Source organism: Roseateles aquae (genome assembly GCF_032337115.1).
Taxonomy (GTDB): domain Bacteria; phylum Pseudomonadota; class Gammaproteobacteria; order Burkholderiales; family Burkholderiaceae_C; genus Roseateles_C; species Roseateles_C aquae.
The window spans coordinates 167,327-224,997 of the sequence record NZ_JAVXZY010000007.1 but is presented as its reverse complement, the minus strand read 5'-3'; the positions used below and the strand labels follow the sequence as shown (position 1 = coordinate 224,997).

Annotated in this window: 48 protein-coding genes (2 of these 48 running past the window's edge); 38 read left to right on the top strand and 10 right to left on the bottom strand. The window is 64.2% G+C overall.

Going from position 1 to position 57,671, the window contains the following annotated elements:
* The 3 genes in view from RQP53_RS17345 to RQP53_RS17335 are tightly spaced (at most 11 nt apart) and all read left to right on the top strand, a layout consistent with a single transcriptional unit that may run on beyond the window.
* Positions 1 to 682: the 3' portion of a branched-chain amino acid ABC transporter permease gene (locus tag RQP53_RS17345; RefSeq protein ID WP_315651935.1), read on the top strand. It extends 194 nt beyond the left edge of the window; the window shows 682 of its 876 coding nt (coding positions 195–876); the start codon falls outside the window, past its left edge; it ends in the stop codon at positions 680 to 682.
* A 3-nt stretch (positions 683 to 685) separates the two neighbouring features.
* Positions 686 to 2,629 carry a branched-chain amino acid ABC transporter ATP-binding protein/permease gene (locus RQP53_RS17340; protein ID WP_315651934.1) on the top strand — a complete coding sequence of 648 codons (1,944 nt, stop codon included), beginning with the start codon at positions 686 to 688 and terminating at the stop codon, positions 2,627 to 2,629.
* Between the two features lie 11 nt (positions 2,630 to 2,640).
* Positions 2,641 to 3,360, top strand: coding sequence for an ABC transporter ATP-binding protein (locus RQP53_RS17335; protein ID WP_315651933.1), 720 nt, complete (start codon positions 2,641 to 2,643; stop codon positions 3,358 to 3,360).
* Between the two features lie 72 nt (positions 3,361 to 3,432).
* On the opposite strand, the gene RQP53_RS17330 is transcribed toward RQP53_RS17335, so the two are convergent.
* A complete protein-coding gene (locus tag RQP53_RS17330; protein WP_315651932.1) occupies positions 3,433 to 5,004 on the bottom strand; it encodes a peptide MFS transporter in 1,572 nt (523 codons plus the stop codon).
* A 191-nt stretch (positions 5,005 to 5,195) separates the two neighbouring features.
* Positions 5,196 to 7,472, bottom strand: a complete 2,277-nt coding sequence (locus RQP53_RS17325) for a heavy metal translocating P-type ATPase (protein WP_315651931.1) — start codon at positions 7,470 to 7,472, stop codon at positions 5,196 to 5,198.
* Positions 7,473 to 7,547: 75 nt separating this feature from the next.
* Here RQP53_RS17325 and RQP53_RS17320 point away from each other — a divergent pair, with 75 nt between their 5' ends.
* From RQP53_RS17320 to RQP53_RS17290, 7 genes are all read left to right on the top strand, one after another.
* Positions 7,548 to 7,988 (top strand): Cd(II)/Pb(II)-responsive transcriptional regulator, encoded by a 441-nt coding sequence (locus RQP53_RS17320; protein WP_315651930.1) that lies wholly within the window; start codon positions 7,548 to 7,550, stop codon positions 7,986 to 7,988.
* 54 nt (positions 7,989 to 8,042) lie between these two features.
* Positions 8,043 to 9,848: an adenylate/guanylate cyclase domain-containing protein gene (locus RQP53_RS17315; protein WP_315651929.1), complete on the top strand. Its 1,806-nt coding sequence runs from the start codon at positions 8,043 to 8,045 to the stop codon at positions 9,846 to 9,848.
* A gap of 219 nt (positions 9,849 to 10,067) precedes the next feature.
* A complete protein-coding gene (locus RQP53_RS17310; RefSeq protein WP_315651928.1) occupies positions 10,068 to 11,171 on the top strand; it encodes a phosphatase PAP2 family protein in 1,104 nt (367 codons plus the stop codon).
* Between the two features lie 14 nt (positions 11,172 to 11,185).
* Positions 11,186 to 13,225: a S8 family serine peptidase gene (locus RQP53_RS17305; RefSeq protein WP_315651927.1), complete on the top strand. Its 2,040-nt coding sequence runs from the start codon at positions 11,186 to 11,188 to the stop codon at positions 13,223 to 13,225.
* A 117-nt stretch (positions 13,226 to 13,342) separates the two neighbouring features.
* Positions 13,343 to 14,551, top strand: a complete 1,209-nt coding sequence (locus tag RQP53_RS17300; RefSeq protein WP_315651926.1) for an efflux RND transporter periplasmic adaptor subunit — start codon at positions 13,343 to 13,345, stop codon at positions 14,549 to 14,551.
* A 6-nt stretch (positions 14,552 to 14,557) separates the two neighbouring features.
* Positions 14,558 to 16,588, top strand: a complete 2,031-nt coding sequence (locus tag RQP53_RS17295; RefSeq protein WP_315651925.1) for an ATP-binding cassette domain-containing protein — start codon at positions 14,558 to 14,560, stop codon at positions 16,586 to 16,588.
* A 7-nt stretch (positions 16,589 to 16,595) separates the two neighbouring features.
* Positions 16,596 to 18,017, top strand: coding sequence for a TolC family protein (locus tag RQP53_RS17290; RefSeq protein WP_315651924.1), 1,422 nt, complete (start codon positions 16,596 to 16,598; stop codon positions 18,015 to 18,017).
* A 15-nt stretch (positions 18,018 to 18,032) separates the two neighbouring features.
* Here RQP53_RS17290 and RQP53_RS17285 read toward each other — a convergent pair whose 3' ends face one another.
* Positions 18,033 to 19,109: a helix-turn-helix domain-containing protein gene (locus RQP53_RS17285; protein WP_315651923.1), complete on the bottom strand. Its 1,077-nt coding sequence runs from the start codon at positions 19,107 to 19,109 to the stop codon at positions 18,033 to 18,035.
* The gene (locus RQP53_RS17280) at positions 19,106 to 20,032 is read right to left on the bottom strand and encodes a diguanylate cyclase domain-containing protein (protein WP_315651922.1); all 927 of its coding nucleotides are present in this window, start codon (positions 20,030 to 20,032) and stop codon (positions 19,106 to 19,108) included. The genes RQP53_RS17285 and RQP53_RS17280 overlap by 4 nt, the downstream gene beginning before the upstream one ends.
* Positions 20,033 to 20,218: 186 nt before the next feature.
* Here RQP53_RS17280 and RQP53_RS17275 point away from each other — a divergent pair, with 186 nt between their 5' ends.
* On the top strand, positions 20,219 to 22,753 hold the full coding sequence (locus RQP53_RS17275) for a TonB-dependent receptor (protein ID WP_315651921.1): 2,535 nt from the start codon (positions 20,219 to 20,221) through the stop codon (positions 22,751 to 22,753).
* Positions 22,753 to 24,348, top strand: a complete 1,596-nt coding sequence (locus tag RQP53_RS17270; RefSeq protein ID WP_315651920.1) for a histidine-type phosphatase — start codon at positions 22,753 to 22,755, stop codon at positions 24,346 to 24,348. Before RQP53_RS17275 ends, RQP53_RS17270 begins: the two co-directional genes overlap by 1 nt.
* Positions 24,349 to 24,389: 41 nt before the next feature.
* Here RQP53_RS17270 and RQP53_RS17265 read toward each other — a convergent pair whose 3' ends face one another.
* The gene (locus RQP53_RS17265; RefSeq protein WP_315651919.1) at positions 24,390 to 25,190 is read right to left on the bottom strand and encodes an exodeoxyribonuclease III; all 801 of its coding nucleotides are present in this window, start codon (positions 25,188 to 25,190) and stop codon (positions 24,390 to 24,392) included.
* 241 nt (positions 25,191 to 25,431) lie between these two features.
* Here RQP53_RS17265 and RQP53_RS17260 point away from each other — a divergent pair, with 241 nt between their 5' ends.
* The 3 genes from RQP53_RS17260 to RQP53_RS17250 all read left to right on the top strand — a co-directional run bounded on the left by RQP53_RS17260 (position 25,432) and on the right by RQP53_RS17250 (position 29,209).
* Positions 25,432 to 27,720: a TonB-dependent receptor gene (locus RQP53_RS17260; protein WP_315651918.1), complete on the top strand. Its 2,289-nt coding sequence runs from the start codon at positions 25,432 to 25,434 to the stop codon at positions 27,718 to 27,720.
* 128 nt (positions 27,721 to 27,848) lie between these two features.
* On the top strand, positions 27,849 to 28,526 hold the full coding sequence (pyrE, locus tag RQP53_RS17255; RefSeq protein ID WP_315651917.1) for an orotate phosphoribosyltransferase: 678 nt from the start codon (positions 27,849 to 27,851) through the stop codon (positions 28,524 to 28,526).
* Positions 28,526 to 29,209 carry a hypothetical protein gene (locus RQP53_RS17250; protein ID WP_315651916.1) on the top strand — a complete coding sequence of 228 codons (684 nt, stop codon included), beginning with the start codon at positions 28,526 to 28,528 and terminating at the stop codon, positions 29,207 to 29,209. Before pyrE ends, RQP53_RS17250 begins: the two co-directional genes overlap by 1 nt.
* 69 nt (positions 29,210 to 29,278) lie before the next feature.
* Here the strand turns inward: RQP53_RS17250 and gatB are convergent, their stop codons facing one another.
* From gatB to gatC, 3 genes are read right to left on the bottom strand one after another with little or no spacing between them, the layout of a single operon-like run.
* Positions 29,279 to 30,733, bottom strand: a complete 1,455-nt coding sequence (gene gatB, locus RQP53_RS17245; protein ID WP_315651915.1) for an Asp-tRNA(Asn)/Glu-tRNA(Gln) amidotransferase subunit GatB — start codon at positions 30,731 to 30,733, stop codon at positions 29,279 to 29,281.
* Between the two features lies 1 nt (position 30,734).
* A complete protein-coding gene (gatA, locus tag RQP53_RS17240; RefSeq protein ID WP_315651914.1) occupies positions 30,735 to 32,222 on the bottom strand; it encodes an Asp-tRNA(Asn)/Glu-tRNA(Gln) amidotransferase subunit GatA in 1,488 nt (495 codons plus the stop codon).
* Positions 32,219 to 32,518, bottom strand: coding sequence for an Asp-tRNA(Asn)/Glu-tRNA(Gln) amidotransferase subunit GatC (gene gatC / locus RQP53_RS17235; protein ID WP_315651913.1), 300 nt, complete (start codon positions 32,516 to 32,518; stop codon positions 32,219 to 32,221). Before gatC ends, gatA begins: the two co-directional genes overlap by 4 nt.
* Positions 32,519 to 32,842: 324 nt before the next feature.
* Here gatC and RQP53_RS17230 point away from each other — a divergent pair, with 324 nt between their 5' ends.
* The 8 genes from RQP53_RS17230 to RQP53_RS17195 all read left to right on the top strand — a co-directional run bounded on the left by RQP53_RS17230 (position 32,843) and on the right by RQP53_RS17195 (position 40,664).
* Positions 32,843 to 33,886 (top strand): rod shape-determining protein, encoded by a 1,044-nt coding sequence (locus tag RQP53_RS17230; RefSeq protein WP_315651912.1) that lies wholly within the window; start codon positions 32,843 to 32,845, stop codon positions 33,884 to 33,886.
* A 161-nt stretch (positions 33,887 to 34,047) separates the two neighbouring features.
* Positions 34,048 to 35,073, top strand: a complete 1,026-nt coding sequence (gene mreC, locus RQP53_RS17225; protein WP_315651911.1) for a rod shape-determining protein MreC — start codon at positions 34,048 to 34,050, stop codon at positions 35,071 to 35,073.
* Entirely contained in the window at positions 35,070 to 35,591 is a 522-nt protein-coding gene (gene mreD / locus RQP53_RS17220; protein WP_315651910.1) for a rod shape-determining protein MreD, read from the top strand. The genes mreC and mreD overlap by 4 nt, the downstream gene beginning before the upstream one ends.
* A gap of 25 nt (positions 35,592 to 35,616) precedes the next feature.
* Complete coding sequence (gene mrdA, locus RQP53_RS17215) at positions 35,617 to 37,692, top strand: penicillin-binding protein 2 (RefSeq protein WP_315651909.1); 2,076 nt, start codon at positions 35,617 to 35,619, stop codon at positions 37,690 to 37,692.
* Positions 37,689 to 38,846 carry a rod shape-determining protein RodA gene (gene rodA / locus RQP53_RS17210; RefSeq protein WP_315651908.1) on the top strand — a complete coding sequence of 386 codons (1,158 nt, stop codon included), beginning with the start codon at positions 37,689 to 37,691 and terminating at the stop codon, positions 38,844 to 38,846. The genes mrdA and rodA overlap by 4 nt, the downstream gene beginning before the upstream one ends.
* A gap of 60 nt (positions 38,847 to 38,906) precedes the next feature.
* Positions 38,907 to 39,911 (top strand): acyltransferase family protein, encoded by a 1,005-nt coding sequence (locus RQP53_RS17205; RefSeq protein ID WP_315651907.1) that lies wholly within the window; start codon positions 38,907 to 38,909, stop codon positions 39,909 to 39,911.
* Positions 39,908 to 40,207, top strand: a complete 300-nt coding sequence (locus tag RQP53_RS17200; protein WP_315651906.1) for a hypothetical protein — start codon at positions 39,908 to 39,910, stop codon at positions 40,205 to 40,207. Before RQP53_RS17205 ends, RQP53_RS17200 begins: the two co-directional genes overlap by 4 nt.
* A complete protein-coding gene (locus RQP53_RS17195; protein ID WP_315651905.1) occupies positions 40,167 to 40,664 on the top strand; it encodes a transposase in 498 nt (165 codons plus the stop codon). The genes RQP53_RS17200 and RQP53_RS17195 overlap by 41 nt, the downstream gene beginning before the upstream one ends.
* A 302-nt stretch (positions 40,665 to 40,966) precedes the next feature.
* Here the strand turns inward: RQP53_RS17195 and RQP53_RS17190 are convergent, their stop codons facing one another.
* Both RQP53_RS17190 and RQP53_RS17185 read right to left on the bottom strand, forming a co-directional pair.
* A complete protein-coding gene (locus RQP53_RS17190) occupies positions 40,967 to 42,427 on the bottom strand; it encodes a sensor histidine kinase (RefSeq protein ID WP_315651904.1) in 1,461 nt (486 codons plus the stop codon).
* A 63-nt stretch (positions 42,428 to 42,490) separates the two neighbouring features.
* The gene (locus RQP53_RS17185) at positions 42,491 to 43,171 is read right to left on the bottom strand and encodes a response regulator (protein ID WP_315651903.1); all 681 of its coding nucleotides are present in this window, start codon (positions 43,169 to 43,171) and stop codon (positions 42,491 to 42,493) included.
* A 308-nt stretch (positions 43,172 to 43,479) separates the two neighbouring features.
* Here RQP53_RS17185 and recA point away from each other — a divergent pair, with 308 nt between their 5' ends.
* The 15 genes from recA to RQP53_RS17110 form a co-directional block, all read left to right on the top strand.
* On the top strand, positions 43,480 to 44,520 hold the full coding sequence (gene recA / locus RQP53_RS17180; protein ID WP_315651902.1) for a recombinase RecA: 1,041 nt from the start codon (positions 43,480 to 43,482) through the stop codon (positions 44,518 to 44,520).
* Positions 44,517 to 44,957, top strand: a complete 441-nt coding sequence (locus tag RQP53_RS17175) for a nuclear transport factor 2 family protein (RefSeq protein ID WP_315651901.1) — start codon at positions 44,517 to 44,519, stop codon at positions 44,955 to 44,957. Before recA ends, RQP53_RS17175 begins: the two co-directional genes overlap by 4 nt.
* Positions 44,958 to 44,990: 33 nt before the next feature.
* A complete protein-coding gene (locus RQP53_RS17170; protein WP_315651900.1) occupies positions 44,991 to 45,635 on the top strand; it encodes a regulatory protein RecX in 645 nt (214 codons plus the stop codon).
* Positions 45,636 to 45,808: 173 nt separating this feature from the next.
* A complete protein-coding gene (locus RQP53_RS17165) occupies positions 45,809 to 46,450 on the top strand; it encodes a DUF2889 domain-containing protein (protein ID WP_315651899.1) in 642 nt (213 codons plus the stop codon).
* Positions 46,451 to 46,472: 22 nt separating this feature from the next.
* The gene (gene sucC / locus RQP53_RS17160) at positions 46,473 to 47,633 is read left to right on the top strand and encodes an ADP-forming succinate--CoA ligase subunit beta (protein ID WP_315651898.1); all 1,161 of its coding nucleotides are present in this window, start codon (positions 46,473 to 46,475) and stop codon (positions 47,631 to 47,633) included.
* A gap of 31 nt (positions 47,634 to 47,664) precedes the next feature.
* The gene (gene sucD / locus RQP53_RS17155; protein ID WP_315651897.1) at positions 47,665 to 48,558 is read left to right on the top strand and encodes a succinate--CoA ligase subunit alpha; all 894 of its coding nucleotides are present in this window, start codon (positions 47,665 to 47,667) and stop codon (positions 48,556 to 48,558) included.
* A gap of 174 nt (positions 48,559 to 48,732) precedes the next feature.
* On the top strand, positions 48,733 to 49,482 hold the full coding sequence (locus RQP53_RS17150; protein WP_315651998.1) for a TerC family protein: 750 nt from the start codon (positions 48,733 to 48,735) through the stop codon (positions 49,480 to 49,482).
* A 9-nt stretch (positions 49,483 to 49,491) separates the two neighbouring features.
* Positions 49,492 to 50,499, top strand: coding sequence for a serine/threonine-protein kinase (locus tag RQP53_RS17145; RefSeq protein WP_315651896.1), 1,008 nt, complete (start codon positions 49,492 to 49,494; stop codon positions 50,497 to 50,499).
* 23 nt (positions 50,500 to 50,522) lie between these two features.
* Entirely contained in the window at positions 50,523 to 51,317 is a 795-nt protein-coding gene (locus tag RQP53_RS17140) for a Stp1/IreP family PP2C-type Ser/Thr phosphatase (protein WP_315651895.1), read from the top strand.
* Positions 51,318 to 51,400: 83 nt separating this feature from the next.
* A complete protein-coding gene (locus RQP53_RS17135; protein WP_315651894.1) occupies positions 51,401 to 52,057 on the top strand; it encodes an FHA domain-containing protein in 657 nt (218 codons plus the stop codon).
* Positions 52,058 to 52,244: 187 nt separating this feature from the next.
* A complete protein-coding gene (locus RQP53_RS17130) occupies positions 52,245 to 53,021 on the top strand; it encodes a 3',5'-cyclic-nucleotide phosphodiesterase (RefSeq protein ID WP_315651893.1) in 777 nt (258 codons plus the stop codon).
* Positions 53,022 to 53,242: 221 nt separating this feature from the next.
* Positions 53,243 to 53,686, top strand: a complete 444-nt coding sequence (locus tag RQP53_RS17125) for a pilin (protein ID WP_315651892.1) — start codon at positions 53,243 to 53,245, stop codon at positions 53,684 to 53,686.
* A 252-nt stretch (positions 53,687 to 53,938) separates the two neighbouring features.
* Positions 53,939 to 55,891, top strand: coding sequence for a hypothetical protein (locus RQP53_RS17120; protein ID WP_315651891.1), 1,953 nt, complete (start codon positions 53,939 to 53,941; stop codon positions 55,889 to 55,891).
* Positions 55,839 to 56,270, top strand: a complete 432-nt coding sequence (locus RQP53_RS17115; RefSeq protein ID WP_315651890.1) for a GtrA family protein — start codon at positions 55,839 to 55,841, stop codon at positions 56,268 to 56,270. The genes RQP53_RS17120 and RQP53_RS17115 overlap by 53 nt, the downstream gene beginning before the upstream one ends.
* An 8-nt stretch (positions 56,271 to 56,278) precedes the next feature.
* Positions 56,279 to 57,671, top strand: the 5' portion of a protein-coding gene (locus RQP53_RS17110; RefSeq protein ID WP_315651889.1) for an NAD(P)/FAD-dependent oxidoreductase. 185 nt of this gene lie beyond the right edge of the window; 1,393 of the gene's 1,578 nt are visible here — the first part of the coding sequence; it begins with the start codon at positions 56,279 to 56,281; its stop codon lies off the right edge, out of view.

Sequence of the window (57,671 nt, the reverse complement as noted above, 5' to 3'; positions counted from 1 at the left end):
GCTGGTCTGTCTGTTTGGCGCGCTGCAGGGGGCGGTGGTCGAGCGCATCGGCGTGCGGCCGGCGATCAAGATGAAGTCGGAGTTCGGCTGGATCATGTCGACGATCGCGCTGGGCATCATCTTCAAGAACGTGGCCGAGAACCTCTGGGGCCGCGACGACCTGAAGTTCCCCTCGCCGCTGCCCGAGGCGCCGATCCACGTGCTGGGCGCCAATGTGCTGCCGATGGAGCTGCTGGTCATCGTCGGCGCGCTGCTGATGATGCTGGCGGTGGAGTTGTTCAACCGCAAGTCCATCTACGGCAAGGCGGTGGTCGCGACCTTCAATGACCGTGACGCGGCCAAGCTGATGGGCATCAACACCGGGATGGTGATCACCTTCAGCTACGCCTTGTCCTCGCTGACCGCCGCCTTTGCCGGCGTGCTGATCGCGCCGCTGACTTTGACCGGCGCGACCATGGGCGCGGTGCTCGGGCTGAAGGCCTTCGCCGTGGCCATCATCGGCGGGCTGACCAGCGGCATGGGCATCGTCGTCGGCGGCATCATCCTCGGCGTGGCCGAGACGACCACCGGCTTCTACCTGTCCACCGGCTACAAGGATGTGCCCGGGCTGGTGCTGCTGCTGATTGTGCTGGCGGTCAAGCCGGCCGGGCTCTTCGGTAAATCTGCCATCAAGAAAGTCTGAGCGATGAAAGCCAAGCAACTTCTTGCGGCGCTGATCGCCATCGCGCTGGTCGGCGGCTTTCCGCTGGTCTCGGGCAATCCGTACTACATCCACCTGGTCGAGACCATCATGATCTATGCGATCGTGCTGTTCGGCCTGGACATCGTTGTTGGCTACACCGGGCAGGTCTCGCTGGGCCATGCGGGGCTGTTCGGCATCGGCGCCTACACCGCCGGCGTGCTGGTGCTCAAGCTCGCTGCGCCGGTGTGGCTGACGCTGCCGGCGGCCGTCGTCGTCACCGCCGGCTTCGGCGCGCTGCTGGCCCTGCCGGCGCTGCGCGTCAGTGGGCCCTATCTGGCGATGGTGACGCTGGCCTTCGGCACCATCATCCAGATCCTGATCAACGAGATGAGCTTTCTCACCGAGGGGCCGATGGGCATCACGCTGAGCAAGCCCTCGCTGTTTGGTCATCAGCTGGACGAGACCGAGTACTACTGGCTGGTTGTCGTGCTGCTGCTGGGCGCGCTGATCTTTGTGCACCGGGTGCTGCGCTCGCACCTGGGCCGGGCCTTCGAGGCGCTGCGCGGCAGCCCGGTGGCCTCGGATTGCATGGGCGTGTCGGTCTACCAGTACAAGGTCTACGCCTTCGTCATCAGTGCCGGCCTGGCCGGGCTGGCCGGCGCGCTCTATGCGTATTCGGAGCAGTACATCTCGCCGAACACCTATAACTTCGAGCTGACGGTGCTGTTCCTGCTGGCCATCATCATGGGCGGCCGCAAGACGCGCAGCGGCGCCTTGCTCGGCGCCGCCATCATCGTGATGCTGCCCAAGCTGCTCGATGATCTGGAGCTGTTCCGCATGGTCTCGGTGCCGCTGGCGGTGCTGATGACCTTGGGCGCGGGCTGGTTGGTCGCGCGTGGCAAGCGCCGCCTCGGCCAGGTCGCGATTCCGGTGCTGGGCAGCATCGCGCTGGCCGGCGTGTCCTTCGTGCTGACGACGATGACCGATTGGCGGCTCTCGGTGTTCGGCGTGATCACGCTCTTCGTGGTCTATTTCCTGCAGGACGGCATCATCGGCTTTGTGCGCAATGCGCTGAACCTGCAAGGCCATGCCAGCAGCGATGCCGAGGCGACCCGCGCGCTGGCACAGACCCAATCGGCGCTGCAGCACCCGGCCGGCTCGGGCAGCGAGCAGCTGCTGGAGGCCGGCGGCGTGCTGATGCAATTCGGCGGATTGAAGGCGCTGAACAACGTCGATCTGCGCGTGCGCCGCGGCAGCATCCATGGCCTGATCGGCCCCAATGGTTCGGGCAAGAGCACGATGATGAATGTGCTGACCGGCATCTATGTGCCGACCGCCGGCAGCATCGCCTTTGAGGGCCGTTCGGTGGTTGGCCGCACCTCGTCAGACATCGCCTTGTCCGGCATCGCGCGGACCTTCCAGAACGTGCAGCTGTTCGGCGAGATGACGGCGCAGCAGAACGTGCTGGTCGGCCTGCATCACAGCTTCAAGAGCCGGCTGCTCGATGTGGCGCTCGATGCGCCGCGCTACCGGCGCGAGCGTGACGCCGGCGCGGCGCGGGCCCATGCGCTGTTGAGCTTTGTCGGCCTTTCCGATCTGGCCGGCGAGGAGGCGCGCAATCTGCCCTATGGCAAGCAGCGCCTGCTGGAGATCGCCCGTGCGCTGGCGCTGAACCCGCAGCTGCTCTTGCTTGACGAACCGGCCGCCGGCCTGACCGCGCCGGACATCAAGGAGCTGGTCGCCATCATCGAGAAGATCCGCCAGCACGGCATCACGGTGATCCTGATCGAACACCATATGGACGTGGTGATGGGCATCTGCGACACCGTCTCGGTGCTGGACTTCGGGCAGAAGATCGCCGAGGGCACGCCGGCCCAGGTGCAGTCCGATCCCAAGGTGGTCGAGGCCTACCTCGGCGGTGACGCGGCCAGCCTGCATCCGGCTTGAGGAGCCACACCATGCTCAGCATCAGCAATCTGCACGCCGGCTACGGCAAGGTCGAGGTGCTCCACGGCATCAGCCTGGAGGTGCCCAAGGGTCAGGTCGTGACCTTGATCGGCAGCAACGGCGCCGGCAAGACGACGACGATGCGCGCCATCTCCGGCATGATCGCGCCACGCGAAGGCCGCATCAGCCTCGGTGGCCACGACATCACCGGTGAGGAATCGCACCGCATCGCCCGCCGTGGCCTGGCCCATTCGCCCGAAGGCCGGCGCGTGTTCGCGACGATGACGGTGACCGACAACCTGCTGCTCGGCGCCTTCCCGCGGCTGACCGGCGCGCGTGTGCGTGGCGATGTCAATGCCGATCTGGAGCGCGCCTTCGTCTACTTCCCGCGCCTGAAGGAGCGCCGCCAGCAGCTGGCCGGCACGCTCTCAGGCGGCGAACAGCAGATGCTGGCCATGGCCCGGGCGATGATGATGAACCCCGAGGTCGTGCTGCTCGACGAGCCCTCGATGGGCCTGGCGCCGATTCTGGTCGACGAGGTCTTTCGCATCATTGCGCTCCTGCGTCAGGAGGGCGTGACCATGCTGCTGGTCGAGCAATTCGCCGCCGCCGCGCTGAATGTGGCCGACTACGGCTATGTGCTGGAGAACGGCCGCATCGCGGTGCACGGCCCGGCCGCCAAGCTGAAGAACGATCCGGCGGTGAAGGCGGCGTATCTGGGCGGGCATTGAGCCACGATCGGCGCTGAAATGAAAAAGGCCACGCATGCGTGGCCTTTCTTGTTCTGAGCGAAGGATCGGCGCTCAGTGCACGCCGTGCATCTTCTTGGTGACCCACTTGCTCATCAGCATCAGCACCACGCCGGCGCCGACCGGGATGATGGTGAAGATCAGGAAGAAGCCGCTCATCGAGTAGGTGGCGGAGATGTGGTCGATGTAGGAACCGGTGGAGCCGGCGATCTTGTTGGCGATCGCGGTGTTCAGGAACCAGAAGCCGAACATCAGGCCCAGCAGGCGGGCCGGAGCCAGCTTGGAGATGTAGGACAGGCCGACCGGCGACACGCACAGCTCACCCATGGTGTGCAGCAGATAGGCCAGCGTCAGGTAGATCATGCTGACCTGGGCGGTCTTGGCACCGGCGGGGATGCCGGAGGCGCCATAGGCCAGCGCGGCAAAGCCCAGGCCCAGCAGCACCAGGCCGACGCCGAACTTCACCGGGCCGCTCGGGTTCCAGTACTTGTCCCACATCTTGGAGAACAGCGGTGCCAGGATGACCAGGAAGAAGGAGTTCAGCACGCCGAACCAGGTGGCCGGCACTTCGGACTGGTCCATCGCGAATTCGCGACCCAGCATCCAGATCACCAGACCCCAGATGACGGCCAGCGCACCGACCAGCAGCAGATTGCCCAGCGGGTAGCGCTTGCCCGTACCGGCGGCCAGCTTGACCAGCAGCAGGGTCAGGATGGCCGTCGGAATCACCGTCATCAGGCTGTTGATGACCTTGAAGGTGAAGCCGCTGGTGCCGACCAGCGTGCGGTCGGTGTAGTCGGCGGCAAAGATGGTCATCGAGCCACCGGCCTGCTCGAAGGCGAACCAGAAGAAGATGGTGAAGAAGGAGAACACGCCGATGGCGATCAGGCGATCACGCACGATGTGCGCCGGGGTGTCGTCGGCAGCGGCCGCAGCCTTGTTCTCGGCAGCGGTCTTGGGCGTGCCGCCGATGTCGCCAAAAATGCCCTGGCTGAAGAAGAACTGCAGCGCGCCCAGAATCATGAACACGCCGGCCAGACCGAAGCCGAGGTTCCAGGAAATCTTCTCGCCGATATAGCCGCACAGCGAGATGCCGAAGAAGGCACCGGCGTTGACGCCCATATAGAACAGCGTGTAGCCGCCGTCGCGCTTGGACTCGTTGTCCTTGTTGTACAGCTGGCCGACGATGGCCGAAATGTTCGGCTTGAACAGGCCGGTGCCCAGAATCACCAGGCCCAGGCCGATGAAGAAGGACATCCGCGTGTCAAGGAACAGCGAGGCGTGACCGGCGGCAATCACAAAGGCGCCCAGCAGCACCGAGCGGCGCGTGCCCAGCATGCGGTCGGCGATATAGCCGCCGAGGATGGGCGTGAAATACACCAGCATGGTGTACCAGCCGTACAGCGAGGTGGCCTCTTCGCGGGTCCAGCCCCAGCCGCCCTTGGCCGCAGTGGAGACCAGGAACAGCACCAGCAGGGCGCGCATCCCGTAGTAGGAGAAGCGTTCCCACATCTCGGTGAAGAACAGGACAAACAGGCTGGCCGGGTGGCCGAGGATGCTGTTGGCATCCACGGCGGCGGCGCGCGGCGCCAGACCCGGTGCGGTCAAGGTGGTGGGATTGCTCACGGTGTGTTCGCTTGTCTTGTGGAGGGGGCTCGCCGGCACCCCGGGGTGCCAGGGCGGCAGGCCCGGCATTGTCGCCGCCTTGTAACCGCCTGCGACTGCGGGTTCCCCCCGAGGCCCGCAGGGCTCAGGGGGTGTCGTAGGTCATGGTTGAGACCGGACTTTGTCGGCCGCTCCGTACTTGGCCGACAAGCTCAGCGCCGCAGCAGGCGCAGGCCGTTGAGCACCACCAGCAGCGCCGCACCGGCATCGGCGAACACCGCCAGCCACAGCGAGGCGATGCCGGCCAGCGTCAGCGCCAGCACGCCGGCCTTCAGGCCCAGCGCGATGGTGATGTTCTGCACCAGCACCTGATGGGTGCGGCGCGACAGCGCAATCAGCTCCGGCAGCCGGCGCAGATCGTCCTGCATCAGCGCGATATCGGCCGTCTCCAGCGCGGCGGCGGTGCCGGCGGCGCCCATCGCGATGCCGATATCGGCGCGGGCCAGCGCCGGCGCGTCGTTCACGCCATCGCCGACCATGGCCACCAGGCCCTGCTCGCGCAACCGCGCAATCGCCGCCAGCTTGGCCTCGGGTAGCAGCGGCGCCTGCACCGCCTGTTCGGCCAGGCCCAGCTGGCTGGCCACGTGCAGCGCACTGCCGCGGTTATCGCCGCTGAGCATGACCACGCTCAGGCCCTGCGCCTGCAGCGCCTCGATGACCTCGCGGCTTTGTGCGCGCAGCGGATCGCTGACTGCCAACAGCCCCTGCGCCACGCCCTCGCGGCACAGCCAGGCGATGGTGTGGCCGGCTCGCTGCAAGGCCTCGGCGGCCTGCAGCTGCGCGACCGTGGGCGGCGTGCCGGCCAGCGCGGCCGTGCCCAGCTGCCAGCGCTCGCCGGCCATCCGCCCTTGCACACCCCGGCCGGGCAAGGCCTCGAAATCCTGTACCGCGCTGAGCGGCGCGGCCGATGCCGCGGCCTGGGCGTCCAGCAAGGCGCTGGCAATCGGGTGACTGGACAGCGCGTTCAGGCTGGCGCCCCGCTGCAGCACCTCGGCCTCGCTGAGCTCGCCCAAGGCCTGCACCTTGACCAGACGCGGCCGGCCTTCGGTCAGCGTGCCGGTCTTGTCCATCGCCACCGTCTTCAGCTGCCGGGCCTGTTCCAGATAGAGCCCGCCCTTGATCAGCATGCCGCGCCGCGCCGCGGCCGTCAGCGCGCTGACCACGGTCACCGGCGTCGAGATCACCAGCGCACAGGGGCAGGCGATCACCAGCAGCACCAGCGCCTTGTAGGCCCAGGGGGTCAGGTCTTGCCCCAGCAGCAGCGGGGGCAGCAGCGCCAGCGCAATAGCCAGCAGCACCACGGCCGGGGTGTAGACGCGGGCAAAGCGGTCGATGAAGCGCTGCGTCGGCGCGCGTTGCGATTGCGCCTGCTGCACCGCCTGTGCCATGCGGTCCAGCAGCGTGTGGCCGCGCGTGGCGGTCACGCGTAATTCCAGCGCGCCCAGGCCGTTGACCGAGCCGGCCAACACGGTGTCGCCCACGGCCTTGGCCACCGGCATCGCCTCGCCGGTGAGTGCCGCTTCATTGACGGCCGATTGTCCGCTTTCAACCACCGCGTCCAGCGGGATGCGCTCGCCCGGCGGCACGCGCAGCCGGGCGTCGATGGCGATGCCGGCCGTGGGCCGTTCACGCCACTGGTCGTCGGCCTCGCGCACCCAGGCCGTCTCGGGCGCCAGCGCGCCCAGCGCCCGCACCGCATGGCGGGCCCGCTCCAGGCTCAGCGCTTCGATCGCCTCGGCCAGGCCGAACAGCCAGACCACCATGGCCGCCTCGGGCCACTGGCCCAGCAGCACAGCGCCGGTGACGGCCAGCGTCATCAGCAGGTGGATATTGATGGTCAGGCTGCGCAGCGCGATCCAGCCCTTGCGCAGCGTCGTCAGGCCGCCCAGCAGCACGGTGGCGGTGGCCAGCCCCCCGGTGACCCAGCCATGATCGCTGCCGCTGGCATAGGCCCAGGCCTCGGCGGCGATCGCACACACGCCGGCCAGCGCCAGTTGCCGACGCTGGTTCTGGCTCAGCGCTGGGGCTTCGGGCAGGGTGGCGGCGCCGTCCGGCAGCGGCTCGGCCTGCATGCCGGCACGGCCGACGGCGGCCAGCAGCGGCGCGGTGTCGGGCTGGCTGTGGTCAACGGTCAGCACACGGTTGATCAGGTCGAAATGCAGCGCGGCCACGCCGGGCAGCGGCGTCAGCAGTTTGCGCAGCAGCGCCTCTTCGGTCGGGCAGTCCATCGCCGCGATGCGCAAGCGGGTACGGTGGAACCCTGCAGCGGCGCCGGGCAGCGGCGCGGCGGCGGGCGGGCGGGCGTGCGCGTGATCAGGGTCGTGCCGGTGGCCGTGATCGTGGCCGCAGCAGGGGGATGCCGGGGCGTGGCCATGATGGCCGTGGTGATGTTCGTGCTCGTGCTCGGCGTGGGCGTGCTGCTGTGTCATGGGCTCGATTGCACAGCCTGTAGCCACTCCAGAGTCAAGCGCTTATGCTCGATGGCCAAGCTTCAGGGGACAGCCATGCGCATCGGGGCGTTGAGTCAGGCCACCGGGGTCGATGTCGAGACCATCCGTTTCTACGAAAAGAGCGGGCTGCTGCCCGGCCCGGCACGCAGCGCGAACGGCTATCGCGACTACAGCCAGGCCCATCTGGAGCGCCTGGCCTTCATCCGCCACTGCCGCGCGCTGGACATGTCGCTGGCCGATGTGGCGCTCCTGCTGGGCAGCCTGCAGACCCAGGACGCGCAGGCTCTGGCCGAGGTCGACCGGCTGGTCGATGCCCAGCTCGCCCGCGTGCGCGCCCGCCTGGCCAGCATGCGCGCGCTCGAAGCCCAGTTGGTCGCGCTGAAGGCCCGCTGCGACGCAGACCACAGCGGGCATCACTGCGGCATCCTCGAAGAGCTGGTGGCTGCTGCGCATGGCGAGGCCTGTGCCTGTCATGGTGATCACGCCGAGGGCTGAGCCGCTTGCGCGCAAATACCGAGTGCGCTGTTAAGGTCATCCCACAGAATAGGGATGAGCAGAAATTGGAAAGCGGGCAGCATGACCTCAGCCGGAATCGCCGACTTCGGATTTCCGCTTTTCAAGCGGGAGACCAAGACTATTGCCGTTGTTGACATGGTCGAGTCGGTACGCCTGATGCAGCGTAACGAAGACGATGTGATTGAGCGTTGGCGCTGGCTCGTTCATCAGGTGCGTAGCACGGTGCTGCCCGCCTTTCAGGGGCGCATGGTGAAGAGCCTGGGCGACGGCATGCTGCTGGAATTCGAGCGCCCGCATGAAGCGGTGGCTGCGGTCCAGGAGGTGCTGAAGCAGTTGAGTGTCTGCAATCTACATTGTGACGAGGCGCTGTCCATTGGCTTGCGCGTTGGAATTCATGTCTCCGAGATGGTCGTCGACGAGCTAGACGTTTATGGAGCCGGGGTCAACTTGGCGGCGCGGCTGGCTGGCTTGGCTGAGCCGGGTGATGTGATCGTTTCTGCAGAGGTTCAAAGCCAACTGCGTGATGGCCTGAATATGCATCTGCAGGATCTTGGCCTCTGCTATTTAAAACATATCGATCAGCCCGTTCGCGCTTTTCGAGTCAGCGCCGGCGCGTCAGGCCATAACCGGTGGGCCCCGGATCAAAGCGCAGATCTCCGGCCAGGCCTCGCTGTCATCCCGTTCAGCGGACAGGGGAACGATCTTGCATTGGGTTGTGCAATGGCAGATGACATGATCGCAGCGCTGTCAATGCACCCCGGTTTGCGACTGATCTCGCGGCTTTCAACTGCACCACTGACCGAGCAATCGTGGAATCCCCTGCAATTGCATCGGTTGCTGGGGGTGACATACATCCTTTCTGGGAGTTATGTATGCAATGGAGATCGGGTGCGACTTCGCGTCGAACTGTGTGATGCACGCGATGAAACTGTGATTTGGGCGGGGGGCTCGGTTGCCAAGGTGAGCGACCTTTTTGAAGGTCAGGACGAACTGATCCCATACGTAGTTCGCCAGGTGAGCCAGCGCGTTCTCGCTCAGGAGTTGGAGCGTGTGCGTAGTTTGCCGATGAACAGCCTGAATGCCTACTCGCTGTACCTCGGCGCGGGGGAGTTGATGAACAGTCTGGTGCGCAATGAGTTCGTCAAAGCAAAGGACCTGTTGGATCATTTGGCGAATCGCTACCCTCGCCAAGCTGCCAGTTACGCCATGCAAGCGAAATGGCATGTATTCAAGATTGTTCAGGGCTGGTCCGACGACGGTGATGCAGAGGCTGTGCAGGCGCGCTTCTGTGCTCGGCGAGCGATCGATTTGAACCCTCAGCAGGTCGACGCACTGACAGCCGAAGGGCTCACGCGCGTGATTTTCGACAATGACCTCGCTGCGGCGCGTTTGTCATATGGCCAGGCGCTTTCCGCCGATCCCCAAAATGCCTATGCGTGGGCACTTTCGTCCGGGCTGCACAGCCTCTTGGGAGAGCGCGAACAGGCATTGCATGCTGCTGCGCAATCAATTGATCTATCACCGCTGGATCCAAACCGGTTCTTGTTTGAGTCCTACAGTGCACTGGCGAACTTTTGCAGTGGACGATTCGACTGCGCTGCGAATTGGGCCAGGGACTCTGTGCGGCACAACGCGCTGCATGCGCCATCGCACCGTCTTTTGGTGGCAGCGCTGTGGCATGACGAGAGAGTTGACGAGGCCCAATCTGCCCTCAGCCGCTATCTCCAGCTGGAGCCGCAAGCCCGCGTGGGCAGGCCTTTGCAGCATGCGCAGGGGAGGAATGCCGACGCGGGTGTGATGCTAGGCCAAGCCCTGAGGGCTATGGGTCTTCCCCCGTAATCCGAAGACCAAAGGAATCTCCACAATGAAGGGAACGCATTGATGAGCAGCTATTCATTGCCGCCAGGCGCATGGCTCAATAACGTCGCTGCGCCACTGCGCGCCGCCATGAATGCACCTGCACCGGAGCGAGCCGCAACTCATCCGCCCGTGGCACCTCGAGCCGCGGCGCATCCGCCCGTGGCACCACGGGCGGCAGCGCACCCTCCGGTGGCGCCTATGGCCGCAGTTCACCCACCTGTTGCACCTCTTGGAAAGCTGCTTGCTGCGGGAGATCAGCCCCAGGACTGGGTGGGCATAGACCCTGGCTGGGTCTACGAAGGTGGCAGTGAAGCATTGCTGGCCACAGCGCTGCGCAAGGTTCAAGCGCGTATCGCGCGACCGGCCGATCCGCGATATCCCTTGCCGGCACAAGGTGGGGCAGCGCTGCATGCTGCGCAAGCTGACCCATTGTGGCGCTGGGCCAGTCAATTTCGCATACAGGCGGTCGTTGCGGCACTGTGCGGACGAAGCGTGGTCAACGGCCATGCAATCTGGCACATCGGCAACAGTCCCCAGGGTCAAGCAGGCACGACTCTGGCATTGCCAATCATGCCTGTGATCCAACTCATCGCACCGAGACCAGGTCAGTTCAACTACGACGTTCAGATTGACAAGGTACTGCGTGCCGCGGTTGAGCGTGAAGATCGATTGCCAGAGATCTTGAGTCAGGCTGATGACTTCTTTCCTTTCTTTGAGTCGATCACGGGCATCCCAGCGGAGGCGGCACCGCACACGATGGAGCTAATGACGGTGGCGTGGCAATGGGGCGGCTTGCTGTTGATGCAACTGAAGCACGAGATCGCTGAGCAGCGGCCTTGCGTGCGTAGCGCTGTACTGCATCCGGTGATCGCGACGCCAGGCCATGGTTCATTGCCAAGCGGGCATGCCACGATCGCGTCGCTCTATGCAGCGCTTCTGACGGAGCTGCTATCTGCCAGAGGTCAATGCCGAGCAGAAGCGCTTGACAGGCTTGCGCGTCGGATTGCTTTCAACCGTGTGGTTGCAGGGGTGCACTTCCCGATGGACAGCTTGGCAGGCTATGAACTCGGGCGAAGTCTGGCAGCTTTGATTGTGGCACTGGCACAGGGGGGGGATGTTCAGCCGCGCAGCCTGGTCATCCATGCTGAGTCAGTACTTGATGAGGTGCCCGATAAGAGGCCTAACGCGCAAGGGACCGATGGGGCCTTGCCTGTCGGGAGTTCGTTTGCTGTTGCACCGCTGGAAGTCTTGGCCAAACTGTGGCGGGCAGCGAGTGTCGAACTTGACCAATTGCGCGTCTGAGCGAGGAGCAGGCCATGTATCAGCAGTGGGGGCGCGCTTTGCAAGCGCCGACTGGACCGAAAGACGGCAAAGGAACTTCGGCGCTGAACCTTAAGGCGCTACCGGACCTGTACGCCCGCTGGGCCGAACTGAGCGGCTGGCGTAGCTTCGTCCGTGAAGAACGGGATCGCGATTGGCTGCAAGGAGAAGCAAGGGTGCGGATTCTGGCCAAGGCGCCAGATATGGCAACACTGGACAAGGCGCTGGCCAGCCATACGCTGCTGCAGATTGCGCCCGCGTACCACCAGAAGATTCCAGGCGGTCAAAAACGCAGTCTCTTCTTTACCGCGACTTTGGCGCGTAAGGACCTACCTCGATTGAGCAAAGAGCTGAACTTGCGATGGGAACTTGCCGTGCCGCTTCGAGATGCCCGATCGGTTGCCGAGGGCAGTGCTCATGGCTACTTTGCCCAAAGTGTTGACCAGGCTGCGTTCAGCAAGCCAACGGTTTTCGAATGGGCGGCCAGCAAGGCGAAACGGCATGCTGCCACGCCAAAGTTGGGCGATACCATCGCGGTGATTGACTTCGGCTGCCCATTCCTCAACAGTGCCTATCGCGATAGCCGACCGGGACGAACCGGTACGCGCATCAAGGCCTTGTGGGATCAGGGGTCCAACTCGCCAACAGCGCCCAAGCCTGGCAGTGTGTGGGCAGCGGTGCACGCATTCGAGCATGGGCGGCAACTCGACTCGGCAAGCCTCAGTGCAATGTACGAGCGACTGCACAGTGGTTTGGGAGTCACTTGTACCGATGAGCAGCGAGCCTATCGCGGACTGGATTACCTGATCGCCTATGACGATCCACGGCGTCGCGTCTGGTACGCAACGCACGGCTCTCATGTGCTGGAAACCGCTGGTGGAACCATCGATCCATTGACGGGGGCACCGGACAGCGGGGCCAGTAACGCCGATCTGCTTTTCGTGCAATTGCCTGCCCTGACAGCCGCCGACAGCTCTGGGGGCTCGTTGTCAGCACATCTTCTGGATGGCGTGCGCTATGCAATGGACAGGTGCGAAAAGGACTCCAGACTTGTTGTCAACATCAGCTACGGCACTTTTGCAGGGCCGCATGACGGCAGCTCCCTCATCGAACAAGCCTTTGATGAACTGCTTGAAGCGAGAGATAAGAACTTTGCAATTGTCCTGGGTGCCGGCAACGCGCGTGAGGCGCAATGCCACGCTAGGCGCCTTGCAAGTGCCAAGAAGCCGGCAAAGCTGAGGCTTAAGCTTTCTGAAGGGGCAACAAGCGACACTTTTCTAGAATGCTGGTACACCCCGACGCCAGCGGCCACGCTCAAGCTCAGGACTCGAACTGCCGAGGGCGATTGGAGTGATTGGGTGCGGCCCGGTGAGTGGCAGACGCTTCGCGATTCGGTTAGGGGCCAGGCGCTCGCTGCAGTGCTTCACGAAACGTCGGTCTCCAATGGTGAGCGAGCCATGGCACTGCTTGCTTTTGCGCCGACCGCAAACCCTGCTGACGACGACGGCGCTCTGCTGGAACCTGGTGTCTGGGACATCGAGCTCGCTTGTGATGTCCCGGGCTCAGAGGACGCAGGCATCGTCGTAGATGTGTGGGTTGAGCGTGATGACCCAAACTACTTGCGCAACGTCGAGCAATCACATCTGCTTGACCTGAGTCTTGACGACCACGACGATTGCCTGAGTAACTTGGCAACAGGGCGACATACTCTGGTCGCCGGAGGATTTCGCTTGAGCAGCGGCCGGGTGGCGAGTTACTCGTCCGTCGGACCTCAGCGTGACCCGCGAACTGCAGGGTTGACCTTGCTGCCCCTGGTCTACGCAGCATGTGAGCGAGATGATGAGCAGACCAGCATCGCCGCAGCCGCGGTCCGCAGTGGCGAGCGGTTTTGCATGGCTGGAACCAGCGTGGCGGCGCCCGTGCTGACACGCAGAGTGTTCAATCAGCTCAAGCGTGGCGCTGTGTCGCGCGAGGAGTGGCCGGCCGTGTTGTCGGACCTATGCCGCACTGACGAGTTTCTTCGGCCCTGCAATTGATGCCCGTCTAAAGCCGTTTGGTCCGCCAAAGCGGCAACACATCGCTTGACTGAAACCATCCGCAGCTCCGCTGCTACATTGCCCCCGCATCAACACATCTTGGGCGGGAGCGAGACAGTGCAGGACAGCGAGAACAAGAAGAAGGCCGATCACAAAGCAAGGCTAGGCAAGTGGGCCAAATCCTGGAAATTGCGCCTCGCCGTGCTGGCCCTGATCGGCGGCAGCTATGCCGCCTACAAGGCGCTGACGCCAGCGCCACCGCCGCCACCGCCGCCCACAGACGAGGTCAGCCTGGCCGATATCACGCAGACGGTGCAGGCCGCCGGGGTGCTGCAGCCGCGGCTGAAGGTTGATGTTGGCGCCCAGGTCAGCGGCCAGGTCTTGCGCCTGCATGTGCAGCTGGGCCAGCAGGTCAAGAAGGGTGAGCTGCTGGTCAGCCTGGACCCGGAGCTGGCGCGCAGCGAGGTGGCGCAGGCCGAGGCGGCCGTCGCGCAGCAGCAGGCGCAGATCGAGGTGCGCCAGGCCGATCTGAAGATTGCCCGCCGCGAAGTCGAACGCCAGCGCCGGCTGCTGGCTGGCGACGCGACGGCGGCCACCGAGGCCGAGCGGGCCGAGACCGATCTGGCCAAGCTGGACGCTGATTTGCGCGGGCAGAGTGCCAATCTGAAGCGCCTGCAGGCCGAGCTGGACAAGCGCAAGCTCTCGCTGGGCTACACCGCCATCACCGCGCCGATTGACGGCACCGTGGTCAACCTGCCGGTGCAGGAAGGCCAGACGGTGATTGCCGCGCAGATCACGCCGGTGATGGTGACGCTGGCGAATCTGGACGAGATCACCGTCCGCGCCCGCGTGCCCGAGGCCGATATCGCGCAGATCCAGGTCGGCCAGCAGGCCCGCTTCGTGACGCTGGCCGGCGAGGCACAGCGTTATGAGGGCAAGGTGCGTGTCATCCAGCCGGTGCCCGAGCGTGCCGGCAACGCCGTGTTCTACAACGTGCTGTTCGAGGTCGAGAACAAGGCGCGCAAGCTGCTGCCGGAGATGACGGTGCAGGTCAATATCGAGACCGGCCGCGCGCAGAAGGTGCTGACGATGCCGATGGTGGCGCTGGGTGAACGCGGCGACGATGGTCGCTTTGCCGTGCAGGTGGTCGACGCCAAGAACAAGCAGAACCCGCGCCAGGTGCGCACCGGCCTGCAGGACGGCGCCCGGGTGCAGGTGCTCGATGGCGTCAAGGCCGGCGAGAAGGTGCTGCTGGCGCCGCCCTCGGCGGCCGAGCAGGCGGCGTCGGCGGCGTCCGGCGCGGCCTCCAAGACGACCGAGAAGTAAGCCGCCATGGCTGCCTTGATAGAGCTGCGCGGCGTTGGCCGCCACTACCGGCTCGGTGCGATCGACGTGCCGGCGCTGGACGACATCAACCTGAGCATCCAGGCCGGCGAGTTCGTCGCCGTGATCGGCCAGTCCGGTTCGGGCAAGAGCACGCTGATGAATGTGCTGGGCTGTCTGGACAACCCGACCGTTGGCCAGTTCCTGATCGACGGGCAGGATGCCAGCCAGCTGGGCGCCGATGAGCTCGCCGGCCTGCGCCGCGAGCGCTTCGGCTTCATCTTCCAGCGCTACCACCTGCTGCCGCATATGGATGCGTGTGCCAATGCCGCGCTGCCGGCCGTCTATGCGGGTGCCAGCAGCAGCGCCCGGCGCAGCCGCGCCGAGGCCTTGCTGACCCGGCTGGGCCTGGGTGATCGCATGCATCACAAGCCCAACGAGCTGTCCGGTGGCCAGCAGCAGCGGGTGTCGATTGCGCGTTCGCTGATGAATGGCGGCCAGATCATCCTGGCCGATGAGCCGACCGGCGCGCTCGATTCGCAGAGTGGCACCGAGATGCTGGCACTGCTGCGCGAACTCAACGAGCGCGGCCACACCATCATCCTGGTGACCCACGACGCCCATGTCGCCGCTCATGCGCGGCGCATCATCGAGCTGCGCGACGGCCGGGTGCTGAAGGACAGCGGCACGCCGGCCGACCACCGTCTGCCGGGGCCGCTGGACGGCGAGACCGCCGCGCTGCCGCCTGGCAGCTGGTGGGGCCGCCAGCAGATGCAGTGGCGCGAGGCGCTGCAATCGGCGCTGCAGTCGCTCAAGGGCAACCGGCTGCGCACGGCGCTGTCGATGCTGGGCATCAGCATCGGCATCGCCGCGGTGGTGTCCATCCTGGCACTGACCGACGCGGCGCGCGGCAGCATCGAGAAAGACGTCGGCAGCTTTCTGTCCGGCCGCATCCCGGTATTCCGCGGCAATCCGAACCTGCCGCCCGGTACGCAGGCGCAACCCTTCAGGCCCAATGAAATCGAGGCGGTGCGCGCACTGCCCGGCGTCAAGGCGGTGACGGTGGAGCGCGAGGCGCAGCTGACGGCACGCCACGGCGCGCGCGACGCGATGGTCAGCGTGCTCGGCGCCGAGAAGCAGACGCTGGCGGCGCGCAAGCTGAAGCTGGTCGAGGGGCGCTATTTGTCGGCGCTGGACTTCGCCGCCTCGGCCCAGGTCGCGGTGATTGACGAGAAGACCCGCAAGACTCTTTTCAAGCCCGGCGAGACGGTGCTGGGCCGCACGCTGCTGCTGGCGCCGCAGGCCATGCCCAGCGGTTCGGCCGACGGCGCTGTGCCCGGCCAGGCGCCGGCGGTGCCGGTGGGCGTGGCGCTGCCGCTGACGATTGTCGGCGTCGTGGCGCCCGATACCGGCGGCGCGGTCAGCTTCGGGTCCTGGTTCGGCCAGGTGCTGATGCCCCACACCACCTTTGGGCGCAAACTCGATGTGCGGGTCGACTCCGACCAGTTCAATGTGCTGCTGGACTTCACCGTACCGCCGGCCGAGGTGCGCAAGCAGCTGACCTACCGGCTCAAGGCCTTGCACGGCGTCGAGGACTTCGACTCCTGGAATGCCGACGAAGAGTTCCGCAAGTTTCAGCAGGTCACCGGCGCGATGGCGCTGCTGTTTGCCGGCGTCGGGGCGATCTCGCTGCTGGTTGGCGGCGTGGGCGTGATGAACATCATGCTGGTCTCGGTCAGCGAGCGCACCCGTGAGATCGGCATTCGCATGGCGGTCGGTGCGCGCCAGGCCGATGTGCGGCTGCAGTTCCTGGTCGAGGCGGTGGTGCTGTGCTGCCTGGGCGGCCTGGTCGGCGTGTTCCTCAGCTGGCTCGGTGCGCAGGGCATCAATGCCCTGCAGAAGGAGCTGAAGGTGGAGGTCAGCTGGGCGGCGCTGGGTGTGGCTTTTGCGGTGTCCAGCATCGTCGGCCTGCTGTTCGGCACGCTGCCGGCGCGGCGCGCGGCGGCACTGAGCCCGGTGGATGCCCTGGCACGTGAGTGAGGCGAAGATGAACAAGAACAATCTCGACAACAAGCAGCAAGGACGCCGCGGCATGGGTGCAGCACGACGGGGGCTCAGCCTGCTGGCCGCAGCGGCCATCATGGCCATGACCGGCTGCGCCGCCAGCAGCGGACTGACAGCGAAGCCGGCGCCCGATGTGGCGGCCCGGGCGCTGGCCCTGCCCAGCCAATGGCAGCAGTTGGACGCGGCCCAGCGTACCGAAGCCGACTGGGCCGGTGCACTCGATGCCCAACTGGCCGCGCTGCAAGCCCGTGCGCTGCAGGCCAACCGCGATATCGCGCTGGCGCTGAAACGCTGGGAGGCTGCCCAGCTGCAGCAGCGCGGTGCCGCGCTGGACCGCGGCCTGACGCCCAGCCTGAGCGGCACGGCCTCCGGCAGCCGCCTGCTCGAACAGGGGCCGTTGACGCGCAGCTACGGCGCCACCGCCAGCGTCAGCTACGAAGTCGATCTGTGGTCGCGGGTGGCCCATCAGGAAGCCGCCCAGGCGGCCGATGCCGAAGGGCAGCGCAGCGACTGGCAGGCCGCGCAGCTGCTGATACGCAACCGTGTCGCCGAGAGCTACTGGACGCTGGCCTCGCTGGCCCTGGAGCAGCCGCTGATCGAGGAGCAGCGCCGCGGCGCCGAGGCGGTGCTGGCGCTGACCCGGCTGCGGGTGAGCGAGGGCAAGCTGCTGCCGATCGAGATCGACCGCGCCGCCAGCACCTTGCAGGGCCTGGACTCGCGGCTGGCGCAGGCCCAGCGCGAACGGGTGCAGCAGCAGCTGAACCTCGGCCTGCTGCTGGACGACACGGCGCCGCAGCTGCCCGCCCTGCCCACCCTGCCTGAGGCGGCGCCACAGGACTGGCAACCCGGCGCGCCGGCCGAGGTGCTGGAGCGCCGCCCCGATGTGCGCCGTGCCCGCAGCCAGGTCGACAGCGCACTGGCCCGCTGGCGAGCCAGCGAGGCGGCGCGTTATCCCAGCCTCAGCCTGAGTGCCAGCATCGGCACCGGCGGCGCGCAGTGGCGCGACTGGCTGGACAAGCCGCTGGCCACGCTGGCCTCGACCTTGGTCGTGCCCATGGTCGACTGGCGCCGCCTCGATCTGCAGCAGGCCCAGGCCGGCAATCAGCTGGACAGCGCCGCGCTGCAGCTGCGCGACACCGTGCACAAGGCGCTGGTTGAGATCGAGCAGCTGGCGGCCGAACGGCGTGAACTGCGCGCGCAAGGCGCGGCCAATGCGGCGCGGCTGAACGAGGCCCAGCAAGCCGAGCGCCAGGCCCAGCTGCGCTACGAGGTCGGCGCCATCGCCCGCGCCGACTGGCTGCAGGCCCGCAACGCCCGGCTGGCCGCCGAACAGGAGGCGATTCAGCTGCGCCTGCGCCAATGGCTGAATCAGGCGGCGCTGCACCGGGCGCTGGCCAGTGGCTGAGGTGCTGGCCGCGATTCAGATGCCCAGCATGGAGGGGGAACTGCTGATGGCGCCCGGCGTCAGGCCCGTCCAGCGCTTGAACGAGCGACGGAAGTTGCTGGTGTCGTGAAAGCCCAGCGCCGTGGCCACGGTCTCATTGCTATGGCCGTCCAGCGCCAGCAGGAACAACGCCAGATGGGCACGCACGGTGTCCAATTCAGCTTGGTAGTGCGTGCCCTGTTGAGCCAGGTGACGCTTCAGCGTCGCAGCGCTGACGCCGAACTGCGCCGCTGATTCGTCCAGGGTCGGCAGGGCCGGCGCCCGGGCCATCATGCTGTCATACAAGGCGGCCCGCAAGCCGCGCTGCAGCGCGGGCGGATCGGCCTGGGCGGCCAGCGCCGCCGCGGCGATACCCGCCGGCTGCCGGCCTGGCCAGGGGCGCCGGGCAGGGCCGAGGGCCAGGCGCATGCCATCGATATGGCAATTGAACTGAAGGCGTGGCCCCAGATAGGCCGCGTGCTGCGACAGATCGGCCGGCTGCGTGCGGTTGAAGCTGTAGCGCCAGGGCAGTGCTTCTGTGCCCAGCCATTGCGCCATCGCGGTGACGGCGCTCATCTGCATGTCGACCAGATGATTGCGCTGAGCGGTAGGCAGCCCACAAGCCTCGGTCCAGTAGAGCAGCAGCTCGTCCTCATGGATCAGCAGCCGCGGCGTCAGCAGCGGGCTCAGCCTCGCTGAGAAACGGCAGAGCAGGCGCAGCGCCTGCAGGAGGTCGGGCGCGCCTTGCAGGGCATGGCTGGCCAGGCCGTAATGCCCCGGCAGGGCCAGCTGGCCAAGCACAAAGGCGCTGTCGCGCGCGGCGTGCTGCAAGGGGTCGAGCAGGGCCAGCAGCTGGCGCGGGCTCAAGGCCTGACCCCGCCGAGCGCCGGCATGGGCCAGCCAGTGATCGATATCGAGCTCGCGGTTGCGGGCGTAGTCTTCCAACAGCGCAGGCTGATGGGACCAGGGGATGAAGGCACTGTCGAGCTGGTAAGGCCGCGCGACGATGTGCTCGCCCAGCCCCTGGCTCAGGGCCTGAGCGATGCGCTCCTGCAGTGCCGCGGCGGCAGTCATGGCCGCAGCCGCTCCAGCAACTGCAACAGCAGCGCCTCGGGCGGCAGCGCCTCGTCGCAGCCCGCCTGGGCGGCCAGCACGGGCAGCTTGTAGCGCGCCTGTCCATCGGCGCTCGCGTGGGCGAAGGCAGCGAGGGCCTGACGCAGGTCGCTGGCCAGTTCGGCGCCCAGGGCGGAGTCGCAGTCCGGCAGCAGGATCACGAAGCGATCGCTGCCGTAGCGGCAGAGCAGGTCGTCGGGGCGAAGATTGAGCAGCAGCAACTGACCGGCCGCCTGCAGCATGCGCTCGGCCTCGGCCAGGCCGTGGCGACGCGCGAGCTGTTCAAAACCCTGCCAGCCCAGCATCAGCAACTGGCCGCGGCGGCCGCGTTGCCGCTCCAGCGTGATCTGGGCGGCCATATAGCTGGCGCCGGCAAGCTGGGTGACGCCGTCCAGGCTGCGGTGCTCGCGGAACAGCCGTTCGCGGCGCCGCCACTGCTCGTTCAGGGTGCGCTGTTCCTGGCGCCAGCCTTGTAGCCCCCAGGTCAGCAGCAAGACGCCGAGCAGGCCGAGGCCTGACTCGAGAAAGTGGCACCAGTGAGGGGCCTTCGGCAGCCTCCAGAATTCGTCCAGCACGTCGACCCAGCCGCCGAGCAACATCGCCGCCAGGCCAAGGCAGAGCAGATCGCTGACTTGGCCGGCCGGGCGGCTGCTGCGCACCTGAATCAGCCAGATGGCGAGCATCACGGCCGTCAGCCCTTCGGACATGATGTCCAGCCAGTTCAGCGATTGGCTGGGTTTGAGTTGGCCGTGTTGGTCGACGATCCACAGCAGCAGGGCCAGGCACAGCGTGAGGGCATGGCCGAAATGCTGCAGGCCCAGCACAGGCACCTGTTCCAGCTTGAATCGCCGCCAAGGCATGGGCGGCCAAGATGCACTTCTCATGGGCGGGCGATGCTACGGCGCTTTCATGACAGCCTGTCATGGCCTCTGCCCTGTTGCGTGCGGGGGGTCGGATCGGCTCATTGGCGAGCGCAGCCTGCGCCCTTGCGCCCAACGTGAGGGGCTGTCATGGCGCTGCCTCTGCGGCTTCCTAAGGTGCGAGTCATTCTTGGCTCTTCGAACCCATCCATGTCCACGCTTACCTCACCGCAGTGTCGCCTGCGCCTGCTCAGCCTCAGCCTGTTGGCCGCCTTTGAAGTGCAGGCCCAGACGGCGACGCTGCCACCGGGCCAGCAGCTCGACGCTGTAGTCGTGACCGGCCAGAGCGCCAGTCTGCGCAAGGCGATCAAGGCGCAGGCCGCGGCCGATAACGTGGTCAGCGTCGTCAGCGCCGACGATATCGGCAGCCTGCCCGACATCAACGCTTCCGAGGCGCTGGCGCGCATGCCGGGCCTGTCGGTGCAACGGGATCAGGGTGAGGGTCGCTACGTCAGCGTGCGCGGCCTGGGGCCGGATCTGAACAGCGTGACGATCAACGGTGCCTTGGTGCCGGCGCCGGAGAACGGTCGGCGCGGCGTCTCGCTGGATGTGCTGCCGGCCGGGCTGGTGCGCTCGCTGGAAGTGGCCAAGACGCTGACGCCGGAGATGGACGCCAACTCGCTGGGCGGCAGCATCGAGGTCAAGACCTTGTCGGCCTTTGATCTGCCGGATCGACTGCTCAGTGCCACCGTCGGTGCCAGCCACGACACGCTGCTCGGCAAGAGCAGCCCCTTCGCCTCGGCGCTGTGGGCTGACCGTCTCGCCGGCGGCACCCTCGGCATTGCCGTGGGCCTGAGCGGCGAGCGACGCAAGTTCGCCTCGGACGATGTCGAGAGCGGCGGCGCCTGGACGGCCAACGGGCGCATGAGCGGCGTGGAACTGCGCGACTACCTGCCGGTGCGGGATCGCCAGGCGTTGGGGCTTAACCTGGATCTGCGGCCGAACGACAGGCGGGCGTTCTATCTGCGCGGCTTTGTCAGCCATTTCAGCGATGACGAGGTGCGCGACCGGCTGACCATCGGCACGATCACCGGCGGCTCGGCCGCGGAGGGGCAGACCTTCACCGGCCGCGTCGAACGCCGCCTGCGCGATCGCAAGTACACACGGATGATCAGCTCGTTGGTGCTGGGCGGCGAGCAGACGCTGGAGAACTGGAAGATCAGCGCTGCGCTGGGGCACAGCAAGGCCGATGAGGACCAACCCAATGCGCTCAACGACGTCCAGTTCCGCCAGAACAATATGGCCGGGCTGAGCTTTACCGACAGCACGCGGCCGCAGATCAACGGGCCCGCCGGTCTCTACGATACGAGCGCCTACAAGCTCAATGCCATCACCTTTCAGGAGCGCTTCAGCCGTGATCAGGAGAAGCATGCCAAGCTGGACGTCAGCAGCAAGCACAGCTTCGGCGAGGCCGAGACCTTGTTCAAGGTCGGCGCCAAGCTGAGCCGCCGCAGCAAGAGCAATGACACCGACCAATGGGCCTTCAGCAGTGCCACGGCGAGCAGCCCGAACTACTGGGGTGCCGGGCCGATGGCGATGAGCAGCTTCCTGCTTGGCAGCGAACTGGACTTTCCACAACGCATCGGCCTCGGCATTGATCCGGCCCTGGTGCGCGCCCGTGTGCAGGGCCTGGATCGCCGCGCTGCGACCAACGTTGCCGCGTCGACGATCAATGACTGGACGATGAACGAGAACATCGACTCGCTCTATGCTCAGGCCAGCACCAACTGGGGCAACTGGACCGTGCTGGCCGGCCTGCGCCGCGAACGGACCGCGTTTGATGCGGCCGGCAGCCAGATTGCCGTCAATGGCAGCGTGACACCGCGCAAGGCCGGCCGCAGCTATGCCAACACCCTGCCCAATCTGCAGGCACGCTACGACATCGATAACCAGACCAGTGTGCGTGCCGCGCTGACCCAGGCGGTGGTGCGCGCCAACTTCAGCCAGCTGGCGCCCGGCGTGACGCTGGCCAGCCCGACCGAGGCCAGCATCGGCAACCCGGACCTGAAGCCGCTGCGGGCGCACAACGTCGATCTCGGCGTCGAGCGCCTGCTCGGCAGCGACGGCAATCTTTCGCTCTATCTTTTCAACAAGGACATCAAGGACTTCAGCTACACCACCAATCTGGCTGGCTCCGCGGCCTGGGCCGGCTATACGACCGCGACCATGGCCGTCAATGGCGACAGCGCCAGTGTCAAAGGCCTGGAGCTGTCCTACAGCCAGGCGCTGCGCCAGCTGCCCGGCTGGATGGGGGGGCTGATCGTTGGCGCCAACGCGACCTTCACCGATTCGAAGTCAAAGCTGTCGCGCTTTGACAAGGCGGCGCAGGCCCTGCTGTCGCGCGAGGTCGCATTGCCGGGGCAATCGGACCGTGTCATCAACCTGATGCTGGGCTACGAAACGGGCGCCTTTAGCGGTCGCATCGCGGCGAATGCCAAATCACGCTATCTGCTGCAGACCGGTGCCGACGTGCTGGACACGAATGCAGACAACTGGGTCGATGCGCAGACGCAGCTGGATCTGTCGCTGAAATACAAGCTCACGCCGCGCTTGCAACTCAACGCCGAGGTGCTGAACCTGACACGTGAGAAGTACTACGTCTACTTGGGTAGCAAGCCCTTCAATGTTCAGAACGAGCAGTACGGGCGCAGTTTCCGTCTGTCGCTGACGGCGTCGGTGTTCTGATGGCCGCCCGTGTGCTTGAAGGCCGGTTGCGGCCCCGGCTGGCGGCGCTGCTGGCGATGCTGGCTGTGGGCGCAGCGAGCGCGGGGAATCAGCCCCCGCCCTGGCTGACGACCAAAACGCCCTACCAGCCGCAGCAGCGCATGGCGACGCTGGAACCCGTGCCGACCGACTTTTTGCCCTTGCACACCCAGCTGGTGGCCCGACACGGTGCGCGAGGCATGTCCGGCGCCAAGCAGGAGCTGGCGCTGCTGCAGCTCTGGCGCGCCGCTCGTGCCGAGGGCGCGCTGACGCCGCTGGGCCGTCGGCTAGGGCCAGACCTGGAGCGCTTGTTGCGCGTCAACGCTCGGCTGGGCGAGGGCGTCGAGGGCGTCAGGCGCCCGGGCTTTGGCAATCTCTCTCGCCTGGGAATGGCTGAGCACCAAGGCCTGGCCCGGCGCCTGCTGCAGCGCATGCCGGCCCTGTTCGACGTCAGCGACATGAAACGGCGGGGCGGGCGCATCGAGTTGCTGAGCTCGGGCGTCGACCGCGCCGAGGACAGCGCACAGGTCTTCATTCGCGCCTTGCTGGCCGATCGACCCGCGCTGGCTGCGTGGGTGCACCGGCCGGTTCTTGAGGGCTATCCCGCCAACGCGCCCAAGGCGCAGGCGGCGGGCACCAACCGCTTCCTGCTCTACTTTCACAAGCTCAACGCGGCAACCGATCTGGTGCTTGACCCGGCCGACCCCGCCTATCTGAGCTATCAGCGCAGCCAGGCCTATCAGGCCGCCGCCGATGACGCCGAGGTGGCGGCCAAGCTCGCGGCAGTTCAGGCCGACCCGGCGCTGCGCCGCACGGCGCGGCATGTGCTGGAGCGCCTCTTCAGCGCTGAGTTCGTCGCCTCGTTGGAGCAGGGCGAACGGCAGTTTCGCAACGAGGGCCTGCTGGCGGGCGCGGCGCGCGCTAAGGGTCAGCCGGCCGCGGCCATGACCCTGGGCGATGGCAGGACCGTGCTGCGCTCGGCGGTCGACGTGCTGATGGCACTCTCTGCGGCCTATGAAATTGCGCCGGGGCTGCGTCAGGAGCTGGGCGGCCATGACTTCAGAGCCTACCTTCCAGAAGACGCGGCCAAGCTGCTGGCCTGGGCCAACGATGCGGAGGACTTCTACGTCAAGGGGCCGGGCATTGCCGAGCACGGCACCGTCAACCACGCGATGGCCGGGCAGCTGATCGACGAAATGTTTGCCCAGGTGCTGAAGGCGGCGCAAGCCACCGACACGGCCGGCCGGGACCTGGCCAGCTTTCGTTTCAGCCATGCGGAGATCTTGATCCCGCTGGCCTCGGCCTTGGAGCTGCCTGGCATGCATGTGCAGCTGCCAGCCGTGCAGCTCTATCGCTACGACAACAATCCCTGGCGTGGTGAGCGGGTAGCGCCCTATAGCGCCAATCTGCAATGGGATGCCTGGCGCGAGCGGAAGACAGGCAAGATCTGGCTGCGCATGCTTCACAACGAGCGGCAGACCGCCTTCAAGCCGGCCTGCGATGCGGCCCGCCTGCGGCCCGGCAGTTTTTTCTATGAGCTGACACAGCTGCGCGCCTGCTATGGCACCGCGGGCTGATGCCATGCGCCGCCGCTGACGGCAGGCGGCGCAGCAGCGGCTCAGAGCTTGAAGTCGTAGTCCACTGTCAGCGGTGCGTGGTCGCTGAACTTCTGCTCTTTGTAGATCGCCGCGCGCTTGGCGGTGGCGGCGAGTGCCGGCGTGGCGAAGTGGTAGTCCAACCGCCAGCCGACGTTCTTGGCATAGGCCTGGCCGCGGTTGCTCCACCATGTGTAGCACTCGTCGGTGGTGTCGGGGTGCAGCTGGCGGTAGACATCGACCAGACCGCCATCCTTCTTGCCGGTGCCGAACAGCTTGTCCAGCCAGGCGCGTTCCTCGGGCAGGAAACCTGAGTTCTTCAGATTGCCCTTCCAGTTCTTCAGGTCGGCCTCCTTGTGCGCGATATTCACATCGGCCACCAGAATGAACTCGCGCTCGGCCTTGAGCTTTTGCAGATGCGGAAACATCGCGTCGAGGAAACGGTACTTGGCTTCCTGGCGCTCCGGGCCGCTGGAGCCGCTGGGGAAGTAGCAGCTGATCAGGCTGAGCTTGCGGCCGGGCTTGTCGAAACGCTTCTCGATCCAGCGCCCCTCGGCATCGAACTCGGCATTGCCGAAGCCGATCAGGATCTCGCTGGGCTCTTCCTTCGTGTAAAGCCCAACGCCCGAGTAGCCCTTCTTCTCGGCGTAGTGGAAATGCCCCTTGAGCTTGCCCGAGCTGCAGAAGGTGCCGGCCACATGTTCGTCCTGTGCCTTGACCTCTTGAACGCCCAGTGCATCTGCCTTTTGCTGCGGCAGCCAGTCGAAAAAGCCCTTGGTGGCGGCAGAGCGGATGCCGTTCAGATTGGCGGTGATGAAACGCACGACACGAACCCCGGAATTGACGATCGCGCGAGTATCGCAGCGCCCCCGGCCGCAAGTGGTCTGATGCCAATCGACAACAAAAGCCAAGGGAATTTTGTGACCGTCCAGCGCGCGACTGATTTCTGCGCGCTGGCTTGCTAGATTGGTCGCCGTTCATTGGCAAACGTTTGCTTGTGTGCAGGTGGCCGCTTCGGCCGCCGCTCACCTTTGCGCTTCATCCCCTATTACCGGAGTACCCCAGATGTCCATGACCCGTCACCCCAGCCGCGCCCATTTGGCGCTGGCCGTCACCCTGGCGCTGAGCGCCTGGCCGCTGCAGCAGGCTGTTGCGCAGGAAAAAGCTCAGGACCGGGCCGAAGGCAAGAACGAATCTGCGCGTGGCGCCAACAGCACGCAGCTGGAAACGGTGACGATCACCGCCGAGCGTCGCATCGAAAACATCAAGGACGTGCCGAATGCGGTATCGCAGATCAGCGGTGAAAAGTTGGATGTGCTGAATTCCAGCGGCCAGGACATCCGCTTCCTGTCGGGCCGCGTGCCCAGCCTGAACATCGAGTCCTCGTTCGGCCGCGCCTTCCCGCGCTTCTACATCCGCGGCCTGGGCAATACCGACTTCCGCCTGAATGCCTCACAGCCTGTCTCGCTGATCTATGACGAGGTGGTGCAGGAGAACCCGATACTGAAGGGCTTCCCGGCCTTTGACCTGACCAGCGTCGAAGTCATCGCTGGCCCTCAGGGGACGCTGTTTGGCCGCAACACGCCGGCTGGCGTGGTGAAGTTTGAATCGGTCAAGCCTTCACACAAGCGCGATGCCTACTTCAACATCTCCTACGGCAGCTTCGGCACGATGAACGCCGAGGGCGCCGCTAATCTGCCGCTCAGTGGTGATTGGTCTGCGCGGATTTCGGCCCAGGTTCAGCACCGTGATGATTGGGTCAAGAACACCCTGCCGACGGCCGTGACCAAGGAGACCGAGGGCTACAACGACCGCGCCGTCCGTTTGCAGGCGCTGTACCAACCAAGCAAGGACTTCAGCGCTTTGTTCAATGTGCACAACCGCGAGCTCAAGGGTTCGCCGCGCATGTTCCGCGGCAACGTCATCAAGCCGGGCAGTGACAACGAACTGGTCGATGGCTTCGACCCCGCGCGCGTCGCCTTTGACGGGCTCAATACGCAAACCCTGCACGCCACAGGCGCCTCGGCACGCCTGAAGTGGAGCTTGGACGGCATCAACCTGCATTCGATCACCGCGATCGAGACGGTCCAGCCCTTCAGTCGCGCCGACATCGATGGTGGTTACATCTATCACAACCCCTTCTCAGCTGATCCACGCACGCCGCCCTACGCCGGCGGCGAAGGGCATGCCACCTGGCAGATGGAGACCTCGGATGCGCTCGACAACCACCGTCAGCTGAGCCAGGAGTTGCGCGTCGAGTCCACAGGCGCAGGCCCGCTGCGTTGGCAAGGTGGCCTCTATCTGTTTGACGAGCGCTACGACATGGTCCAGGGGGACTACGCGACGCCGCCAGCACCCTCGTTTGTCGTGACCCGTCAGACCAACAAGGCCTGGGCGCTCTTTGGCTCGATCAACTATCAGCTGAGTCCGGCACTGAATGTGCGCGCCGGCCTGCGCTACACGCAGGACAAGAAGGATCTGGCCCTGCTGTCAGGCACGGTGAACAGCAGCAATGGCACCAGTGCCAGCACCGACAACAACAAGGTCAGCTGGGACTTGTCTGGCACCTATGCGCTGAGCAAGGAGACCAACCTCTATGCTCGCGTGGCGACGGGCTTCCGCGCCGCTTCGATCTACCCGGCCAGCGGCTTCGGTCCGCTGAGTCAGGCACGTCCTGAGACGGTGACCTCGGTCGAGGCCGGTGTGAAGTCCGAGTTCTGGGACCGCCGTGCGCGACTGTCGGCGACAGTGTTCGGCTACACGGTCAAGGATCAGCAATTGACGGCCGTGGGCGGCACCAGCAACTTCAATACCTTGCTCAATGCGAGCAAGGGTCAGGGGCGCGGCTTCGAGCTGAACCTGGACCTGATCCCGATGGAGAACCTGCTGCTGACCCTCGGGGCCAGCTACAACGACACGGAAATCAAGGATCGCAGCCTGGCACTGCCGCGATCGGGCAGCAACCCGCTTGTTCTGGATCCGGCAAATGGATCCGGCAACTTCAGCATCTATGGCAATGTGCTGCCCAATGCGCCGAAGTGGATTGCCAACGCGACGGCGCGCTACTCGATCCCCATGCCTTCTGGTGATGAGTTCTTCATCTACACGGACTGGGCCTATCGCTCCAAGGTCAACTACTTCCTGTACGACTCCAAGGAGTACACCGGCCGCGCCTTGCTGGAAGGGGGGCTGCGCCTGGGCTACATCTGGGGCGAAGGCAAGTACGAGGCTGCCGTTTTCGGACGCAACATCACCAACCAGATCCGCGTGACGGGGGCGATCGACTTTGACAATATGACCGGCTTCATCAACGACCCGCGCACCTATGGTGTGCAGTTCAAGGCGATGTTCTGATCGCCGCTTGATTGACTGAAGCGCCCCTTGTCTTAGGGGCTGACAGGCCCGCCGTGCTCAGCTGACACTGCGGGCCTTTTTCATGCCCACCTACAATGCGGCCGACCCATTTTGAAGCCGAGCCGCCGATGAGCCACACCGCCACCCCTTCCGTCCTGGCCCAGGAATTTGTTGCCTTCGCCGTTGACGCCGGCGTGCTGGGCTTTGGCGAGTTCAAGACCAAGGCCGGTCGCTTGAGCCCCTATTTCTTCAATGCCGGCCTGTTTGACGATGGCCTGAAGCTTGGCCGCCTGGCCGAGTTCTATGCCAAGACGCTGCTGGCCTCGGGCCTGCAGTTCGACATGATCTTCGGCCCCGCCTACAAGGGCATCACGCTGGCCGCGGCGGTGTCCATCGAGTTGGCCCGCCTGGGCCACAACAAGCCCTTTGCCTACAACCGCAAGGAAGCCAAGGACCACGGCGAAGGCGGCACCCTGGTCGGCGCGCCGGTCAAGGGTCAGGTCTTGATCATCGACGACGTGATCTCGGCCGGCACCTCGGTGCGCGAATCGATTGCAATGATCAAGGCGGCCGGCGCCACGCCCTGCGGCGTCGCCATCGCGCTCGATCGGCAAGAAAAGGCGGTCGAGAACGGCGTTGAGAGCGCCAAGTCGGCAGTACAGTATGTGACCGAGCAGTTGCAACTGACTGTGACCGCGATTGCCGGCCTGTCAGACCTGTTGCAGTATCTGCAGACGACCAGCAATGCCGTGGCCTCGGCCCATGCGGCGGCGGTCCAGGCCTATCGAGATCGTTACGGAGTCTGATGCGGCACTTTCGCCTCCATGCCGTTGTTCCCTGTGCCGCGCTGGTGCTGCTGGCGGGCGCGCTATCGCATGCACAGGCACCAGCGCCCAGGCTGGGCAGCATTTACAGCTGCACGACGCCGGACGGACGCAAGCTCACCTCGGACCGGCCGATCGCCGATTGCGCCAGCCGCGAACAGCGCATCCTGAATTCCGACGGCTCGCAGCGCGGCGTGCTGCCGCCGGCGATGTCGCCCGAGGAGCGCGCGGTAGCCGAAGCCAATGAACGCAAGCTGGCCCTGGAGCGTGCGCGCCAGGCCGACGCCGTGCGCCGCGACCGCAATCTGATGACGCGCTTCCCAACCGAGGACGTCCACCAGCGCGCCCGTGAAGCGGCTCTGGACGATATCAAGACGGCGATGCGCAGCTCCGAGTCGCGTATCAAGTCGCTGGCGGTGGAGCGCAAGCCTTTGCTGGACGAGGCCGAGTTCTACAAGGGCAAGGCCTTGCCGCCCAAGCTCAAGCAGCAGCTCGATGCCAACGATGTGGCCGTTGAGGCGCAGCGCACGCTGATCGAGAACCAGAAGGCGGAGATGGTGCGCGTCAACAAAAACTACGACGCCGAACTGGCGCGTCTGAAGCGTCTGTGGGCGGGCGCGGCGCCGGGGGCTTCGGAAAAGAGCGCCTCGGCCGCCTCGCGCTGAAGGGGCCGAGGCCGTGACAGCCCAGGTCGGGCGGCATTGGTGGCCGCCCGGTGTTTGCTGGCGAACCGTTCAGCCGCCCAGCTTCTTCTTCAGCAACTCGTTGACCAGGCCGGGGTTGGCCTTGCCCTTGGTGGCCTTCATCGCCTGACCGACCAGCGCGTTGAAGGCCTTGTCCTTGCCGGCGCGGAACTCGTCGACCGACTTCTGATTGGCCGCCAGCACCTCGTCGAGGATGGCCTCGATGGCGCCGGTGTCGTTGGACTGCTTCAGATCCTTGGCCGCGATGATGGCGTCGACATCACTGCCTTCGCCGGCCCATAGCGCGTCAAACACCTGCTTGGCTGAGTTGTTCGAGATGGTGCCGTCGGCAATGCGCGCGATCAGCCGCGCCAGCAGCTCGGCCTTGACCGGCGCGGCGTCGATCTCGATGCCTTCGCTATTGAGCCGCTTGCTGATCTCGCCCATCACCCAGTTCGCCACCAGCTTGGGCACCGCACCGGCGCTCTTGGCCGCCTCGTAATAGCGCGCCGTGGCCAGACTCTGGGTCATCATCGTGGCGTCGTACTCGGGCAGGCCGTCGGCCTCGACAAAGCGCTTGGCCATCACCGAAGGCAGCTCGGGCATCTCGCCGCGCACCCGCTCGACCCAATCCGGCGCGATCACCAGCGGCGGCAGGTCGGGGTCAGGGAAATAGCGGTAGTCGGCCGAGTCTTCCTTGGAGCGCATCGCGCGGGTCTCGCCGGTGTCCGGGTTGAACAGCACGGTGGCCTGCTGGATCTTGCGGCCGTCTTCGATCTCGTCGATCTGCCAGTTGACCTCGTAGTCCACCGCCTGCACGAGGTAGCGGAAGCTGTTCAGGTTCTTGATCTCGCGGCGCGTGCCGAAGGGCTCGCCGGGCTTGCGCACCGAGACGTTGACGTCACAGCGGAACGAGCCTTCCTGCATATTGCCGTCGCAGATGCCCAGCCACATCACCAGCGCATGCAGCGTCTTGGCGTACTCGCAGGCCTCGGCGCCGGAGCGCATATCGGGCTCGGAGACGATCTCCAGCAGTGGCGTGCCGGCGCGGTTCAGGTCGATGCCGCTCTGGCCGTGGTAGTCCTCATGCAGGCTCTTGCCCGCGTCTTCCTCAAGGTGGGCGCGGGTCAGCTGGACGACCTTCTTCTCGTCGCCGACGAAGAACTCGACCTTGCCGCCCTGCACGACCGGGATCTCGAACTGGCTGATCTGGTAGCCCTTGGGCAGGTCCGGATAGAAGTAGTTCTTGCGCGCAAAGATCGACAGCGGCGCGACCTTGGCACCAACGGCCAGGCCGAAGCGAATGGCCCGCTCGACGGCGGCGCGGTTCAGCACCGGCAGCGTGCCGGGCAGGGCCAGATCGACCGGTGAGGCCTGGGTGTTGGGGGCGGCGCCAAAGGCGGTCGAGGAGCCGCTGAAGATCTTCGACTGGGTCGACAGCTGGACGTGGTTTTCCAGGCCGATCACGACCTCGTAGCCGCGCACGAGTTTGGGTTTGCTAGTCATCTCAGATGCCCCCCGGCGCTGCGAGGTGCCAATCGGTGGCCTGTTGAAGTGCGTGGGCCGCATGCAAGAGCTGACCCTCCTTGAAGTAGTTGCCGAGCAGCTGCAGGCCGACCGGCATGCCGCCTTCGCCAAAGCCACAGGGCACGCTCATGCCCGGCAGGCCGGCCAGCGAACCGGGCAGCGTGAAGATGTCGGCCAGATAGGCCTTGACTGGGTCTTCCGCGCCTTCGCCGGCCTTCCAGGCCACGCTGGGCGCCACCGGGCCGGCGATCAGATCGCAGTGCTGGAAGGCCTGCTGGAAGTCGTCGGCAATCATGCGGCGCAGCTTTTGCGCCTGCAGGTAGTAGGCGTCGTAGTAGCCGTGCGAGAGCACATAGCTGCCGATCATGATCCGCCGCTTGACCTCGGCGCCAAAGCCTTCGGCGCGGGTCTTTTTGTACATATCGAGCAGATCGTCGTACTTGGCGGCGCGATGGCCGAACTTCACGCCGTCAAAGCGCGACAGGTTGGAGCTGGCCTCGGCCGGGGCAATGATGTAGTAGACCGGAATCGCCAGCTCGGTACGCGGCAGGCTGACCTCGACCAGCGTGGCGCCCAGCTTCTCCAGCTCGGCCAGGCCCTGGCGCACGGCGCTGTTCACATCGGCAGACAGCGCGGCGGGGAAGAATTCCTTGGGCAGACCGATGCGCAGGCCCTTGAGCGGCTGCGCGGCGCTGGCGCCTTCGCGGGCGGCCAGCATCTGGGCGTGGAAGTCCTGCGGCGGCTGCTGGATGCTGGTAGCGTCGCGTTCGTCAAAGCCGCTCATGGCCGACAGCAGCAGCGCGCAGTCCTCGGCCGAGCGGGCCATCGGGCCGGCCTGGTCCAGGCTGGAGGCGAAGGCGATCATGCCGAAGCGCGAGCACACGCCATACGTCGGCTTGATGCCGGTGATGCCGGTGAAGCTGGCCGGCTGGCGGATCGAGCCGCCGGTGTCGGTGCCGGTGCTGGCCGGCACCAGGCGCGCCGCCACGGCGACGGCCGAGCCGCCCGAGGAGCCGCCCGGCACACGCGAGCGGTCCCAGGGGTTGTGGGCCGGGCCGTAAGCGCTGTTCTCATTGGCCGAGCCCATCGCGAACTCGTCGCAGTTGAGCTTGCCCAGCGACACCGTGCCGGCCACCTTCAGCCGCGCCACCACGGTGGCGTCGAAGGGGCTCTGGTAGTTGGCCAGGATCTTGGAGCCGGCCGTGGTCGGCATGTCGGCGGTGACGTAGATGTCCTTGTGCGCCAGCGGCACGCCGATCAGCGCGCCAGCCTCGCCGGCCGCAATCCGGGCGTCGGCGGCCTGGGCACTGGCCAGTGCGGCGTCGCGCGCGACATGCAAAAAGGCACCAAGGCCGGCCTGCGCTTCAACTCGCGCCAGCAGCTGCTGGGTGGCTTCAACGCTGGAGAGGTGCTTGCTGCGCAGGGCTTGGGCCAGCTCGGCCACGCCCATCTCGTGTAGTGACTTCATTCGATGACCTTGGGAACCAGGAACAGACCGTCTTCCACCGCCGGGGCGCTTCTCTGATTGAGCTCGCGCTGATTGCTCTCGGTGACCACATCGTCGCGCAGGCGCAGCTGCACTTCCTGCACGGCCGACAGCGGCGTGTACAGCGGCTCGACGCCGCTGGTGTCGACGGCGCTCATCTGCTCGACGATGGAGAAAAAGCCATTGAGCTGGCCGAGCAGGGCGCTTTGCTCGCCCTCGGACAGTTCGAGGCGCGCGAGGTGGGCAATACGGCTCACGTCTTGTGGAGTCAGGGCCATGGGGGAACCAAGGTCTGGAGGTCGAAAACATCGGCCTGCGAACGCCGATTTAGGGCATGTCCACGGGCCAAACTATGGGGTGATCGGGTATTATCTCCGCTTATCTCCATGGTAACGAGGCTGCGTCACCAAGCTGGGTTCGACCCAGCGATGGCGCGGCCTCGTTGCACATGGGGCGACACGATTTGACAACGCTGCAAGGTCCGTCGGCCCGGCCGGATGGCCTTGCTTGTATTTGCCCTGACCCGCCGATATCCGCTGATGTCTGCGGCGATCCCAAGCCGACTGGATGGGATGCCGCGGCCCAGCCCACACTGACACACCATGTTCGCCTCCCTGCGCCGCTATTTCTCGACCGACCTTGCCATTGACCTCGGTACCGCCAACACGCTGATCTATGTGCGTGGCAAGGGCATCGTGCTGGACGAGCCCTCGGTCGTCGCCATCCGCCACGAAGGCGGCCCCAATGGCAAGAAGACCATTCAGGCCGTTGGCGCCGAAGCCAAGGCCATGCTGGGCAAGGTGCCTGGCAATATCGAAGCCATCCGGCCGATGAAGGACGGCGTGATCGCCGACTTCACCGTCACCGAGCAGATGCTCAAGCAGTTCATCAAGATGGTGCACGACTCGAAGATGCTCAAGCCGAGCCCGAGGATCATCATCTGCGTGCCCTGCGGCTCGACCCAGGTCGAGCGCCGCGCGATTCGCGAGTCGGCGCTGGGCGCCGGCGCCTCCGAGGTCTATCTGATCGAGGAGCCGATGGCCGCGGCGATCGGTGCCGGCCTGCCGGTCTCGGAAGCCTCGGGCTCGATGGTCGTCGACATCGGCGGCGGCACCACCGAGGTCGGTGTGATCTCGCTGGGCGGCATGGTCTACAAGGGCTCGGTCCGCGTCGGCGGCGACAAGTTCGACGAAGCCATCATCAACTACATCCGCCGCAACTACGGCATGTTGATCGGCGAGCCGACGGCCGAATCCATCAAGAAGAACATCGGTTCGGCCTTCCCCGGCTCCGAAGTCAAGGAAATGGAAGTCAAGGGCCGCAACCTCAGCGAAGGCGTGCCGCGCAGCTTCACCATCTCGTCCAACGAGATCCTGGAAGCGCTGACCGATCCGCTGAACCAGATCGTCTCCGCGGTGAAGAACGCGCTGGAACAGACCCCGCCCGAGCTGGGTGCTGACATCGCCGAGCGCGGCATGATGCTGACCGGCGGCGGCGCACTCTTGCGTGATCTGGACCGCCTGCTGGCCGAGGAAACCGGCCTGCCGGTGCTGGTCGCCGAAGATCCGCTGACCTGCGTGGTGCGCGGCTGTGGGATGGCGTTGGAGCGGATGGAACGACTCGGCTCCATCTTCACCTCGGAATAATTGGACGGCCTACTGCGCGGTTGCCATGCGTCGTTGGGCGGTGCTCGCAATCCTCGCGTACAGGAAGTACGCTCCGGTTGCTGCGCTCCGTCCGCCTAGCCTGACAGCCGCTCGCGACGGCCGTGGCCTTTGTTTCTCAGCGGTCTGATCTTCTAACTCAAATGCCCTTTGGCACTCTGGATCGCTCCCCGCCGCCTTTCTTTCGCCAAGGTCCGTCGGCGCTGACCAAGTTGCTGCTGTGCGCGGCGCTGGCGGTGTTCTTGATGGTGGCCGATGCGCGCTTCAAGCTGACCACGCCGCTGCGCGCGACGGTGGCGCTGGTGCTGCATCCGGTGCAGCGCCTGCTGCTGTCGCCGGTCGATGCCTGGGACAACTGGGGCGACTATCTGCGCGGCATGGAGCGGGCGATGGCGGCCGAGGACCAAGCGCGCAAGCAGCTGGTGCAGCAGGCCGAGCGCCTGGCCCGTGCGGCGCAGCTGCAGGCCGAGAACCAGCGCCTGCGCGAACTGCTGAAGATGCGCGAGGCGATGCAGATCAGCTCGCTGGCCGCCGAGGTGCTGTACGAGGCGGCCGATCCCTATTCGCGCCGTGTCGTCATCGACCATGGCAGCCACCAGGGCGTCAAGCTCGGCGCACCGGTGATCACCGATGCCGGCGTGCTCGGCCAGGTCACGCGGGTCTACAACTTCTCGGCCGAGGTCACGCTCCTGACCGACAAGGACGCGGCGATTCCGGTGCTCAACACCCGCACCCAGCAGCGCGGCGTGGCCTATGGCGGCGAGCGCAACGATGCCAGCCTGGAGCTGCGCTTCATGGCTGCCAATGCCGACATCAAGGCCGGCGATCTGCTCTCGACCTCGGGCCTGGACGGCGTCTACCCGCCGGGGCTGCCGGTGGCCAAGGTGGCGGCGGTGGAGCGCCGTGGCGACAGCAGCTTTGCCCGCATCGCGCTGCAGCCGGCCGTGCCGGTGGACAGCGTGCGCCATGTGCTGATCCTGGCGCCGGTGGCCGCGCATGAAGCGGCGCGTGCCGAGGCGGCGGCGGCGGCGGCGGCCGAAGCCGCATCGGCCGCGGAACGCAAGGCGCAGATCAAGGCCGAGAACAAGGCCCGTGCCGCCGAGGCGCGGGCCAAGGTGGAAGCGGCCAAGCGCGATGCCAAGGAACCGGCGAAGGAGGGCCAGCGATGATCATGCCGCGTGGCGCCGGCCAGCTGCTGCTGCCGGCCAATCCCTGGTTCATCGCCTTCAGCCTGCTGATCGGCCTGATGCTGGACATGGTGCCGCTGGGCCGCTGGCCGGCGATGCCGGACTTTCTGGCCATCGTGCTGGTGTTCTGGAATGTGCACCAGCCGCGTCGTGTTGGCGTCGGCTGGGCCTTTCTGTTCGGCCTGCTGATCGACGTTCACCACGGCGCGCTGTTGGGTCAGCATGCGCTGGCCTACAGCCTGCTGGGCTTTGGCGCGGTGGCCCTGCACCGCCGCCTGCTCTGGTTCAGCGTGCCGGTGCAGGCCGTGCATGTGCTGCCGCTGTTCGTGATGACCCATGCGGTCTCGCTGCTGCTGCGCCTCTTGGTCGGCGGCATGTGGCCGGGCTGGGCCTTGCTGGCGGCGCCGCTGTTCGAGGCCGCGCTGTGGCCGGTGGCCAGCGTGCTGCTCCTGGCGCCGCAGCGCCGCGCGCCCGATCGCGACAAGCACCGGCCGCTGTGAGCGCAGTCTTGGCCCGCGCCCCGTCATGACGATTCTGAAGAACCTGCACCAGGAGCTTTCGCGCTTTCGGCTGCGCGTGTTGGCCGCGGCTGGCTTTGTGCTGTTCTGCTTCGGGTTGCTGGCCTCGCGGCTGGTCTATCTGCAGATCATCCAGCACGAGGCGCTGCAGGAGCGGGCCGAGAGCAACCGCGTCACCGTCGTGCCCATCGTGCCCAACCGCGGCCTGATCAAGGATCGCAACGGCATAGTGCTGGCCAGCAACTACTCGGCCTACACGCTGGAGATCACCCCGTCCAAGGTCGTCGATCTGGAGCTGACGATCGACGAGCTGGCCGGCGTCGTCGAGATCCAGCCGCGTGATCGCAAGCGCTTCAAGCGCCTGCTGGAGGAAAGCAAGAACTTCGAGTCGCTGCCGATCCGCACCAAGCTCAGCGACACCGAGGTGGCCCGCTTCGCCGCCCAGCGTTTCCGTTTCCCCGGCGTCGACATCAAGGCGCGGCTGTTCCGCAGCTACCCGATGGGCGAGGTGGGCAGCCATCTACTCGGTTATATCGGCCGCATCAACCAGACCGAAAAGAAGGCGATGGACGACTGGTCCGAGGAGGACCTGGCCAATTACCGCGGCACCGAATACATCGGCAAGCTGGGCCTGGAGCAGAGCTACGAGCGCGAACTGCACGGCAGCACCGGCTTCGAGGAAATGGAAACCAGCGCCGCGGGCCGCGCCGTGCGCCGCCTGGCGCACCAGCCGCCCACGCCGGGCAACACGCTGATGTTGTCGATCGACATCCGGCTGCAGGCGCTGGTCGAGCAGCTGTTCGGCGACCGCCGCGGTGCGCTGGTGGCCATCGATCCGCGCAACGGCGAGGTGCTGGCCTTTGTGTCCAAGCCGGCCTTCGACCCGAATCTCTTCGTCGATGGCATCGATGCCGACAGCTGGACACAGCTCAACGAGGATCTCGACAAGCCGCTCTTGAACCGCGCGCTGCGCGGCACCTACCCGCCGGGCTCGACCTTCAAACCATTGATGGCGATGGCGGCGCTGAACAGCGGCAAGCGCGCCGCCAGCACCGTAATCATGGACAACCTGACCTACAGCTTCGGCGGCCGCACCTTCGGCAGCCCGGAGACCGACCGCGCCGGCCCCAAGGACATGCGTCTGGCCATTGTCAGCTCGTCCAACGTCTACTTCTACAGCCTGGCCAACGAGATGGGCGTGGACCTGATCCACGATCAGCTGGAACCCTTCGGCCTCGGCCGCAAGACTGGCATCGATGTGCAGGGCGAGGTGACCGGCGATCTGCCCTCGCAGGAATGGAAGCGCAGGCGCTTCAGGAAGCCGGAACAGCAGAAGTGGTTTGCCGGCGAGACGATTTCGCTGGGCATCGGGCAGGGCTACAACAACTTCACGATGCTGCAGATGGCCACCGCCTACTCGACCATCGCCACCGGCGGCCTGCGCTTCAAGCCGCGCCTGGTGCGTGAGATCGAGGATGTGGTGCAGCGCAAGACCCGCCGCATTGCCAGCGATGCGCTGGAGCCGCTGGCGCTGAAGCCCGAGCATGTCGAGGTCATCCGCAATGCAATGAACGGGGTGACGTTGGAGGGCACTTCGAAGCAGGTTTTCTTAGGCGCGCCCTATACCAGCGGCGGCAAGACCGGCACGGCCCAGGCGGTTGGCCTGCGGGCCGGCGAGAAGTACAAGGACATCAAGGCCGATGAGCGCAAGCGCGACCATTCGCTCTACGTCGCCTTCGCGCCGGTGGAAGCGCCGACGGTGGCGCTGGCGGTGATCGTTGAGAACGCCGGCTGGGGCTCGGGCTCGGCGGCGCCGATTGCGCGGCGCGTGTTCGACTATCTGCTGCTGGGCCAGTACCCCAGCGAGGAAGACATTGCGCTGACCCAGCAGGGCAAGACGTTCGCGCCGGTGGGCGCGCAGCGCCGCGCGCTCGACGTACCGCTGCCGGGCCAGGCCGCGCCGGCTGCCAGTGCCGCCGCCACTGCATCAACCCCGGCCTCCGCCGCGAGCACGGCAACGGCGGCGCGCAGCGCGGTGCCAGCCGCCATCCGGTCGGCCTCCGGCCCGGGAGCGAAACCATGAGTGCCGTCATCAAGAAGCCACCGCTGTGGCTGCGCCTCAAGCCCTGGTTGAGTGGCTTTGATCTGCCGCTGCTGCTGATCACCTTCTGGCTGATGGCGCTGGGCCTGCTGTGCATGTATTCGGCCGGTTACGACCATGGCACCCGTTTCGTTGACCACGCACGCAATATGCTGCTGTGCCTGCTGATCATGATGGGCATGAGCCAGGTGCCGCCGCAGCGGCTGATGAAGCTGGCGGTGCCGCTTTACACGTTGGGCGTGATGCTGCTGCTGGCCACCGCCGTGGCCGGCGTGACCAAGAAGGGTGCGACGCGCTGGCTGAGCATCGGCATCACGCAGATCCAGCCCTCCGAGATCATGAAGATCGCCGTGCCGCTGATGCTGGCCTGGTGGTTCCAGAAGCGCGAGGGCGCACTGCGCCTGCTGGACTTCTTCGCTGCCTTCATGCTGCTGGCGGTGCCGGTGGGCCTGGTGGCCAAGCAGCCCGATCTGGGCACGGCCATCCTGGTGCTGGCGGCGGGCTTCTATGTGATCTTCTTCGCCGGCCTGTCCTGGCGGCTGATCATTCCGGCCTTTCTCGTTGGCGCGATTGCGATCACCGCGCTGGTGATGAGCGAGGAGGCGATCTGCCAGGACGGCGTCAAATGGCCGGTGCTGCGCGAATATCAGAAGAACCGCGTCTGCACACTGCTGGACCCGAGCAAGGACCCGCTGGGCAAGGGCTTTCACATCATCCAGGGCGAAATCGCCATTGGCTCCGGCGGCGTCACCGGCAAGGGCTTCATGAAGGGCACACAAACCCATCTGGAGTTCATCCCCGAGCGCACCACCGACTTCATCTTCGCCGCCTATGGCGAGGAATTCGGCCTGATCGGGGCGGCCGGACTGCTGATCGGCTTTGCGGCCCTGATCCTGCGCGGGCTGATGATTGCGTCTGAGGCGCCGACGATGTTCGCGCGGCTGATGGCCGGCGCCATCACGCTGAGCTTCTTCACCTATGTGTTCGTCAATATGGGTATGGTCAGCGGCATCCTGCCCGTGGTCGGTGTGCCGCTGCCCTTCATCAGCTATGGCGGCACGGCCATGGTCATGCTGGGCCTGAGCCTGGGCATGCTGATGGCCATCGCCAAGAGCAAGCGCTTCATGCAGCGCTGAAGCCTGAGGTACGCTTTTGTGACACCTAACCGTATACGGTGGTTGAGTTGCGTCCAAGTCATGCGAGCGCTCGCGGCGTTTGCAGTCCTCTGGGGGCATGCTGGATTCGCACAGATTCCCGCGGCGAAATCAGTGTGGCTGATTGGTTCCGCAGGGGCTATCGGTGTCGATGTTTTCTTTGTCGTGTCAGGGTTCGTGCTGGCCATGCTGGCTGAGCGATCGGCTAGCGGAGTTCAGTTCGCAAAGGACAGATTTCAGCGAATTCTGCCGCTGTACTTGTTGGTTAGCATTTGCATGCTCCCGTTCGAACCTGTTTCGTTGGAGCGACTGTGGAATTCGCTGCTTTTTGTGCCGATTCTGGACCTTGATCATTACAGTGCCCCGATTCATTGGTTCGGCTGGACGATTGGTTTGGAGCTCTGGTTCTATGCAGTGATGGCAGCCTCGCTGTTGACCGGGCGCCTAACGCAGTTGAAGACGGCTGCAGTCTTGGTTGCTTTTACCTCTTTGACAATCAGTCTAGAAGCGCCGCCAATGTGGTTGCGCTATCTTGGTAATCCAATGTGTCTGGAATTCCTTGGTGGAATTCTGGCTTGGCATTTGCACTCCCGCTTGCCGCGATCCGTGGCAGCGCTTTCCATGAGCTTTGGAGTTGCTTTGCTGGTTCCGACGGCGGTTGTGCATGCTCGCCTGGGCTTGCATGAAGGCGTGCTGACCGATATGAACCTTGCATTGCGCCGCGTATTTTTGTGGGGAGGGCCAGCGTGGCTCACTCTGCTGGGAGCGACTGCATGGGAGCGTAGTTCAAGCTCCGGGTGGACAAACATGCTGACAAGAATGGGGGACGCGTCCTACTCCTTGTATCTTCTGCAGCCACCGCTTCTGATGCTGCTGCGCGCGTTTGTTCCAACGAACTCGGGATTCTCCGCTCTAGCGTTTATCTTGCTCATGCCTTGCTTGGCTTTGGGCTCTAGACGGTTCTTGGAATTACCTATTCAACGGTACTTTCGGTCCAGAGGAGCTAGAGACAGTCTGCACAAACCCCAGGCCAATCAGCTGCTGTGAAGGCTGAACAGCTGATTCAGACTGACGCGGCCGACGCTCAAGGCATATGGACTGCAAGCCAGCAGCCTGGCGCCAAGTTCGTCCCGATCAAGAGCGAGGCGCAGCAAACCGTCTTGGCATTGCACCGCTTGCGTGCTCAGCTCATGAAGATGCGCATCATGCAGACCAAGGAGATCAGACTGCTCTACGAGTTCGGGGTCGCGTTGCCAGAAGGTCACCTTGCCCTGCGCAAGGGACTGCCCGAAGTGTTGCGCGATGCTGATCGAAAGCTTGAACGAACAGCTCAGACGCGTTGAGCAGTTTGAGAAGGATGTCAGCGTCATTGAGCGCCGTCTTACGCAGCATCTACGCGACAGTGCCGCCTGCCAGACGCTAGCTGAGATTCCAGGCGTGGGCCTGCTGACAGCCACGGCGATTACGGCCAGCATGGGTTCGCCCAGCGGATTCAAGAACGCACGGGAGTTCGCCGCATGGGTCAGCTTGGCGCCTCGCCAGACCGGATATGAAGGCCGCGTACGGCAACTCTGCATCAGCAAGCGCGGCGACACGTGTTTGCGGACGCTGCTCATGCACGGCGCCAGGTCTATCGTCGGATCCCAGCGCTCAAGTACATGGCTATGGCTGGCCGAGCTGCTCAAGCGCTGGCCGTTTAGCGTGGTGGTCGTTGCCGTGGCCTACAAGCTCGCCAGAACGATCTGGGCAGTGCTGTGCAAAGGCAAGGGTTGGCCAGCCGATGCCTGGCAAGCTGCCTGAGCGAGCTCGGGAACTCGACCCGTTTTGGGAGAGCAAGTGACCAGGTGTGTGATGGGCCAGACAGGTCGGACCGGGACGGGGGCCCTCCGATAGGGAATGAGTGCTTCAAGCTCGAGATGCAGATGTGAGCCTCGCAGGCGAATGCCATCTCAGGGCCAGCAGGCTTTGCTCCTGCACAACAGGCCGGATAGAAGACTGCAGCCCTGCCTCCCGCTTCACCACATGCATTGGCAATTTGCGATCCTGGAGGCGCCCATATAAGGCCTTCCCGAGCATAGCGAGTCGTTAACTCGTCAAGGCGCCTAGGCGTGAAAGCGCACGGTGAAGCGTGCGCCCGGGCCCATGCCATCGGGCTCAACGAATCCGGGCCGGCGGGGGCGAGCGTCGTCCAGGCTCAGTTCAGCGTCGTGCTGCTGGGCTATCTCACGGACGATGGCCAGGCCCAGGCCCGAGCCATCGACATTGGTGCCCAGGGCCCGATAGAAGGGCTGGAAGACCTTTTCGCGCTCGGCCTCAGCAATGCCTGGCCCCGAGTCCTCGACCTGCAGCACGCAGACCTGGCCGAATGGGTCTTCAACGACACGCACGGTGATGGTGCCGCCGGGCGGGGTGTAGAGCAGGGCGTTGTCGACCAGATTGCGAATCAGCTCGCGGATCAGCAACGGATGGCCGTGGATGCGCAGCGCGCTGCTGTCTTCATCCGGCCCCTCGTAGCCGAGGTCCAGCCGCTTCTCGAAAGCCCGCGGCACGAAATCGCGCACGGTCTCCATCGCCAGCTCGGGCAGGTTGACGGCGACGCGGCGCGCCGCATGTTCCTGGTCCTCGGCACGGGCCATGGCCAGCAGCTGGTTGACCATGTGCGCGGCGCGCTGGCTGGACAGCGCGATCTGCTGCAGCGAGCGCTTCAGCTCGGTCGGCGTGCTGCGGCCTTCATCAATCTCGCGCTGGGCGAATTCGGCCTGGGTGCGCAGACCGGCCAGCGGCGTCTTGAGCTGATGGGCCGCGTCGGCAAGAAAGTGGCGCTGGCTGCTGATCGATTGATCGAGGCGCTGCAGCAGGTCGTTGATGGCACGCACCAGCGGCGCCACTTCATCGGGGATGCGGCGTTCGTCAATTGGGCTCAGGTCGGAGCTGTCGCGAGACCGGATGCGGCGCTGCAAATCGTTCAGCGGCGCAATGCCGCGCGCCAGCGCCAGCCAGACCAGCAGCACGGCCAGCGGCAGGATGACGAACTGCGGCAGGATCACGCCCTTGATGATCTCGTTGGTCAGCCGGGACCGCTTGCCCAGCGTTTCGGCCACCTGCACCAGCATCGTGCCGCTGCTGCCTTCGGGCGTCACCCACAGATAGGCCACCCGCACCGACTCATTGCCGACCTCATCGTCACGAAAACGCAACTCCCAGGGCACGATGCCCTCCTCCGCCGGCGGTGGCGGCAGGCCGCGGTCGCCGCTCAAGAACTCGCCGCGCGGATTGAGTACCAGGTAATAGACGGTATCGGACTCGTCGGCGCGCAGCAGTGCCGCCGCTTCGCTGGACAGGGCATAACGCGACCGCGCCTGCCCGCTGCGCTGTTCCGAGGCGATTTGCAGCCCCAGGCTGCGGGCGGTTTCACCGAGCTCGCGGTCATAGGGCTTGCTGGCGATGCCCTGGGCCACCAGCCAGGTCAGCGCGACGCTGATGGGCCAGATGACCAGCAGCGGCGCCAGCATCCAGTCAAGGATTTCGCCGAACAGCGAGCGTTGGCCGGATTCAGCGGCCATGGCGACCCAAGCGCAGTGCGGAGCTCAAGGTATGGCGACGGCAGGGCAATCGGAATGGTGGGGTCAGGTCTTGACTTCCTGGATCTTCTCCAGGCAGTAGCCCAGGCCGCGCACCGTGGCGATGCGGATCGGCCCCTGCTCGATCTTCTTGCGCAGACGGTGGATATAGACCTCGATCGCGTTATTGCTGACCTCTTCGCCCCACTCGCACAGGCGCTCGACCAGCTGATCCTTGCTGACCAGGCGGCCGGCACGCTGCAGCAGCACTTCCAGCAGGCTCAGCTCGCGGGCCGACAACTCGACCATCTGCTCATTGATATAGGCCACCCGGCCGGTGGCATCAAAGGACAGCGGGCCGTGCTTGATGATGCTGGAGGCGGTGCCCAGGCCGCGCCGTGTCAGCGCGCGCACCCGGGCCTCCAGTTCCTGCAGCGAGAAGGGCTTGGCCATGTAGTCGTCTGCACCCAGGTCGAGGCCCTTGACGCGCTGCTCGACGCTATCGGCCGCCGTCAGGATCAGCACCGGCACGGCCGAGCCACGGCCGCGCAGCTTGCGCAGCACCTCAAGCCCATGCAGGCGCGGCAGGCCGAGGTCAAGAATCACCAGGTCGAACTCATGCGAGGCCAGCGCCGCGTCGGCTTCGGTGCCGGTACTGACCTGGTCGACCGCATAGCCGGTCGAGCGCAGTGCGCGCAGCAGGCCATCGGCCAGCACTTGGTCATCTTCTGCAATCAGGATGCGCATCGATGTCTCCGTGGCCGCCTGCTGTGGCGGTTTCTTCAGGCATTCTATGGAGGGATTGAGATCACCCGGCGAATTGCTGACGTCCGAGACGCGGCAAGCATCCGGGAAAACGCCAGGCCCGCTTGGCAGGAAATATTGCGTCTGCCTTTTGTGGCTCATCCCATGAGCCAGCTGCCGCCTAGGATGAGCTTATGTCTGCAGGCCCGAGCGCTGGCCAAGCCACCGCGCACTTGTCAAAAAGCAGCAGATAAACTACTGTACAAACATCCAGCTTGCGCCATAATGCGCTGCAAATTCAGGAGAGATTCATGGACGCCCCCGTCAAGCAGCTGAACACCGAGAAAGCCAAGGCCCTGCAGGCCGCCCTTGCCCAGATTGAAAAGCAGTTCGGCAAGGGCTCGATCATGCGTCTCGGCGAAGGCGAGGTGATCGAGGACATCCAGGTGGTCTCCACCGGCTCGTTGGGCCTGGATATTGCGCTGGGCGTTGGTGGTCTGCCGCGCGGCCGTGTCGTCGAGATCTATGGCCCTGAATCTTCGGGCAAGACGACGCTGACGCTGCAGGTCATTGCCGAGATGCAAAAGCTCTCCGGCGTTTGCGCCTTCATCGATGCCGAGCATGCGCTGGACATCCAGTACGCGCAGAAGCTGGGCGTCAATCTGCAAGACCTGCTGATCAGCCAGCCGGATACCGGCGAGCAGGCGCTGGAGATTGTCGATGCGCTGGTGCGCTCGGGCTCGGTTGACCTGATCGTCGTCGACTCGGTTGCCGCGCTGACGCCCAAGGCCGAACTCGAAGGCGAGATGGGCGATTCGCTGCCGGGCTTGCAGGCCCGCCTGATGAGCCAGGCGCTGCGCAAGCTGACGGCCACGATCAAGAAGACCAACTGCATGGTCATCTTCATCAACCAGATCCGGATGAAGATCGGCGTGATGTTCGGTAGCCCGGAAACCACCACCGGTGGCAATGCGCTGAAGTTCTACGCCTCGGTGCGCCTGGACATCCGCCGCATCGGCTCGATCAAGAAGGGCGAGGAAGTGATCGGTTCAGAGACCAAGGTCAAGGTGGTCAAGAACAAGGTCTCGCCCCCGTTCAAGACGGCTGAATTCGACATCCTCTACGGCGAGGGCATCAGCCGCGAAGGTGAAATCATCGACATGGGCGTGATTGCCAAGGTGGTCGACAAATCCGGCGCCTGGTATGCCTACAACGGCGAGAAGATCGGCCAGGGCAAGGACAACGCCCGTGAGTTCCTGCGCGAGAACCCCGATATCGCCGTCGAGATCGAGAACAAGGTGCGTGAATCGTTGGGCGTGCCGCTGCTGACCGAAGGCGACGCCAAGGAATGACGGCGCTGAATCCGGCCGAGGCGCTGGTGCGGCGTTTCTGGGCGCTGTACCAGGCCCGGCGCTGGGCCGAGGCACAGGCCTTGCTGGCCGAGCAGGCGGTGTGTGATTGGCCGGCCACCTTGGAGCGCTATGTCGGCGCGGCCGAGGTCGTTCACGTCAATGCGGTCTATCCTGAGGGATGGAGCATTCACCTGCTGGAGCTGAACACCTTGACAGATGGCCGGGTTCACGCCTTGGTTCGAGTTGATCAAGGGGAGGCCTCCTTCTATGCCAATGGCTTCTATCGGGTCAGCGGCGATCGCATTGCCGGACTCAGCGAATATTGGTCCGATGTGCAGCCGGCGCCGGCCTGGCGCCGCGATCCTTCCGCACCATTGCCCGGGCAGCAACGGCTGCCGCGCGACGAGCGGCAAGGCCTGGATCTGGCGCTGGACTGAACGCCCGCCTGCCGGGCGCCGCGGTGGTTTGCAATGAGCAAGACTTTGAGCTTGAAGGCGCGCGCCATTGCGCTGCTGGCACAGCGTGAACACAGCGTGATCGAACTGCGGCGCAAGCTCTTGCGCATTGCGCGCGAGATGGCGCAGGCCGCGGCCGATCAGCGGACCCAGGAAGCGGCAGCCACCGCCAGCGGCACGCCACCTCTTCAACGTCCTCCCCCACCTTCACCTCGACGAGGTCGGCGGGCGGCGCTGACGGATGAGGAGGCTGTTGGCGAACGGGCGAACTATCCAGTCTCGCCGCCACGCATCGAACTGGACGCCGAGCAGCTTGCGGGCATCACCGAGCAGGTCGAGCAGCTGCTGCAGCAGCTGCAGGCAGCGGGCTACCTGAGCGAATCACGCTTTGTCGAAGCGCGCATCAACAGCCGAGCGCAGCGCTTTGGTAATCAGCGCATCCAGCAGGAACTGGCACAGCACGGCCTCAGCCTGGATGCCGAGCAACAGGCGCAGTTGAAGGACAGCGAAATCGAGCGCGCTCGCAGCATCTGGCAGCGCAAATTCGGCGGCGCGGCACCGGCCGATCTGGCGGCACGGGCCAAGCAGACTCGATTCCTCGCCGCGCGCGGCTTTTCGGCCGAAGTCATCCGCCGCCTGTTGCGCGATGCCGAGAACTGATTTGCGGCCCGTGTGTAGGCTTGATATGCCTCAAAAAGAGGCGCTTTGGCCTCGCTTCGGGCACCGCGATGAGGCGGGCGCATCCGCCCGGCAGAGGCTTGATGCAGCGCAGCATGCTACATTGGCGGTCTGTGCAAAAGCTGCCTGTGTGCGCCCGAGTCGGCATCTCCGCGATGTTTTCAGAGGGCACGGGCGGTTTTTTTGCGCCATTGCATCGCTGGCCCATGTCTGTGTTCCCCCCCTGTAACGAGCGTCGTCTGCTGCACCGTCGAGCCATCGATGTGCAGGTCTTCGCGCGCCAGGATGGTGCTTTCGACGTCGAAGCGAGCCTCGCCGACACCAAGACCCGCGATTTGCCCTTGGCTACCGGCCTGCGCCGTGCCGGCGAGCCCATCCATCAGATGGGGCTGCATCTGGTCGTTGATGCCCAGCTGAACATCCTGTCTGCCAGCTCCCGGACTGATTGGAGCCCTTATCCAGGTTTTTGCGACCAGCATGGCAATGCCTACGCCGCCCTGGTCGGCCTGAACCTGATGAAAGGCTTCCGTCAGTCGATCAAGCAACGATTGGCAGGCAGCCAGGCGTGCACCCACCTGACTGAGCTGTGCCAGGTCTTGCCCACCGCCGTCATCCAGGCCTTCGCCGGCCTGGTGCTGGACACGCGGGAAGGCTCTGACAGCGATGTGCCGCCCTATCAACTGGACCGTTGCCATGCACTTCGCAGCGACGGCCCGGTGGTGCAAACTCACTACCCTCGCTGGTATCGAGGCGTGACGGACTCCCCGAGCGCCGACCTTACCCGCAATCCTTCCTGACTATCCATCAAGCGAGACCCCCATGAAGATTCACGAGTACCAGGGCAAGGAAATCCTGCGCCAGTTCGGCGTGCCGGTGCCGCGCGGCATTCCCGCATTCACCGTGCAGGAAGCCGTCGAAGCGGCCCAGAAGCTGGGCGGCCCGGTCTGGGTGGTCAAGGCGCAGATCCACGCCGGTGGTCGCGGCAAGGGCGGCGGCGTCAAGCTGGGCCGTTCACTGGATGACGTGAAGTCGCTGTCCGAGCAGATCCTGGGCATGCAGCTGGTCACGCACCAGACCGGCCCGGAAGGCCAGAAGGTTCGCCGCCTGTACATCGAAGAAGGCGCGGACATTAAGAACGAACTCTACGTCTCGCTGGTCACCGACCGCGGCACGCAGAAGGTCGCCTTCATCGCCTCCAGCGAAGGCGGCATGGACATCGAGGAAGTGGCCCACTCCACCCCCGAAAAGATCCTGACCGAGATGATCGACCCGCTGGTCGGCCTGACCGTCGATCAAGCCAAGAAGATCGCTGCCGGCATCGGCCTGTCTGGCCACTCGGTGGATCAGGCCGTCGACCTGTTCCAGAAGCTCTACAAGTGCTACATGGACACCGACGCGTCGTTGGTCGAAATCAACCCGCTGAACTGCGATTCCAAGGGCAATCTGATCGCCCTGGACGCTAAGTTCAACTTCGACGCCAACGCGCTGTTCCGTCATCCTGAAATCGTGGCCTACCGCGATCTGGACGAAGAGGATCCGGCCGAAGTCGAGGCTTCCAAGTTCGATCTGGCTTACATCTCGCTGGACGGCAATATCGGCTGCCTGGTCAATGGCGCCGGCCTGGCCATGTCGACGATGGACACCATCAAGCTGTTCGGCGGTGAGCCGGCCAACTTCCTGGACGTCGGCGGCGGCGCTACTGCCGAGAAGGTCACCGAGGCCTTCAAGATCATGCTGAAGAACAAGGCCGTCAAGGGCATCCTGGTCAATATCTTCGGCGGCATCATGAAGTGCGACACCATCGCCGAAGGCGTGATCACGGCCTGCAAGGCGGTGAACCTGTCCGTGCCGCTGGTGGTCCGCATGAAGGGCACCAACGAAGAGCTGGGCAAGAAGATGCTGGCCGAATCCGGCCTGCCCATCATCGCCGCCGACACCATGGCCGAAGCCGCGACCAAGATCGTCGCCGCTGTTGCCTGAGTCTGCCTAAGCCCACGCAAGGAAAAAAATCATGTCGATTTACATCAACAAAGACACCAAGGTCATCACCCAGGGCATTACCGGCAAGACCGGTCAGTTCCACACCCTGGGCTGCCAAGCCTATGCCAACGGCAAGAACGCTTTCGTTGCGGGCGTGAACCCCAAGAAGGCCGGTGAGAAGTTCTCTGAAATCCCCATCTACGCCACCGTCAAGGAAGCGGCCTCGCAGACGGGCGCCACCGTCTCGGTGATCTATGTGCCGCCCGCCGGCGCTGCTGCTGCGATCTGGGAAGCCGTCGAGGCCGATCTGGACCTGGCCATCTGCATCACCGAAGGCATCCCCGTCCGTGACATGCTGGAAGTGCGCAACAAGATGAAGGCCAAGGAAGCAGCCGGCGGCAAGAAGACGCTGCTGCTGGGCCCCAACTGCCCCGGCCTGATCACGCCAGACGAAATCAAGATCGGCATCATGCCCGGCCACATCCATCGCAAGGGCCGCATCGGCGTGGTCTCGCGCTCGGGCACGCTGACCTATGAAGCTGTGGCACAGCTGACCGAAATCGGCCTGGGCCAATCCAGCGCCGTCGGCATCGGTGGCGACCCGATCAATGGTTTGAAGCACATCGATGTGATGAAGGCCTTCAACGACGATCCGGATACCGACGCCGTCATCATGATCGGCGAAATCGGCGGCCCGGACGAAGCCGAAGCCGCACGCTGGTGCAAGCTGAACATGAAGAAGCCGGTGGTTGGCTTCATCGCCGGTGTGACCGCCCCTCCCGGCAAGCGCATGGGCCACGCTGGTGCGCTGATCGCCGGTGGTGCCGACACGGCCGATGCCAAGCTCGCCATCATGGAAGAGTGCGGTTTCACCGTGACGCGCAACCCGTCGGAAATGGGCAAGCTGCTCAAGGGTCTGCTTTGATCATTGGCCGTTGAGCCTTTGAACACAAGCCGCCTTCGGGCGGCTTGTTTACTTGTGCCAACCATCAATTTGTAGCGCTCGGTACCACGCAGTTGGCTCGCTCGCTGAGCAAGCTTGGCGCTGAATCTGCGCACACTGCAGGCCGGACGGGCCGAGCTAATAAGATACGCGGATATGGAACTCCTTCTGAGCGGTGATTTCTGGCTGGCCGTGGCCCAAATCATCATGATCGACATCCTCTTGGGTGGCGATAACGCGGTGGTGATTGCACTGGCCTGTCGCAAGCTGCCGCCAGCTCAGCGCCGCGCCGGCATCCTGTGGGGCACGGCCGGCGCGATTCTCTTGCGCGTGGTGCTGATATTTTTTGCGCTGACGCTGCTTCAGATGCCCTATCTCAAGCTGGTCGGTGCGGCCTTGCTGCTTTGGATCGGCGTCAAGCTGATGCTGCCCGAAGAAGGCGAGGGGCACGGCGAAATCCAGGCCAGCGAGCAACTGTGGTCGGCCGTGAAGACGGTGATCGTCGCCGACTTCGTCATGAGCCTGGACAATGTGATCGCGATTGCAGGTGCGGCCGAATCGGCAGGTGGTGGTCACGAAATGATTCTGGTGATTTTCGGACTGCTGGTGTCTATCCCGATCATCGTATGGGGCAGCCAGTTGGTGATCAATTTGATGGATCGCTTTCCGATGGTCATTACGATCGGTGCGATGCTGCTCGGCTGGATCGCGGGAAGCATGGCGCTGACCGACCCAGCGCTGGCCGCTTGGATCCCGCTGCAAGCAGGCAGCAAGCCTGCCGAGCACGCCGTTGTGCCTTGGTTGAGCTACGTTGCGGGCGCGGTCGGCGCACTGCTGGTATTGCTGCTTGGTCGCTTGCTTGCCGCCAGGGCCGCCAAGGCGACGCCATCGGCAGCCGGCGACTGAGGCGGGACGATGGCCGGCGGCTTCTGGAACAAGATGCTGGGCCGCGCTGCGGGCCAGCGCCCAGAGCCGGTCGCCGCGTCCACTGAGTCTGCTGGCCTGGCGCGTTACGAACTGGGTGTCGAATTGGGGCGTGGCGCCATGGCGGTCGTCCATCAGGCGCTGGACACGCAAACGCAGCAGCAGGTGGCGGTCAAACGTCTGCACTTGCAGCGCGACTTTGCTGCCGAAGATTTGGTCGATGTGCGCGCGCGCTTCATGCGAGAAGCCAGTGCCGTGCGCCACCTTCAGCATCCCGATATCTTGCAAGTGCTCGATGCCGGAGAGTCAACTCAGGGAGCGTGGATCGTCATGGATCTGGCCCGCGGGCAGGACCTGAGCCATTTCACCCGGCCGGGTCGTCTGCTGCCGGTACGCGAGGTCTTGCAGATTGCCGCCCGCCTGGCCAGGGCTCTGCATTACGCGCACAGCCAGGGCGTCGTCCATCGTGATATCAAGCCAGCCAATGTGATGTTGGACCGATCCAGCCTGGCGCTGAAGATCATGGACTTTGGCATTGCCCGCATTGCCGATGGCACGCGGACGCGTACCGGCCTGGTGCTCGGTACGCCCTCATTCATGTCGCCCGAACAGCTTGCCGGCTTGAAGGTGGATGGTCGTAGCGATCTGTATTCGCTGGGCGTGCTGCTCTACCAGCTGCTGACCGGCCGTCTGCCCCATCAGTCGGACTCCATGGCGGCGCTGATGAACCAAATCGCCAACCAGGCGCCGCCCGATGTGCGCCATTTCCGGCCCGAGCTGCCCGAGTCGCTGGCGCTGGTGCTGGCCCTGGCGCTCGAGAAACGCCCCGAGCTGCGCTATGCCAACGGCGAGCAGTTCGCACAAGACCTAGAACTGATCCTTCCGCAACTGCCGGCCGACGTGGCGCCGGCGCAAGCCCTGCCTGGCGAAGAAAAAACCGATCCCGCGTTCGCACAAACACTGCGTCTGAAGCCGCACGATCCGGGCGAGAATTCCTGAATGCCGAAAGCGACCTGCCCACCATGAGTCTGGAGATTGAGTTCTACAGCGTGACCGACGTGGGTCGGTCACGCGACAACAACGAAGATTCGGTGGCGGTCGATGAATCGGCAGGGCTGGCGGTGCTGGCCGACGGCATGGGCGGCTACAACGCCGGTGAGGTCGCCAGCCAGATGCTGACCTCCTTCATCAAGGCCGAACTGGGCCGTTGGCTGAAGGAATCTGGCGGGCAGGCCACGGCGCAAGATGTGCGCCGAGCGATGGATATCTGCGTCGATAACGCGAATCGCGCGATTTTCAACGCCGCGAACACCAATCCACGCTACGCCGGCATGGGCACAACACTGGTGCTGGCGGTGATGCGCGAAGAAGGTCTGCTGCTGGGCCACGTGGGCGATTCACGCGCCTATCGCTTGCGCAACGGGCAGCTGACGCAAATCACCCGTGACCATTCCTTGCTGCAGGAGCAGCTCGATGCCGGCCTGCTGACGCCTGAAGAGGCGGTGTTCTCGAACAACAAGAACCTGGTCACCCGCGCAGTGGGGGTGGAAGACACGGTGATGCTGGAGCTCAACCAGCACGAGGTTCAGCAGGGTGATACCTATCTGCTCTGCTCGGACGGCCTGTCCGACATGCTCAACGACGAAGAGCTGGCGCAGTTGTTGATACGCCACCCTTCGCTGTCCGAGGCGGCGCTGTCGCTGATAGATGCGGCAAATGACATGGGCGGCAAGGATAATATTGCGGTCGTGCTGATTCGTGTGGAAAACCGCACAAAATCGGCCGGTCGGGCGTGGTGGCCTTTTGGGCGCAAGTGAACGGCGAGATCGACGCCGTCCCCGCAGCATCGGGGGCCCGGCTCTTCAACGCATAGAACAGACAACAGACTGAGGTCAAGAGCATGGGCAAGCTGGTGGTTTCGCTCGACGGTGTGGTGATCAAGGAGGTCCAGATCACCAAGGACAAGACCACGCTCGGGCGCCGGCCTTACAACGACATCGTGATCGACAACCTGGCGGTCAGCGGCGAACACGCCGTGCTGCAGATGGTGGGCTCCGATGTCTTCATCGAGGATCTGAACTCGACCAACGGCACCTATATCAACGGCAAGGCCATCAAGAAGCAGCTGCTGACGAACAACGACATCATCGAAATCGGCAAGTACAAGATCAAGTTCCTGCTTGAAGACAACGTCGATTACGAAAAGACGATGATCCTGAAGCCCGGTGCCACGGCGCCCACCGGTTTCGGCCTGCCGTCTTCCTTTGGCACGCTGCCGCCGGCGGCCAGCGCTGGCGCGCCGGCCTCGATCAAGGTGCTCAACGGCGCCGCGGCCGGCCGCGAGGTCAGCCTGACCAAGGTCGTCACCACGGTGGGCAAGCCCGGCGTACAGGTGGCGTCGATCACCAAGCGCCCCAGCGGCTATGTGTTTGCGCATGTGGAAGGCCTTGCGCGCCCGACCGTCAACGGCGTGCCGCTGACCGGCGAGTCGATTGCGCTGAAGAACGGCGATGTCATCGAATTGGCCGGCACGCAGATGCAGTTCCAGCAAAGCTGAGACGCGCCCGTGGGGGGCGTGACGCAAATCACGTCGCCGGGGTTTGACGCGCCAGCGCTCCGTCATTCGATGGATAAACGCGACTTCGGCGCTTCCCGGCGGGCAGGTGGGCGCGTAAATTCCGGTCCGTTGACTGCCTTGCGGGCAGTGCGCTCCGAGGCTTTGCGGGCTGATCCCCGATTCACCAATGATTATTCGCGTCCTGGGTTGTTCCGGCGCCATCGCGGCCGGCTACAAGACCACCGCCTTCCTGCTCGACGACGATGTGCTGATTGACGCAGGCACCGGCGTGGGCGACCTGAGTCTGGGTGAGCTGGCGCGCATCGATCACATCCTGATCAGCCACTCGCATCTGGACCATGTGCTGTCCATCGCGCTGCTGGCCGACGCCGTGATGCGCCAGCGCGCCCAGCAAGGCCGCCCGGCGATCCAGGTTCATGCGTTGCCGCAGACCATTGAAGCGCTGCAGCGCCATATCTTCAACGGTGTGATCTGGCCCGATTTCACGCGCCTGCCCACGCCCGAGCAGCCTGCCCTGGTGCTGCGCCCGTTCGCCGTCGGCGAGCGACTGGATCTCGGCGGCCGGCAGATCGAGGTCCTGAGCGCCGCCCATACCGTGCCGGCGGTCGGCTTTGCCGTCGATGGCGGCGAGGCGGGCCATTGGGTCTTCACCGGCGACACCGGCCCTAACCCGGCGCTATGGCAGCGCCTGGCCGAAATCAAGGTCGCACAGCTGGTCATCGAAACCGCCTTTGGCAACGATGAATGCGCGCTGGCGGCCTTGTCCCAACACCTTTGCCCCAAATCGCTGGGCGAAGAGCTTGCGCATCTGCGTGAGCCTGCGGAGGTCTTCATCACCCACATCAAGCCGGGTGAGGTGGCCGCCGTGATGGCGGCGGTCAGCGCCATCGATACGCCGCATCGCATTCAGGCGCTGAGCGTCGGGCAGCAGATGCGACTTTGATTCGCATGTGCAACAGCGATGCCTGCGGCTTGCCGCAAATTGTCAGTTGAGGCATGCGCCGACCAAGCCTGACCAAGCATCTGACAAAAAACGTCACTCTCGCGGCCAATTCGACCGTTCAAGCGCGCCAAAAGTCACAGATCATCGCGATTTTCAGTTGGCACGACCCCTGCATTCAAGGGGGTGACCTCTACCCTTCAACTGCTTACGGAGATGTACTCATGAAGCGCGTTCAACAAGGTTTTACTCTCATCGAACTGATGATCGTCGTGGCGATCATTGGCATCTTGGCGGCGGTGGCAATTCCGCAATATCGCGACTACATCTCCAAGGCTAAAGCAGGCAATGCGTTGACAGCCGTGGACTCGCTCAAGACGGCCGTGGCGCTTTGCGTGCAGGAAACCGGCACGAAGACAGGCTGCAGTGCTGGTACGAATGGCATTCCTGCAAATACAGACTTTGCTGCAACGAAGGAGGCGGCATCTGTCACCGTTTCGAATGGTGATATCGAAGTGACTTTGCAATCTAGCGGCTTGGGAAGCGACATGGATGGAAAGAAGATCAAGTGGGAAGCCAATGTTGGCGGTACAGCCATCACTTGGAAGATTACGACAACAGTTACTGGCGCTGCGGCAGCTGCCATTACCAAGCAGAGCGTGACCTAAGCAGTCAAGAGTTGATTGAAAAGGGGCCTTTGATGGCCCCTTTTTATTGCCAGTCCCAACAGTTTTGCTGGCGCGGATCAGGCGCGATAGCACAGGTTTGGGATCTCGTTGATGCGCTAGGGAAGCTCTGCGGAAGCTAAAGATGAGCTTCACGCATCTGGGGTCATTTCGCCATTTCTGATCGCGGATGAAATGACTGGCGCTCGATGGCCCTGCAGCGTCTCCGTAGTTCGTTTTGAAGCAGTCTTGATCTTGCTGAACCTTGTTTCTTTTCAGCGCCATTCAGCGTCCCGCCAGGATGTGAATGTGGGTGAAATTCGCGGACAGGGCATGCTGCTTTGTTTTGCAATTGCCCTTTGCCTGGCCGCCCATCCGCATCTGGGGCTGCGGCACGACGGAGTCCTCTACCTTGGGCAATTGCTGTCGCATGTGCATCCCATGGCGTTGGGCACCGACTTTTTCTTTGCCCACGGATCACAGGATCAATACTCGCTGTTTTCAGCACTATTGGTTCGGGCGGTCAACACCTTCGGGCTGCCTGCTCTAGGTTTTTCGATCTCTCTGTTTTCGCAGGTTGCGCTGCTGCTGGGGGCCGGGCGTCTCATCACGCGATACCTGAGCGTGCTGCCACTTTGGCTACCGCTCAGTGCGCTGGCGCTCGGCTCTCGCTTCTACGGAGGACATTGGGTTCTGTCCTTTGGCGAGGATTTCGTCACAGCACGCAGCGTCGCCGAGCCACTTGCGTTGTGGTCGCTGGTTTTTGTGTTGGAGCGTCGCTACCTGCTGGCAGGGCTGATGCTGGCCGGTGCCCTGCTCCTGCATCCTCTGCAGGCGCTTCCGGCCACCGTCGTTGTGGGCGGATGCGTGATGCAGCAGCATCGGCGCCTGCGCTGGTTGCCATTGTTGGCACTTGTCCCGCTTGCCTTGGCCTGGTCTGGGCTGAAGCCGTTCTCTCGCCTGTTTGACAGCTACGACGAACTGTGGTGGGGCCTTGTATATGAACGCAACGGCCTTGTCCTTCCGCATCTGTGGAATCCGGTTGAATGGTGCCAGGTGGCGCTCGATCTTTGGCTTGTTGGCGCTATGGCCAAACGCCTTCCCAAGCCCATGGCAGAGCTCTGTCGTGGGGTATTCGCAAGCGCCCTTCTATTGCTGCTCATCAGCACAATTGCAGTGGGGCTGTTCCACAACGTACTTTTGACACAGCTACAGCTGTGGCGAGTGCTCTGGTTGCTGCGCCTTGTTGCCATGATTTTGGCGCCAGGCGCGATCTGGCATTTTTGGCGGAGCGGTGGACCGCATAACAAGCTGTTTGCAATCGCTTGGTTGGCGGCAATGTTGGCGACCGGGGCCAGTTGGCAAGCAGCTTGGGCGCCTGTGCTTTGGGCTGCCCTTTGCCTGGCCCTAGCGCGTACGAGACGGCCTCTCAGTACTCCCGTCTGGGCGTTTGCATGGCTTTTTTCGGGAGGGTTGCTGCTGCTGGTTACTGCAGACAGTGCGTTTCGAGAATTGCTACAGATTGCTCCAGAAACGGTTGGGGGGGAGCGACTATGGCTTGAAGCTAGGGCGGTAGTCGCTCAGCCATTGGTTGGCACTGCAGTCATGTTCGCGGTCTATTACTTAAATTTAGGGGCGAGTGGTTCGAAGAGATGGATAGGATGGGCGCTGTCATTGAGCTTACTGACACCAGCCGCATATTTCTGGGATCAGCGGACGGCCTGGACAAGAATCCTGGAGCATGGTGTAACTGATAAGCATCCGTTTGAGCAGCATATTGGCCAGGAAGCTCAGGTCTACTGGCACGGGCAGGCCGCTGGGGCATGGGCACTGTTGCACCGAGCGAGCTACTTTTCAATCCATCAAGGCGCGGGCCTGCTTTTCAACCGAGGTACGGCGCTTGACTACGGTGAGCGCCATCAAGTCTTTAACGAAAGTTTGCGGAGTGCGGATCGGTGCCTGGAACTTGCTGATCTCGTCAAAGACTCGGAAATGGCAGCGCAATGTTTCCACTTAGCGGACGCCGAGTTGCTTAGTTTCTGCGAAAGAGGTCGGAATCTTGATTTCATCATTGCCGACTCGATCAGTGCGTTCAGGCCTGTCATGCGTTGGATATGGCAAAGGCCAAGTGGGCCGCCAAAGGAATTCTATTTATATGATTGCAAGAGCCTTGACAAGATTTCAGGAACGATTGGCGAGTCGCGCTGAATTCTTGCTCTACTTTGCGTCGAGCGCAGCGGCGCTGGGCGTGGATACCGTCGTATATGCTCTTGCGATTCACCACGGACTGCCATTGAGTGCAGCGGCACTAATTGGCTACTCTTGTGGGATGCTATTGATTTACTGGCTTAGCATTGCGGTGGTGTTCTCATCGCGGAGGCTGAAGGACAGGAATATTGAATTTGGAGTCTTTGCGGCTGTTGGAGGGCTGGGCCTTGCGCTGACCGAGATTCTATTGTGGATGCTGACGACAATGCTTGCCATTGATCCGCTGGCTGCGAAATTGCTTACCGCTGCGATGGTATTTGTTTTTAACTATGTTGCTCGCAAATTCTTGCTATTCACGCGTCGCAATGATATTCACTGATTTATCAAATGAAAACTGATGTATTGATTGCTGGCGCAGGCCCGGCCGGTTTGACCGCTGGCCTCGAGCTCTTAAGAGCGGGTAAACAAAATGTGACGATTGTTGAAGCCAGTCGTGAAATTGGCGGTTTGTCCAGGACGGTCAACTTCAAAGGCAATCGCATTGACATTGGAGGGCATAGATTTTTCTCAAAGTCCGACTGGGTGATGGATTGGTGGCGCGATTTGCTGCCCATTGCGATGCCAGAAGCGCTCGCCGGAGACGAGAAGCGATTCCGCCTAGGCTATCAGGGGGCAGCCGGTTTGTTGGGACATGAGGCCATTACGGCAACAGAAGCTGAGAACAACGTGATGTTGGTGCGTAGTCGACTGTCACGCATCTACTTTGGCGGAAACTTTTTTGACTACCCTTTGCGCCCCGGTCTGGATATGGTCGCAAAAATGGGTGTAGGCCGCTGTGTTGGGTTTGCTGGTAGCTATGCCTGGTCGGCACTTAAACCAATCGCGCCAGAAAACTCGCTTGAAGATTTTTTTATCAATCGCTTTGGCCGCCAGTTGTACCTGCAGTTTTTCAAGGAATATACGGAGAAAGTCTGGGGTGTTTCATGTCGAGAAATCAGTGCAGCGTGGGGGGCGCAGCGCGTCAAGAGCCTGTCGATTGGCAAAGCCTTGATGCATGCTGCGCGCAAGGCTGTCACTGGGCAGGCAAAGGCGGAACAAACATCTTTGATAGAAAGTTTTCTGTATCCAAAGTACGGCCCAGGGCAGATGTGGGAAGTTGCGGCGGCGGAGTTTGAACGTCTTGGCGGCAGACTGATGCTTGGTTGCCGCGTCGATGAATTGCATTGCTCTGAAGGACGGGTTGACTCGGTGAGAGTGTGTCGCGACAGCAGTGAGATGCTTGAAGTCGATGTTGATCAGTTCATTTCCACGATGCCGGTCCGGGATTTGATTTGCGCACTGCGGCCCGTGGCTGAGTCGAACGTGTTGAAGATTGCTAAGGGCCTGCAATACAGGGACTTCATTACGGTTGGCCTGCTCTACAAGAATCTCAGGCGAGGGTCTGCTATGTACGATCGAAGCGGTCAACTTGTTCGCGACAACTGGATATATATTCAGGAGCCTGGGGTAAAGGTGGGGCGTCTGCAGGTCTTCAATAACTGGAGTCCGTACATGGTCGCGGACCAAGACTCGGTATGGCTGGGTTTGGAATTTTTCGCGCGTGATGATGATGAATTGTGGCTCATGAGTGACGCCGATATCATGTCGTTGGCTATTCAGGAAATGCAGCAATTGGGATTGGCTGATGCAGGAGCTGTTCTGGACGCCACAGTAATTCGCATGCCGAAGGCATACCCAGGATATTTTGGCGAATCTTATGAGAAATTTGATCTTATCAGGG

Bases quoted from the DNA above. Each gene is read 5' to 3' on its own strand.
- RQP53_RS17325 (WP_315651931.1), bottom strand. From the start codon at position 7,472: ATGACACAGCAGCACGCCCACGCCGAGCACGAGCACGAACATCACCAC.
- RQP53_RS17270 (WP_315651920.1), top strand. From the start codon at position 22,753: ATGGCCGCCCGTGTGCTTGAAGGCCGGTTGCGGCCCCGGCTGGCGGCG.
- RQP53_RS17130 (WP_315651893.1), top strand. From the start codon at position 52,245: ATGATTATTCGCGTCCTGGGTTGTTCCGGCGCCATCGCGGCCGGCTAC.
- RQP53_RS17305 (WP_315651927.1), top strand. From the start codon at position 11,186: ATGTATCAGCAGTGGGGGCGCGCTTTGCAAGCGCCGACTGGACCGAAA.
- gatB (WP_315651915.1), bottom strand. From the start codon at position 30,733: ATGACTAGCAAACCCAAACTCGTGCGCGGCTACGAGGTCGTGATCGGC.
- mreD (WP_315651910.1), top strand. From the start codon at position 35,070: ATGATCATGCCGCGTGGCGCCGGCCAGCTGCTGCTGCCGGCCAATCCC.
- RQP53_RS17175 (WP_315651901.1), top strand. From the start codon at position 44,517: ATGACGGCGCTGAATCCGGCCGAGGCGCTGGTGCGGCGTTTCTGGGCG.
- pyrE (WP_315651917.1), top strand. From the start codon at position 27,849: ATGAGCCACACCGCCACCCCTTCCGTCCTGGCCCAGGAATTTGTTGCC.
- RQP53_RS17320 (WP_315651930.1), top strand. From the start codon at position 7,548: ATGCGCATCGGGGCGTTGAGTCAGGCCACCGGGGTCGATGTCGAGACC.
- RQP53_RS17170 (WP_315651900.1), top strand. From the start codon at position 44,991: ATGAGCAAGACTTTGAGCTTGAAGGCGCGCGCCATTGCGCTGCTGGCA.
- RQP53_RS17150 (WP_315651998.1), top strand. From the start codon at position 48,733: ATGGAACTCCTTCTGAGCGGTGATTTCTGGCTGGCCGTGGCCCAAATC.
- sucD (WP_315651897.1), top strand. From the start codon at position 47,665: ATGTCGATTTACATCAACAAAGACACCAAGGTCATCACCCAGGGCATT.
- RQP53_RS17335 (WP_315651933.1), top strand. From the start codon at position 2,641: ATGCTCAGCATCAGCAATCTGCACGCCGGCTACGGCAAGGTCGAGGTG.
- RQP53_RS17290 (WP_315651924.1), top strand. From the start codon at position 16,596: ATGAACAAGAACAATCTCGACAACAAGCAGCAAGGACGCCGCGGCATG.
- RQP53_RS17140 (WP_315651895.1), top strand. From the start codon at position 50,523: ATGAGTCTGGAGATTGAGTTCTACAGCGTGACCGACGTGGGTCGGTCA.
- RQP53_RS17165 (WP_315651899.1), top strand. From the start codon at position 45,809: ATGTTTTCAGAGGGCACGGGCGGTTTTTTTGCGCCATTGCATCGCTGG.
- RQP53_RS17340 (WP_315651934.1), top strand. From the start codon at position 686: ATGAAAGCCAAGCAACTTCTTGCGGCGCTGATCGCCATCGCGCTGGTC.
- RQP53_RS17205 (WP_315651907.1), top strand. From the start codon at position 38,907: ATGCGAGCGCTCGCGGCGTTTGCAGTCCTCTGGGGGCATGCTGGATTC.
- mrdA (WP_315651909.1), top strand. From the start codon at position 35,617: ATGACGATTCTGAAGAACCTGCACCAGGAGCTTTCGCGCTTTCGGCTG.
- RQP53_RS17190 (WP_315651904.1), bottom strand. From the start codon at position 42,427: ATGGCCGCTGAATCCGGCCAACGCTCGCTGTTCGGCGAAATCCTTGAC.
- RQP53_RS17260 (WP_315651918.1), top strand. From the start codon at position 25,432: ATGTCCATGACCCGTCACCCCAGCCGCGCCCATTTGGCGCTGGCCGTC.
- RQP53_RS17115 (WP_315651890.1), top strand. From the start codon at position 55,839: ATGATTGCAAGAGCCTTGACAAGATTTCAGGAACGATTGGCGAGTCGC.
- RQP53_RS17135 (WP_315651894.1), top strand. From the start codon at position 51,401: ATGGGCAAGCTGGTGGTTTCGCTCGACGGTGTGGTGATCAAGGAGGTC.
- gatC (WP_315651913.1), bottom strand. From the start codon at position 32,518: ATGGCCCTGACTCCACAAGACGTGAGCCGTATTGCCCACCTCGCGCGC.
- RQP53_RS17250 (WP_315651916.1), top strand. From the start codon at position 28,526: ATGCGGCACTTTCGCCTCCATGCCGTTGTTCCCTGTGCCGCGCTGGTG.
- RQP53_RS17230 (WP_315651912.1), top strand. From the start codon at position 32,843: ATGTTCGCCTCCCTGCGCCGCTATTTCTCGACCGACCTTGCCATTGAC.
- RQP53_RS17315 (WP_315651929.1), top strand. From the start codon at position 8,043: ATGAGCAGAAATTGGAAAGCGGGCAGCATGACCTCAGCCGGAATCGCC.
- rodA (WP_315651908.1), top strand. From the start codon at position 37,689: ATGAGTGCCGTCATCAAGAAGCCACCGCTGTGGCTGCGCCTCAAGCCC.
- RQP53_RS17280 (WP_315651922.1), bottom strand. From the start codon at position 20,032: ATGAGAAGTGCATCTTGGCCGCCCATGCCTTGGCGGCGATTCAAGCTG.
- gatA (WP_315651914.1), bottom strand. From the start codon at position 32,222: ATGAAGTCACTACACGAGATGGGCGTGGCCGAGCTGGCCCAAGCCCTG.
- RQP53_RS17285 (WP_315651923.1), bottom strand. From the start codon at position 19,109: ATGACTGCCGCCGCGGCACTGCAGGAGCGCATCGCTCAGGCCCTGAGC.
- RQP53_RS17185 (WP_315651903.1), bottom strand. From the start codon at position 43,171: ATGCGCATCCTGATTGCAGAAGATGACCAAGTGCTGGCCGATGGCCTG.
- mreC (WP_315651911.1), top strand. From the start codon at position 34,048: ATGCCCTTTGGCACTCTGGATCGCTCCCCGCCGCCTTTCTTTCGCCAA.
- recA (WP_315651902.1), top strand. From the start codon at position 43,480: ATGGACGCCCCCGTCAAGCAGCTGAACACCGAGAAAGCCAAGGCCCTG.
- RQP53_RS17195 (WP_315651905.1), top strand. From the start codon at position 40,167: ATGCTGATCGAAAGCTTGAACGAACAGCTCAGACGCGTTGAGCAGTTT.
- RQP53_RS17125 (WP_315651892.1), top strand. From the start codon at position 53,243: ATGAAGCGCGTTCAACAAGGTTTTACTCTCATCGAACTGATGATCGTC.
- RQP53_RS17145 (WP_315651896.1), top strand. From the start codon at position 49,492: ATGGCCGGCGGCTTCTGGAACAAGATGCTGGGCCGCGCTGCGGGCCAG.
- RQP53_RS17295 (WP_315651925.1), top strand. From the start codon at position 14,558: ATGGCTGCCTTGATAGAGCTGCGCGGCGTTGGCCGCCACTACCGGCTC.
- RQP53_RS17275 (WP_315651921.1), top strand. From the start codon at position 20,219: ATGTCCACGCTTACCTCACCGCAGTGTCGCCTGCGCCTGCTCAGCCTC.
- sucC (WP_315651898.1), top strand. From the start codon at position 46,473: ATGAAGATTCACGAGTACCAGGGCAAGGAAATCCTGCGCCAGTTCGGC.
- RQP53_RS17310 (WP_315651928.1), top strand. From the start codon at position 10,068: ATGGCCGCAGTTCACCCACCTGTTGCACCTCTTGGAAAGCTGCTTGCT.